At 48.0% G+C, this 57,077-nt stretch carries 59 protein-coding genes; 44 read left to right on the top strand and 15 right to left on the bottom strand.

Annotated elements, in window-relative coordinates; all coding sequences use genetic code 11:
* Window positions 1-139: 139 nt before the first annotated feature.
* The 14 genes from EDC63_RS11415 to gloA all read left to right on the top strand — a co-directional run bounded on the left by EDC63_RS11415 (window position 140) and on the right by gloA (window position 13,207).
* Entirely contained in the window at window positions 140-445 is a 306-nt protein-coding gene (locus EDC63_RS11415; RefSeq protein ID WP_124946181.1) for a hypothetical protein, read from the top strand.
* 18 nt (window positions 446-463) lie between these two features.
* Window positions 464-1,804 (top strand): tRNA (N6-isopentenyl adenosine(37)-C2)-methylthiotransferase MiaB, encoded by a 1,341-nt coding sequence (miaB, locus tag EDC63_RS11410; protein ID WP_124946180.1) that lies wholly within the window; start codon window positions 464-466, stop codon window positions 1,802-1,804.
* On the top strand, window positions 1,801-2,745 hold the full coding sequence (locus EDC63_RS11405) for a PhoH family protein (protein WP_124946179.1): 945 nt from the start codon (window positions 1,801-1,803) through the stop codon (window positions 2,743-2,745). The genes miaB and EDC63_RS11405 overlap by 4 nt, the downstream gene beginning before the upstream one ends.
* Window positions 2,708-3,196 carry an rRNA maturation RNase YbeY gene (gene ybeY, locus EDC63_RS11400; RefSeq protein WP_370685873.1) on the top strand — a complete coding sequence of 163 codons (489 nt, stop codon included), beginning with the start codon at window positions 2,708-2,710 and terminating at the stop codon, window positions 3,194-3,196. The genes EDC63_RS11405 and ybeY overlap by 38 nt, the downstream gene beginning before the upstream one ends.
* An 82-nt stretch (window positions 3,197-3,278) precedes the next feature.
* Window positions 3,279-4,115 carry an HlyC/CorC family transporter gene (locus tag EDC63_RS11395; protein ID WP_124946178.1) on the top strand — a complete coding sequence of 279 codons (837 nt, stop codon included), beginning with the start codon at window positions 3,279-3,281 and terminating at the stop codon, window positions 4,113-4,115.
* A gap of 2 nt (window positions 4,116-4,117) precedes the next feature.
* Complete coding sequence (gene lnt / locus EDC63_RS11390) at window positions 4,118-5,647, top strand: apolipoprotein N-acyltransferase (protein ID WP_370685872.1); 1,530 nt, start codon at window positions 4,118-4,120, stop codon at window positions 5,645-5,647.
* 18 nt (window positions 5,648-5,665) lie between these two features.
* Entirely contained in the window at window positions 5,666-5,944 is a 279-nt protein-coding gene (locus EDC63_RS11385; protein WP_223248258.1) for a GIY-YIG nuclease family protein, read from the top strand.
* Window positions 5,945-6,006: 62 nt separating this feature from the next.
* Window positions 6,007-6,804, top strand: a complete 798-nt coding sequence (locus tag EDC63_RS11380) for a hypothetical protein (protein ID WP_223248257.1) — start codon at window positions 6,007-6,009, stop codon at window positions 6,802-6,804.
* Between the two features lie 763 nt (window positions 6,805-7,567).
* Window positions 7,568-8,443 carry a glycine--tRNA ligase subunit alpha gene (glyQ, locus tag EDC63_RS11375; protein WP_124946176.1) on the top strand — a complete coding sequence of 292 codons (876 nt, stop codon included), beginning with the start codon at window positions 7,568-7,570 and terminating at the stop codon, window positions 8,441-8,443.
* A 6-nt stretch (window positions 8,444-8,449) separates the two neighbouring features.
* Window positions 8,450-10,543, top strand: coding sequence for a glycine--tRNA ligase subunit beta (gene glyS, locus EDC63_RS11370; RefSeq protein ID WP_189836504.1), 2,094 nt, complete (start codon window positions 8,450-8,452; stop codon window positions 10,541-10,543).
* 7 nt (window positions 10,544-10,550) lie between these two features.
* Window positions 10,551-11,099 carry a D-glycero-beta-D-manno-heptose 1,7-bisphosphate 7-phosphatase gene (gmhB, locus tag EDC63_RS11365; protein ID WP_124946174.1) on the top strand — a complete coding sequence of 183 codons (549 nt, stop codon included), beginning with the start codon at window positions 10,551-10,553 and terminating at the stop codon, window positions 11,097-11,099.
* Window positions 11,096-11,815 (top strand): lysophospholipid acyltransferase family protein, encoded by a 720-nt coding sequence (locus EDC63_RS11360; RefSeq protein ID WP_124946173.1) that lies wholly within the window; start codon window positions 11,096-11,098, stop codon window positions 11,813-11,815. Before gmhB ends, EDC63_RS11360 begins: the two co-directional genes overlap by 4 nt.
* Before the next feature lie 5 nt (window positions 11,816-11,820).
* Window positions 11,821-12,558, top strand: coding sequence for a M48 family metallopeptidase (locus EDC63_RS11355; protein WP_124946172.1), 738 nt, complete (start codon window positions 11,821-11,823; stop codon window positions 12,556-12,558).
* A gap of 262 nt (window positions 12,559-12,820) precedes the next feature.
* Window positions 12,821-13,207 carry a lactoylglutathione lyase gene (gene gloA, locus EDC63_RS11350; protein ID WP_124946171.1) on the top strand — a complete coding sequence of 129 codons (387 nt, stop codon included), beginning with the start codon at window positions 12,821-12,823 and terminating at the stop codon, window positions 13,205-13,207.
* Between the two features lie 69 nt (window positions 13,208-13,276).
* On the opposite strand, the gene EDC63_RS11345 is transcribed toward gloA, so the two are convergent.
* The 6 genes from EDC63_RS11345 to EDC63_RS11320 all read right to left on the bottom strand — a co-directional run bounded on the left by EDC63_RS11345 (window position 13,277) and on the right by EDC63_RS11320 (window position 22,280).
* Window positions 13,277-15,910, bottom strand: coding sequence for a sensor domain-containing phosphodiesterase (locus EDC63_RS11345; RefSeq protein WP_124946170.1), 2,634 nt, complete (start codon window positions 15,908-15,910; stop codon window positions 13,277-13,279).
* 51 nt (window positions 15,911-15,961) lie between these two features.
* Window positions 15,962-16,432 carry a YbjN domain-containing protein gene (locus tag EDC63_RS11340; RefSeq protein ID WP_124946169.1) on the bottom strand — a complete coding sequence of 157 codons (471 nt, stop codon included), beginning with the start codon at window positions 16,430-16,432 and terminating at the stop codon, window positions 15,962-15,964.
* A gap of 123 nt (window positions 16,433-16,555) precedes the next feature.
* A complete protein-coding gene (rsmA, locus tag EDC63_RS11335) occupies window positions 16,556-17,341 on the bottom strand; it encodes a 16S rRNA (adenine(1518)-N(6)/adenine(1519)-N(6))-dimethyltransferase RsmA (RefSeq protein WP_124946168.1) in 786 nt (261 codons plus the stop codon).
* A 16-nt stretch (window positions 17,342-17,357) separates the two neighbouring features.
* Complete coding sequence (gene pdxA, locus EDC63_RS11330; protein WP_124946167.1) at window positions 17,358-18,359, bottom strand: 4-hydroxythreonine-4-phosphate dehydrogenase PdxA; 1,002 nt, start codon at window positions 18,357-18,359, stop codon at window positions 17,358-17,360.
* A 145-nt stretch (window positions 18,360-18,504) separates the two neighbouring features.
* Window positions 18,505-19,800, bottom strand: coding sequence for a peptidylprolyl isomerase (locus EDC63_RS11325; RefSeq protein ID WP_399166687.1), 1,296 nt, complete (start codon window positions 19,798-19,800; stop codon window positions 18,505-18,507).
* 107 nt (window positions 19,801-19,907) lie between these two features.
* Window positions 19,908-22,280, bottom strand: coding sequence for an LPS-assembly protein LptD (locus EDC63_RS11320; protein WP_124946166.1), 2,373 nt, complete (start codon window positions 22,278-22,280; stop codon window positions 19,908-19,910).
* A 71-nt stretch (window positions 22,281-22,351) separates the two neighbouring features.
* Here EDC63_RS11320 and EDC63_RS11315 point away from each other — a divergent pair, with 71 nt between their 5' ends.
* From EDC63_RS11315 to EDC63_RS11280, 8 genes are read left to right on the top strand one after another with little or no spacing between them, the layout of a single operon-like run.
* Complete coding sequence (locus EDC63_RS11315) at window positions 22,352-23,347, top strand: aminoglycoside phosphotransferase family protein (RefSeq protein WP_370685871.1); 996 nt, start codon at window positions 22,352-22,354, stop codon at window positions 23,345-23,347.
* 31 nt (window positions 23,348-23,378) lie between these two features.
* Window positions 23,379-24,068 carry an N-acetylmuramate alpha-1-phosphate uridylyltransferase MurU gene (gene murU / locus EDC63_RS11310; protein WP_124946165.1) on the top strand — a complete coding sequence of 230 codons (690 nt, stop codon included), beginning with the start codon at window positions 23,379-23,381 and terminating at the stop codon, window positions 24,066-24,068.
* Window positions 24,058-24,504, top strand: a complete 447-nt coding sequence (locus tag EDC63_RS11305; protein WP_124946164.1) for a hypothetical protein — start codon at window positions 24,058-24,060, stop codon at window positions 24,502-24,504. The genes murU and EDC63_RS11305 overlap by 11 nt, the downstream gene beginning before the upstream one ends.
* Window positions 24,501-25,805, top strand: a complete 1,305-nt coding sequence (locus EDC63_RS11300) for an aminopeptidase P N-terminal domain-containing protein (protein WP_124946163.1) — start codon at window positions 24,501-24,503, stop codon at window positions 25,803-25,805. Before EDC63_RS11305 ends, EDC63_RS11300 begins: the two co-directional genes overlap by 4 nt.
* Window positions 25,798-26,961, top strand: coding sequence for an FAD-dependent monooxygenase (locus EDC63_RS11295; protein ID WP_124946162.1), 1,164 nt, complete (start codon window positions 25,798-25,800; stop codon window positions 26,959-26,961). Before EDC63_RS11300 ends, EDC63_RS11295 begins: the two co-directional genes overlap by 8 nt.
* Window positions 26,958-28,142 carry a UbiH/UbiF family hydroxylase gene (locus EDC63_RS11290; protein WP_223248256.1) on the top strand — a complete coding sequence of 395 codons (1,185 nt, stop codon included), beginning with the start codon at window positions 26,958-26,960 and terminating at the stop codon, window positions 28,140-28,142. The genes EDC63_RS11295 and EDC63_RS11290 overlap by 4 nt, the downstream gene beginning before the upstream one ends.
* Window positions 28,143-28,179: 37 nt before the next feature.
* The gene (locus tag EDC63_RS11285) at window positions 28,180-28,893 is read left to right on the top strand and encodes a DsbC family protein (protein ID WP_124946161.1); all 714 of its coding nucleotides are present in this window, start codon (window positions 28,180-28,182) and stop codon (window positions 28,891-28,893) included.
* A gap of 57 nt (window positions 28,894-28,950) precedes the next feature.
* Entirely contained in the window at window positions 28,951-29,556 is a 606-nt protein-coding gene (locus tag EDC63_RS11280; protein ID WP_124946160.1) for a class I SAM-dependent methyltransferase, read from the top strand.
* A gap of 314 nt (window positions 29,557-29,870) precedes the next feature.
* Here the strand turns inward: EDC63_RS11280 and EDC63_RS11275 are convergent, their stop codons facing one another.
* Entirely contained in the window at window positions 29,871-30,932 is a 1,062-nt protein-coding gene (locus EDC63_RS11275) for a GSU2403 family nucleotidyltransferase fold protein (protein ID WP_124946159.1), read from the bottom strand.
* A 305-nt stretch (window positions 30,933-31,237) separates the two neighbouring features.
* Window positions 31,238-32,026 (bottom strand): dienelactone hydrolase family protein, encoded by a 789-nt coding sequence (locus EDC63_RS11270; RefSeq protein ID WP_124946158.1) that lies wholly within the window; start codon window positions 32,024-32,026, stop codon window positions 31,238-31,240.
* Window positions 32,027-32,169: 143 nt separating this feature from the next.
* Here EDC63_RS11270 and EDC63_RS11265 point away from each other — a divergent pair, with 143 nt between their 5' ends.
* Window positions 32,170-32,934, top strand: a complete 765-nt coding sequence (locus tag EDC63_RS11265; protein ID WP_124946157.1) for an energy transducer TonB — start codon at window positions 32,170-32,172, stop codon at window positions 32,932-32,934.
* Here EDC63_RS11265 and mltA read toward each other — a convergent pair.
* The gene (mltA, locus tag EDC63_RS11260; RefSeq protein ID WP_124946156.1) at window positions 32,931-34,145 is read right to left on the bottom strand and encodes a murein transglycosylase A; all 1,215 of its coding nucleotides are present in this window, start codon (window positions 34,143-34,145) and stop codon (window positions 32,931-32,933) included. The two genes, EDC63_RS11265 and mltA, sit on opposite strands and share 4 nt — an antisense overlap.
* A 68-nt stretch (window positions 34,146-34,213) precedes the next feature.
* Between mltA and EDC63_RS11255 the strand changes: the two genes are divergently transcribed.
* On the top strand, window positions 34,214-34,462 hold the full coding sequence (locus tag EDC63_RS11255) for a hypothetical protein (RefSeq protein ID WP_124946155.1): 249 nt from the start codon (window positions 34,214-34,216) through the stop codon (window positions 34,460-34,462).
* An 11-nt stretch (window positions 34,463-34,473) separates the two neighbouring features.
* Here the strand turns inward: EDC63_RS11255 and EDC63_RS11250 are convergent, their stop codons facing one another.
* Together EDC63_RS11250 and apaG are read right to left on the bottom strand one after the other, a co-directional pair.
* Window positions 34,474-35,070 (bottom strand): class I SAM-dependent methyltransferase, encoded by a 597-nt coding sequence (locus EDC63_RS11250; protein ID WP_124946154.1) that lies wholly within the window; start codon window positions 35,068-35,070, stop codon window positions 34,474-34,476.
* A gap of 69 nt (window positions 35,071-35,139) precedes the next feature.
* On the bottom strand, window positions 35,140-35,523 hold the full coding sequence (apaG, locus tag EDC63_RS11245) for a Co2+/Mg2+ efflux protein ApaG (protein ID WP_124946153.1): 384 nt from the start codon (window positions 35,521-35,523) through the stop codon (window positions 35,140-35,142).
* A 183-nt stretch (window positions 35,524-35,706) separates the two neighbouring features.
* Here apaG and rpe point away from each other — a divergent pair, with 183 nt between their 5' ends.
* From rpe to EDC63_RS11185, 12 genes are all read left to right on the top strand, one after another.
* Window positions 35,707-36,390 carry a ribulose-phosphate 3-epimerase gene (gene rpe, locus EDC63_RS11240; RefSeq protein ID WP_124946152.1) on the top strand — a complete coding sequence of 228 codons (684 nt, stop codon included), beginning with the start codon at window positions 35,707-35,709 and terminating at the stop codon, window positions 36,388-36,390.
* A gap of 63 nt (window positions 36,391-36,453) precedes the next feature.
* On the top strand, window positions 36,454-37,140 hold the full coding sequence (locus tag EDC63_RS11235) for a phosphoglycolate phosphatase (RefSeq protein WP_124946151.1): 687 nt from the start codon (window positions 36,454-36,456) through the stop codon (window positions 37,138-37,140).
* A 148-nt stretch (window positions 37,141-37,288) separates the two neighbouring features.
* Window positions 37,289-38,767, top strand: coding sequence for an anthranilate synthase component I (gene trpE / locus EDC63_RS11230; RefSeq protein WP_124946150.1), 1,479 nt, complete (start codon window positions 37,289-37,291; stop codon window positions 38,765-38,767).
* Window positions 38,768-38,853: 86 nt separating this feature from the next.
* On the top strand, window positions 38,854-39,423 hold the full coding sequence (locus EDC63_RS11225) for an anthranilate synthase component II (RefSeq protein ID WP_124946149.1): 570 nt from the start codon (window positions 38,854-38,856) through the stop codon (window positions 39,421-39,423).
* Complete coding sequence (locus tag EDC63_RS11220) at window positions 39,420-39,818, top strand: endonuclease domain-containing protein (RefSeq protein ID WP_124946148.1); 399 nt, start codon at window positions 39,420-39,422, stop codon at window positions 39,816-39,818. The genes EDC63_RS11225 and EDC63_RS11220 overlap by 4 nt, the downstream gene beginning before the upstream one ends.
* Before the next feature lie 160 nt (window positions 39,819-39,978).
* Window positions 39,979-41,007 (top strand): anthranilate phosphoribosyltransferase, encoded by a 1,029-nt coding sequence (gene trpD / locus EDC63_RS11215; protein WP_124946147.1) that lies wholly within the window; start codon window positions 39,979-39,981, stop codon window positions 41,005-41,007.
* On the top strand, window positions 41,004-41,438 hold the full coding sequence (locus tag EDC63_RS11210) for a GxxExxY protein (protein ID WP_124946146.1): 435 nt from the start codon (window positions 41,004-41,006) through the stop codon (window positions 41,436-41,438). The genes trpD and EDC63_RS11210 overlap by 4 nt, the downstream gene beginning before the upstream one ends.
* 97 nt (window positions 41,439-41,535) lie before the next feature.
* Window positions 41,536-42,378, top strand: coding sequence for an indole-3-glycerol phosphate synthase TrpC (locus EDC63_RS11205; RefSeq protein WP_124946145.1), 843 nt, complete (start codon window positions 41,536-41,538; stop codon window positions 42,376-42,378).
* A 402-nt stretch (window positions 42,379-42,780) separates the two neighbouring features.
* Complete coding sequence (locus tag EDC63_RS11200; protein ID WP_165922985.1) at window positions 42,781-43,920, top strand: porin; 1,140 nt, start codon at window positions 42,781-42,783, stop codon at window positions 43,918-43,920.
* 114 nt (window positions 43,921-44,034) lie between these two features.
* Window positions 44,035-45,318 (top strand): (Fe-S)-binding protein, encoded by a 1,284-nt coding sequence (locus EDC63_RS11195; protein WP_124946143.1) that lies wholly within the window; start codon window positions 44,035-44,037, stop codon window positions 45,316-45,318.
* The gene (gene coq7 / locus EDC63_RS11190) at window positions 45,312-45,938 is read left to right on the top strand and encodes a 2-polyprenyl-3-methyl-6-methoxy-1,4-benzoquinone monooxygenase (RefSeq protein ID WP_124946142.1); all 627 of its coding nucleotides are present in this window, start codon (window positions 45,312-45,314) and stop codon (window positions 45,936-45,938) included. The genes EDC63_RS11195 and coq7 overlap by 7 nt, the downstream gene beginning before the upstream one ends.
* A gap of 42 nt (window positions 45,939-45,980) precedes the next feature.
* Complete coding sequence (locus tag EDC63_RS11185) at window positions 45,981-46,298, top strand: DUF2322 family protein (protein WP_124946141.1); 318 nt, start codon at window positions 45,981-45,983, stop codon at window positions 46,296-46,298.
* 79 nt (window positions 46,299-46,377) lie between these two features.
* Here the strand turns inward: EDC63_RS11185 and EDC63_RS11180 are convergent, their stop codons facing one another.
* Together EDC63_RS11180 and EDC63_RS11175 are read right to left on the bottom strand one after the other, a co-directional pair.
* The gene (locus EDC63_RS11180; RefSeq protein ID WP_124946140.1) at window positions 46,378-46,797 is read right to left on the bottom strand and encodes an OsmC family protein; all 420 of its coding nucleotides are present in this window, start codon (window positions 46,795-46,797) and stop codon (window positions 46,378-46,380) included.
* 62 nt (window positions 46,798-46,859) lie between these two features.
* Window positions 46,860-47,603: a YdcF family protein gene (locus tag EDC63_RS11175; protein WP_124946139.1), complete on the bottom strand. Its 744-nt coding sequence runs from the start codon at window positions 47,601-47,603 to the stop codon at window positions 46,860-46,862.
* Between the two features lie 386 nt (window positions 47,604-47,989).
* On the opposite strand from EDC63_RS11175, the gene rplM reads away from it, so the two are divergent.
* The 7 genes from rplM to EDC63_RS11140 all read left to right on the top strand — a co-directional run bounded on the left by rplM (window position 47,990) and on the right by EDC63_RS11140 (window position 52,756).
* Window positions 47,990-48,418, top strand: a complete 429-nt coding sequence (rplM, locus tag EDC63_RS11170; RefSeq protein WP_124946138.1) for a 50S ribosomal protein L13 — start codon at window positions 47,990-47,992, stop codon at window positions 48,416-48,418.
* A 9-nt stretch (window positions 48,419-48,427) separates the two neighbouring features.
* Window positions 48,428-48,820 (top strand): 30S ribosomal protein S9, encoded by a 393-nt coding sequence (gene rpsI, locus EDC63_RS11165; RefSeq protein ID WP_124946137.1) that lies wholly within the window; start codon window positions 48,428-48,430, stop codon window positions 48,818-48,820.
* 111 nt (window positions 48,821-48,931) lie between these two features.
* Window positions 48,932-49,960 (top strand): N-acetyl-gamma-glutamyl-phosphate reductase, encoded by a 1,029-nt coding sequence (gene argC, locus EDC63_RS11160; protein WP_124946136.1) that lies wholly within the window; start codon window positions 48,932-48,934, stop codon window positions 49,958-49,960.
* Between the two features lie 47 nt (window positions 49,961-50,007).
* Complete coding sequence (locus tag EDC63_RS11155) at window positions 50,008-50,706, top strand: DUF6776 family protein (protein ID WP_124946135.1); 699 nt, start codon at window positions 50,008-50,010, stop codon at window positions 50,704-50,706.
* Window positions 50,707-50,719: 13 nt separating this feature from the next.
* Window positions 50,720-51,130 carry a bactofilin family protein gene (locus EDC63_RS11150; protein WP_124946134.1) on the top strand — a complete coding sequence of 137 codons (411 nt, stop codon included), beginning with the start codon at window positions 50,720-50,722 and terminating at the stop codon, window positions 51,128-51,130.
* 54 nt (window positions 51,131-51,184) lie between these two features.
* Complete coding sequence (gene erpA / locus EDC63_RS11145) at window positions 51,185-51,535, top strand: iron-sulfur cluster insertion protein ErpA (protein ID WP_124946133.1); 351 nt, start codon at window positions 51,185-51,187, stop codon at window positions 51,533-51,535.
* Between the two features lie 63 nt (window positions 51,536-51,598).
* Window positions 51,599-52,756: a citrate synthase gene (locus EDC63_RS11140; protein WP_124946132.1), complete on the top strand. Its 1,158-nt coding sequence runs from the start codon at window positions 51,599-51,601 to the stop codon at window positions 52,754-52,756.
* An 89-nt stretch (window positions 52,757-52,845) separates the two neighbouring features.
* Here EDC63_RS11140 and EDC63_RS11135 read toward each other — a convergent pair whose 3' ends face one another.
* Window positions 52,846-53,946, bottom strand: a complete 1,101-nt coding sequence (locus EDC63_RS11135) for an anhydro-N-acetylmuramic acid kinase (RefSeq protein ID WP_370685875.1) — start codon at window positions 53,944-53,946, stop codon at window positions 52,846-52,848.
* Window positions 53,947-54,012: 66 nt separating this feature from the next.
* Window positions 54,013-55,332 carry an OapA family protein gene (locus tag EDC63_RS11130; RefSeq protein WP_124946130.1) on the bottom strand — a complete coding sequence of 440 codons (1,320 nt, stop codon included), beginning with the start codon at window positions 55,330-55,332 and terminating at the stop codon, window positions 54,013-54,015.
* A gap of 134 nt (window positions 55,333-55,466) precedes the next feature.
* Here EDC63_RS11130 and tyrS point away from each other — a divergent pair, with 134 nt between their 5' ends.
* The gene (gene tyrS / locus EDC63_RS11125) at window positions 55,467-56,666 is read left to right on the top strand and encodes a tyrosine--tRNA ligase (protein WP_124946129.1); all 1,200 of its coding nucleotides are present in this window, start codon (window positions 55,467-55,469) and stop codon (window positions 56,664-56,666) included.
* Window positions 56,667-57,077 lie beyond the last annotated feature (411 nt).

Below are 57,077 nucleotides of genomic sequence, written 5' to 3'. Positions count from 1 at the left end.
AGGATCAAAACGGGCTCGCAGTGATGTGGGCCCGTTTTGTTTTTTGCTTCATGAAGGTGAGCGGTGCATTTTATCAGTATTGCTACCTAGTGTTTTCATATCAATTGGTTGCGGCAATGCTCTGTGCTATGATGGCATTATGTTGAAATCTATTTTAATGCTCGTTTTGTTCAGTGTGGCTTTTGCACAAATGGCGGTTGCAGGCAGATTATTGCCGCAAGATGTCAAAACCGGCATGATTCGTGGGGTTGAGTATCCTCAGGTTAACGTGGATGGAACAGTTTATAAACTGTCTCCTGGTTCCCGTGTTTTTGACCAGAGCAATCGATCCATTCTTCCCGGTTCCATTCCTCAATCCGCCCGGATTTTTTATCAGTTAAATCCTCAGGGTGAACTTTCCAAGGTCTGGATCATGACGCCAGATGAAGAAGTGAGCTCGAAATAATCGATCTACCCAATTAGCGTGGTTAAAAAAGTATTTATCAAAACTTTCGGCTGTCAGATGAACGAGTACGACTCGGACAAGATGGCGGATGTGCTGCATGCTTGCGAAGGCATGGAGCGTACCGACGTGCAGGAAGAGGCAGATGTGCTGCTGCTGAATACCTGCTCGGTTCGGGAAAAAGCGCAGGAAAAAGTGTTTCACCAGTTGGGGCGATGGCGCGAGCTTAAAAAAGATAAGCCAGATCTGGTTATTGGCGTAGGCGGTTGTGTGGCTAGCCAGGAAGGGGCCGTTATTATCTCCAGAGCACCTTACGTGGATGTGGTCTTTGGCCCGCAAACTCTGCACCGTCTTCCGCAACTCATGGAGGCACGCCGAAATTCCGGTCGCTCGCAGGTAGATATTTCCTTCCCCGAAATAGAGAAATTTGATCATATTCCCCCCGCACGAGTAGAAGGTTCCACCGCGTTTGTGTCCATTATGGAAGGCTGCAGTAAATACTGCACGTTCTGTGTGGTGCCTTACACGCGGGGTGAAGAGGTTTCCCGGCCTTTTGATGATGTGCTGGCTGAAGTGGCGCAACTGGCCGAGCAAGGTGTCAAAGATGTTACATTGCTGGGGCAGAATGTAAATGCTTACCGTGGCGCGATGCATGATGGCGAAATCGCAGAATTTTCACTGTTGCTGGAATATGTGTCAGAAATTCCGGGTGTTGAACGCATTCGCTTTACCACCTCCCATCCCAAAGAGTTTAATCAGTCTTTGGTTGAAGTCTATGGCAAGCTGCCAAAACTGGTCAGCAATCTGCATCTGCCAGTTCAATGTGGCTCAGACAGAGTGCTGGCAGCCATGAAACGCGGCTACACCGTGCTCGAATTTAAATCCATTGTGCGGCGGTTGCGCCAGCTCAGGCCGGGCATGACCATCTCTTCCGATTTTATTGTGGGTTTCCCTGGTGAATCTGATGAAGATTTTGAAGGCACCATGAAGCTGGTGGAAGACGTGGGGTTTGATAACAGCTTCAGTTTTATATACAGTCCGCGTCCCGGCACGCCAGCGGCAGATTTTGCGGATGAAGTACCTCATGAAGTGAAACAGGCGCGTTTGAAGCGGTTGCAAACGCTGATCGCAGAGCAGACTCAGAATGTGAGCCTGGCGATGGTGGGTAGCGTTCAGCGGGTATTGGTAGAAGGCTTATCCAAGAAAGATGATCAAGAACTGACCGGCCGGACTGAAAATAACCGGGTGGTTAATTTTCCGGGTGATCCGCGCCTGATTGGCGGGTTTGCCGATGTCACCATTACTGGTTCGCTGCACTACACTTTGCGTGGTGAAGTGATTACAGCGCTATCTATATCATGAATATTTCATTTTCACCTGTTGATAATGCGCGTCTTGCCAATCTTTGCGGCGTGCTGGACGAAAATTTGCGACAAATCGAAACGGCTCTGGATATCTCGATCGCCCGTCGTGGTGAGAAGTTTACCTTGAAAGGGAAACACCAGCAGACTGAAATCGCGGCCAAACTATTGCAACGCTTTTATGATCTGGCAGAGAATGAATTGGCTATTGAAGATGTTCAACTGGGTTTGGTAGAGGCGGCCCTTAATCCCGAGGAATCCACCACTGGTGCTATGCCAGTGCTGATGACGCGGCGCACGGATTTACACGGCAGAACACCGCGTCAGACCCAGTATTTGCAGCAAATTCAGGGGCACGATATTACTTTTGGGATTGGGCCTGCCGGCACCGGTAAAACCTATCTGGCAGTGGCCAGCGCAGTGGATGCGCTGGAACGGGATTTGGTAAAACGTATTGTGCTGGTGCGCCCAGCAGTAGAAGCCGGTGAAAAGCTGGGATTTTTACCCGGTGATCTGAGCCAGAAAGTAGACCCTTACCTGCGACCACTCTATGATGCTTTATATGATCTGATGGGATTTGAAAAAGTAGGGAAGTTGTTTGAGCGTTCCGCCATCGAAATTGCACCGTTAGCTTATATGCGTGGCCGTACCTTGAATCACTCGTTTATTATTCTGGACGAAGCGCAAAATACCACCGCCGAGCAGATGAAAATGTTTCTGACGCGTATTGGTTTTGGTACAAAAGCCGTGGTGACGGGCGATGTAACACAAGTTGATCTGGCGCGCGGGCAGAAAAGCGGACTGGTGGATGCGCAGGAAGTACTTGAAAATGTCAGCGGTATCGCCTTTACTTACTTTAAATCTGAAGATGTGGTGCGTCACCCGCTGGTGCAGAAAATTGTGAATGCTTATGAGCGTCGGTCACAAGAAAACGCCAAATAAGCAACTGCATCTGTCCGTGCAATACGCAGTACAACCGGAAGATGCACCTAGCCGCCCACAGATCCGCAAATGGGTTAAGTCTGCATTAAAACGCGATGCAGACATGACAGTGCGGCTAGTGGATGAAGCAGAAGGGCGCGAACTGAACCGGGAATATCGGGGCAAGGATTATGCGACTAACGTGCTGACTTTTGTCTACGATGACCTGGATTTACCAGTTGAAATACCGCTTTCAGGCGATCTGGTGCTGTGCGCGCCGGTAGTGGCCCGAGAAGCAAGTGAACAAGGTATCAGCATAGAAGCTCACTATGCCCATTTGATTGTGCATGGCGTGTTGCATTTGCAAGGTTATGATCATGAAGATGAAGCCGAGGCCGAAGAGATGGAAGCCCTGGAGTCTGAAATTATCGTAAAATTGGGGTATGTTGACCCGTACGGATCAGAAAAGTGATCGGTAATGATTGCTGAGTGAGGCGCATCAGGCGTTATTACTCAGCAATCATTACCTATTACCAAAGAGTTGTTTGAAAACCATGGAAGAACCTGATAAACCGAGTTGGCTAGAGCGTTTAGGCGCATTGCTGATGCGTGAACCAGAAGATCGTGAACAGTTGGTCGAGTTGTTACATTCTGCTTATGAGCGGAATTTGCTGGATGCCGATGCACTCAGTATGATTGAAGGTGTGCTACAAGTTTCAGAAATGCAAGCGCGGGAAATCATGATTCCCCGTTCGCAAATGGATGTGATTGATATCAATGACCCGGTAGAGAAATTTATTCCATTCCTGGTTGAAAAAGCGCATTCCCGCTTCCCGGTGGTGGATGAAAACAAAGATGATGTGATTGGTATCCTGCTGGCAAAAGATATTCTGCGGTATTATGCAGGAGAAGAATTCAATGTGCGGGATATGCTGCGTCCGGCAGTATTTATTCCAGAATCAAAACGGCTGAATGTGCTGCTGAAAGAGTTTCGCAGTAATCGTAATCATATTGCTATCGTGGTAGATGAATATGGTGGTGTAGCGGGTCTGTTGACCATTGAAGATGTGCTGGAACAGATTGTTGGTGAGATCGAAGACGAGTACGATTTTGATGAAGCCGAAGATAATATTATTCTTGATCGCAGCGGCCGTTACCGTGTGAAGGCGCTGACTGAAATCATCGATTTTAACGAGTCCTTTGGCACATCGTTTAGTGATGAAGATTTTGATACCGTGGGTGGGCTGATTATTAATAAATTTGGCCGTTTGCCAAAACGGGGCGAAGAGGTTGTCATTGACAATCTCTCCTTTCAGGTATTGCGAGCAGATAGCCGCAGGCTGCATACACTGCTAGTTGAAAAAATAGCCAGCGTAATTCCCCAGGCTTAGCGTTGACCCCGCATCTCTATCTCTTGTCGAGAAAGCTGCCTTTTGCGCTTCTGCTGGGCGTGCTTGCCGTAGCTGGTTTTGCCCCTTTCTATCTTTTTCCCTTTCCTGTTTTGAGTCTGGCAGGATTGTTCTGGCTATGGAAGCATAGTCCGGGGCGTTTTGCTGCCGTACTGGTTGGTTTTGTATTCGGACTGGGGTTTTTTGGTGCAGGGGTGAGCTGGGTTTATGTCAGCCTGCACGATTACGGCGCCATGCCTGCCCCCCTTGCGGCTACCGCCACCTTTCTTTTTTGCCTGTTTCTGGCGTTGTTCCCTGCCGCAGTGGGTTTCTTGCAATACATGAGCCGGACCAAATGGATCATCAAAGCCACACTGTTGCTCCCGGCATTGTGGGTGGCGATGGAATGGGTACGCGGCTGGATATTTACTGGTTTCCCTTGGCTGGCCGTCGGTTATGCGCAGGCACCTTATAGTCCTCTTGCCGGTTTTGCCCCGGTGCTGGGCATCTATGGTGTCTCGCTATTAACCGCAGTGAGCGCTGGCTTATTATTGTGCGTTCTCACAGGTAAAACATCGGCAGGGCATCGCAGCAGGGCGCTTTGGGCAGTGTTGCTGCTCGCAATATGGGGGTCAGGATTTGCACTGAAGCAAGTTGCCTGGACCCAGCCGGAAGGTGAAGCGGTTAGCGTCAGTCTGCTTCAAGGCAATATCTCCCAGGATTTGAAGTGGCGCGAAGATCGTACAGTCAGCACATTAAACAGCTACCGAAATATGGTGCTCTCCAGTCACAGTCGCCTGATCATTTTACCGGAAACCGCACTACCCTTGTTTTACCACAACGTACCACGCAGCTATCTGGATGAACTGGCCGAGCATGCGAGAGCAAATAAAGGGGATCTGTTAATCGGATTGCCGGAATATGAAGGGGATAAGCGCGAGTCTTACTACAACAGTGTTTTAAGCTTTGGTAGCGCAGCAACCCAAACCTACCGCAAATTTCACCTGGTGCCTTTCGGTGAATATGTGCCGCTTAAATGGTTTTTTGGCTGGATTATTGAGAGCCTGCAGATTCCTCTGACGGATTTTTCACGGGGTGATAAATTCCAGAAACCGATGAATGTGGCCGGGCAACGTGTGGCTGTCAATGTCTGCTATGAGGATGTGTTTGGTGAAGAAATAATCCGCCAGCTTCCGGCCGCCACAATGTTGGTGAATGTCAGCAACGATGCCTGGTTTGGGGATTCTGTTGCGCCTCATCAACATTTGCAAATTTCCCAGATGCGCGCGCTGGAAACCGGGCGCTATATGTTGCGTGCTACCAATACCGGCGTCACGGCTATTGTGAATGAACGGGGCGTGGTAGAGCAGCGATTGCCGGAGTTTGTGGAGGGGATGCTGAATGGGCGTGTGCAGGGGTTTGTGGGTGAAACGCCGTATATTAAATGGGGTAACTGGGCTGTATTGTCGATGATGGCAGTCATGATTATGCTTGCCGTTAGCTTTGGCAGGCAGAAAAAAGTGTCGCAATCATAAACCCGGTTTGGGGCATGCGTGAGTAACTCGTCAATAATGAAAAGTGATTGGTTTTGTTACTTGGTGCAATGCGCTGATGATACGTTTTATACAGGGATTACTAATGATCTGGATAAGCGTATGGCGGCGCATAATAATGGGACGGCTTCTAAATATACACGTTGTCGTTTGCCTGTGCATTTGGTTTATTCTGAACCTCATTGTGATCGCAGTAGCGCAAGTAAACGAGAAGCACAAATCAAAAAATTACCTCGTGCTAAAAAGCTTGTATTGATTGAAACTGTAAACGGCATATAGAACAGTGATTTTTAATCGATGGCGAGGATGAATACGGTGAAATATATTAAAGGGAGCGCTGCATGAATAAAGGGCATTCGCTATTGAAAGCATTTGGCGCAATTAGCTTGCTATTGCTTTTGGTAGTGAGCGAGAGTGCAGACGCAGGATTATTCGGATTTGGCGGGGATAGCTGGAAAGAAGAAGTACTGTTGCATGATGGGCAAAAAATCATCGTGAAGCGGTCGCAAAGTTACGGCGGGCGGCATGAAATCGGACAACCTCCACCCATCAAGGAACACACTATTACCTTCACGCTGCCTGGTTCAAACAAAGCCATAACTTGGACCAGCGAGTATGGTGAAGATCTTGGTCGTACCAACTTTAACTTGCTCGCTGTGCATACGTTAAACGGCACTCCTTATATCGTCGCCGAACCAAACTTATCTTTGTCTTACAACAAATGGGGGCGCCCTAACCCGCCTTATGTATTCTTCAAATACGACGGCAAGGAATGGCATCGCATTCCATTAGAAGAATTTCCCTCCGAATTTAAAACCATTAATGTGGCTCTAACCCTCGGTGGGCGTGATGTGGAGGCAATGGTTAGTCTAGGCGTGGTGTCATCGGAGAATATCAAAGAGCGGAACAGTCACCTCACGCAACCCGAATATAAAACCATCATCCGAACGCCACTTGATGCTTGGAAGTCACGCCCACCGGGCAGCAATTCAGGGAGGATGGTTCGTACAGCAGATGGTTGGATGGGGATGGATTGGTTTGAAGATCAGCCCTCCCTCGAGGCTTGTTTAAAGCTCTGTGAACAGAAAAAAATTAGCTCGCAGAACTGTCCATGCAACTCACTTTTTAATGGGAAATAACCATTACTACGATTAATTCGTGTAAGTCGTGATGTAGAGTGCAATAAGCGAAGTGCATTGCACCGAATTTTGCGAGTCGGCATGCCGGGGTAGCCCGGCGGCTAGTCCCTTTTCTTGCTTCGCCAAGCAAAGTAACCAAAAGAAGGCGACGCCAACTGCGCCGTCCCTTCGGGATTCCTGAGCGTTACCGAATAAATCGGGCGGCAGCGCAAACTCGCACGATCCGCTGCGCGTCCACGTGCTCAGACATGCGCAGCCTTTATCCCGATTTTTCCGGTAACGCTCAGCGGCGCAGAAGGGGGTAAGTCAAAAAATCCACGCGCATAGCGCGTTCTGATGCTGGCTTTGCCAGCCTAAATGCCCTTTGTTGCATCGCTTCGGCTTGGGTTTTGAATCGGGGAAAAGGCAAGTATGTCTGAGCACGTTTACGTGCGAGTTTACGCGGCCGCCCGGTTCAAAAACTAAGTAGAGGGAACCCGCAGGGCGATGCAATAGGGTGCCTTTTTAGCTCCGGCATAACCTAAAGGTTAGCCTGCACTGAAATGGGGTAAGCAGGCATTTCGCCGATAGGCGAAAGCTCGCAAACTTCGTTTTCTTTGGTGCCTTTCTTTTGGGCAAACAAAAGAAAGATACTAGCCGTCGGGCTACCCCCGACCTCAGGTATTCAATATTGCGATTTTACCCTTTATCTGCTCCCGGACTTTCTTGGCTGGCTAAAAAGAAGTAGAATCAGGCCCTTTAGCTTGTTTATTCGGTCCTTCACATGTTGACCTTTCAAGAAATTATATTGACCCTGCAGAATTACTGGGCAAAACAGGGGTGTGTGCTGCTCCAGCCTTATGATATGGAAATGGGCGCAGGCACATTCCATACGGCCACTTTTTTGCGTTCGCTTGGCCCGGAGCCATGGAAAGCTGCTTACGTGCAGCCTTCACGTCGCCCAAAGGATGGTCGTTACGGTGAAAACCCTAATCGTTTGCAGCATTACTACCAGTTTCAGGTGGTACTGAAACCTTCCCCCGCGAACATTCAGGATTTGTATCTGGAATCCCTGCGTGCGCTTGGCGTCGATACCGGCGTGCACGATATCCGTTTTGTGGAAGATGACTGGGAATCGCCTTCTTTGGGTGCCTGGGGTTTGGGGTGGGAAGTCTGGCTGAATGGAATGGAGGTGACGCAATTCACTTATTTCCAGGAAGTCGGCGGCCTGAAATGCAAGCCGGTACTGGGTGAAATTACCTATGGTCTGGAGCGTTTGGCCATGTACCTGCAAGGCGTGGAAAATGTGTTCGACTTGACCTGGACGGAAGGGGTGACTTATGGCGATGTCTATCACCAGAACGAAGTGGAGCAATCCCGTTATAACTTCGAGCATAGCAATGTAAACTGGTTGTTTGATCAGTTCAATATGTTCGAATCCGAAGCCAAACGCCTGATGGAAGCAAATCTGCCATTGCCCGGATTCGAGATGGTGATGAAGTGTTCACATACTTTCAACCTGCTGGATGCCCGTGGTGCCATTTCCGTCACTGAACGCGCTGCCTACATCGGCCGGGTGCGCGTGCTGTCGAGAAAAGTGGCTCAGGCTTATTATGATTCTCGTGAAGCGCTTGGCTTCCCGATGTTAAACAAGAAGTAACGGATTATGTCAGACACTTTATTGATCGAACTCCTGACCGAAGAGCTGCCCCCTAAATCTTTGCAAAACCTGTCGCAGGTTTTTGCCCAGACGGTTTCAGAGGGATTGCGCGAAGAAGGTTTTTTGGCTCCGGACAGCGTTGTTACAGCTTATGCCACGCCCAGACGCCTTGCGGTTGCGGTGAGTAAAGTCGCAGGTAAAGCTCCGGATCAGGAAGTGGTTTTCAAAGGACCTTCGGTGAAAGCGGGTCTGGATGCAGAAGGCAATCCAACGCAGGCATTGATGGGCTTTGCGAAGAAGCAGGGTGTGGCGATTGATGCGCTGGAGCGGATTCAGGATGGCAAGAACGAAGCCTTTGCGTATCGGGGTATGGTGACTGGCAATCTGCTGGCTGCCAGTCTGGAAGGCAAGGTTCAGGCCGCGCTTAAAAAGTTACCCGTTGCCAAAATGATGCATTGGGGTGACAGTGATATTGAATTTGTGCGTCCTGTGCATGGCCTGATCATGCTGCATGGGAATGAAGTGGTGCCGGGTGATGTACTCGGGCTGAAAAGCGGCAGGCTTACCCGAGGCCATCGCTTTTTAGGTGAAGGCGAAATCACCCTGCAAAATGCCGCTGAATATGAATCCACACTGGCTACTCGCGGCAAGGTGATCGCCGATTTTGAACAGCGCAAGGCGCTGATTCGTGAAAAGTTGCAGGCGCAGGCGGGTGAAGGTCATGTGGTATGGGACGAAGCGCTGCTGAATGAAGTCACCGCGCTGGTTGAATTCCCTGTGGTGTATGCCGGTGAATTCAGTCAGGATTTCCTGAGCGTGCCACAAGAGTGCCTGATTATTTCCATGAAGCAGCATCAGAAATACTTTCCGCTGGTGGATGCCAAAGGTACGTTGTTACCGCGCTTTCTGGTGGTGAGTAATCTTGAAACGCCCGATCCGCAACATATCATTCATGGGAATGAGCGCGTACTGCGCGCACGCCTCTCCGATGCCAAGTTTTTCTACGATCAGGACCGTAAAATCCGTCTTGAAGACCGTGTGCCAAAATTGGAAAATGTGGTGTACCACAACAAGCTGGGTAGCCAGTTAGACCGTGTGCATCGTCTGCGAAAACTGGCAGGGGAAATTGCCCGTAAACTGGGGGCGCAAGCTGAACACGCAGAGCGCGCAGCTTATTTGTGCAAAGGTGATTTGCTGGCTGATATGGTGGGTGAGTTTCCCGAACTGCAAGGCCTGATGGGGCAATATTACGCGCGCAATGATGGCGAGCCGGAAGTGGTGGCGCAAAGTATTGAAGCCCATTACCACCCGCGTTTTGCCGGAGACTCTCTACCTCAGGAAAATATTGGTGCTTGTGTCGCGCTGGCGGATAAGCTGGATACGCTGGTGGGAATTTACGGTGTCGGCCTGATCCCTACGGGTGATAAAGATCCCTTCGGCTTGCGCCGCCACGCGTTAGGCGTGTTGCGCATACTGGCAGAAATGGCATTGCCGCTGGATCTGCTGGACCTGTTGCAATTGGCTAAATCACAATTTGCCGGTGAAGTGCTGGCTGACAGTGTCGCGACGGATGTGCATGGCTTTATGCTGGAGCGTTTGAAGCATTATCTGCGCGAATTGGCGAAGAACGATGCACAATCTGAAGAAGCATTCACTGTTGACGAGATTGAGTCCGTGGTGAGCCAGCGCCCAACCCGAATCGACTTGATTATGCCACGGTTGAAAGCGGTGCAGGCTTTCCGCAAATTGCCGGAATCGGAATCCTTGGCTGCTGCAAACAAGCGCATACAGAATATCTTGAAAAAGACAGAAGTGCCAAGTGGCGAAGTAGATATTGCTCTGCTCCAGGAATCAGCCGAAAGAGCCCTGTTCGAAGCAGTAAACCGCGTAAAACCGGCTGTGAGTTCTTGCATGCAAAATCGGGACTATACGGATGCCTTGAGTGTGCTTGCCGGCGTGCGGTCTGAAGTAGATACCTTCTTCAATGAAGTCATGGTGATGGCGGATGAACCTTTGATTCGCAACAACCGTCTAACGTTGTTGAACGAACTGGGTACCCTTATGAATCAGGTAGCGGATATTTCAAAACTGGCAGGATAAAACGCACATGCCCACGAAATTAGTCATTCTGGATCGCGACGGCGTGATCAATTACGACAGCGATCATTTCATCAAAACCCCTGATGAATGGAAGCCTATTCCTGGAAGTCTGGAAGCGATTGCACGTCTGAATCAGGCAGGATATCGCGTGGTATTGGCCACAAACCAGTCGGGCGTAGGGCGTGGTTTGTTTGATATGGCAATGCTGAATGCCATTCATGACAAAATGCACAAGCTGCTGGGCCAGCATGGCGGCAGGATTGATGCGCTGTTTTATTGCCCTCATGCGGCAGATTCCAAATGTGCCTGTCGCAAGCCCAGTCCCGGTATGTTTGAGGAAATCGCCAAGCGCTTCAATATGGGGCTGGAAGGTGTGCCTGCTATAGGGGACTCTTTGCGTGATTTGCAGGCGGCAGCTGCCATGGGTGCGCAACCGATTTTGGTGAAAACCGGAAAAGGCGAAAAAACCCTTGCTGCAGGTGGTTTGCCAGAAAATACACCCGTTTTTGATGATTTAGCTGCAGCGGTAAAACACCTGCTCTCTCAAGCATCATGATCTGGTTACGTTCATTGATTTATGCCTTGTGCGTGTTTGTTATCACGCCGGTTTATTCGATTATTTCCATTCTGACTTTTCCGTTTCATCCCATTACCCGCTACCGGATTATTTCCTATTGGGCGCGTTTAAATCTGTTTCTGGTTCGTGTCATTTGTGGCCTTAAATACAAGATAATTGGTGCGGAAAATATACCCGATACCCCCACGATAGTTCTGTCTAAACATCAATCTGCCTGGGAAACCATGGCATTTCAGCTTATTTTTCCGCCGCTGGTATGGGTGCTGAAGCGGGAGCTGTTGCGCATTCCTTTCTTTGGCTGGGGGCTTGCCATGACCAGCCCCATTGCTATTGATCGCGCTGCTGGCAAAGAAGCGCTCAAGCAAATTGTCGACCAGGGAAAACAGCGGTTGGCATTAGGATTCTGGGTAGTCGTGTTTCCCGAAGGAACCCGCGTAAAACCAGGTGAAAAAGGAAAGTACGGGATTGGCGGAGCATGGCTGGCAACACATACTGGCGCACCTGTATTGCCTGTGGCGCACAATGCCGGAGAGTACTGGGGTAAAAATGCTTTCTTGCGTTATCCCGGTACGATTACCGTGAGCATCGGCAAGGTGATCGATACAACCAGGATTAAAACATCCGAGCTGAACCAGCAGGTTGAAGAATGGATTGAATCAGAGATGGTTCGTATCGGGAGCCGGACAGAGGAATAACTGCCATGGGTTGGTTTTCCAGAAAAAACGCAATAGAAGCCTGCTGCATCCACTTACAGGGTCAGGCAGTACCTTATACCCTGAAACGCAGTGCCAAGAGAAAAACCGTGGGCTTGCGCATTGATGATAAAGGGCTGACAGTGAACATGCCATGGCGTGTTTCAGAGCAATGGCTGAATACCTATTTAATGCAAAAATCCAGCTGGGTGATACAAAAGCTGGAAGAGTTTCAGTCCAGACGCCCACCGGCAATGCAATGGTGCCATGGCGTCACCATTCCCTATTTAGGCAGCGAATTGTATTTGTGTTTGCAAAATGGCGTACGACGGAGCAAGGTGGCTCTGGATGGCGATAATTTATCGTTATGGCTGACAAATGAGCACGATACCAGCCAGATAGAAACCGAAGTGTTGAAGTGGTATCGTCGGCAGGCTCTGGCATGCTTGAATGAACGGGTAGCCGAGTATGCGCTGCGTCTTGCCGTGCCAATGCCTAAGATGCGGTTATCCAATGCTAAAACCCGCTGGGGGAGCTGCAATGCACGAGGCGAAATCCGGTTGAACTGGCGTCTGATTAAAGCCCCCCTGGAACAGATTGATTATGTTGTGGCCCATGAGCTGGCGCATCTTTTTGAAATGAACCATTCGCCCGCATTCTGGCAAACGGTTGCGCGTGTTTTTCCCGAATATGAGCGGGTAAGGCAGGCGTTGAGAGCGCAAAGTGCTTTGTATGGATTGTTTTAATCTGAATATTGGCGATTGAACGGTGTTTCTGGTTTACATTGTTAGCCTGATATAAACTGTTTTTTCACCGCAGAGGCGCGGAGGCGCAGAGAAATGCAGGGCTTTTGGTATTTGCACACAGCGCTGCCAGAGGTAACTCCAATCAATAAAGCAATACCGCATCGCACAACGAAGTTTTTCCTCTGCGCCTCCGCGCCTCTGCGGTAAATATTTTTCTGGCGTCGTTATGTGCTATTTATTCGAAGTTTAAAAGGAAAATCCCATGAGAATGTTACATACGATGTTACGGGTAGTCGATCTGGACAAAAGCATAGCCTTTTATACAAACGTGCTGGGTATGAAAGAATTGCGGCGCAAAGACTATCCTGACGGAAAGTTCACCCTGGCTTTTGTGGGATATGGGGATGAATCAGACCATACAGTGCTTGAGCTGACGCATAATTGGGATACTCATACGTATGATCTGGGAAATGCTTTTGGCCATATTGCGATAGAAGTGGCGGATGCTTATAAAGCCTGCGAAGAGGTCAAGAAGCTGGGGGGTAAGGTTTCTCGGGAAGCTGGCCCGATGAAGCATGGCACAACCGTGATTGCATTTGTTGAAGACCCCGATGGCTACAAAATAGAGTTTATCCAGAAGAAGCAATAGCGTGGACTGAACTGCCCAGTTATTTAATTACTGGGCATGAGCAGCTATCACTGTGAATTGATCGAGTGACTAAAATAAACTGGGACTGGCTTCCAGTACCATCTGGCACAGACCCGCTGGCAACGCTTCGCTGAAATAGTTGCCCTGCATATGCGTTACCCCTAGAGTTTGCAGGTAATGCGCGGTTTCAGCGTTTTCCACCCCTTCTACAATCATTTTCAGACTGAGTGCATCCGCCATTTGCACAATGGCCTGGACAATACGCCGACCATCTTCTGTATCGAGCCGCGATGTAAAGGAAGTGTCTATTTTGAGGATGTCTACCGGCATCGAATGTAACTGGGACAAGGCAGAATAGCCGGTTCCAAAATCATCAATGGCAATAGTAAATCCAGCGTCATGCAGTTCGTTCAGGCGCCTGGATTCGTAAGAAAGATCAAGCAATGCCACGCTTTCAGTAATTTCAAGCACGAGATCCTGCGGGGTTAAACCATATTGGGCAACTTTTTGCTTCAGTTTTTCTACAAACGCGGGTGCAAATAATTGCGCGCGCGAAATGTTGACAGAGGCCTGTACCGGCAGATTGGATTCGCGCCACCCTTTAAGCCGCTCTAATGTATGGTCGAAAATTTGCTCGCCCAGTTCATGAATGATGCCCAGGTGCTCTGCCATTGGAATGAAGATATCCGGACCGATCCAGCCATTTTGTTCGTCATGCCACCGGGCCAATGCTTCCAGAGAGACGACTTGTCCCGTACCGGCATCGAATATCGGCTGATAGAAAACCTGAAGTGTTTTTTCGTGAATTGCGCGGCTGAGGCGGGTCTGCAATAACACATTTTCTTTATCCAGTGACTTGTTATGGATATCCTGAAAAAATTGCACATTATTTCGTCCCACGCTTTTTGCGTGGAACATAGTGTGGTCCGCCACGCTCATAAGCGTTTCAGCGCTATTGGCATCATCCGGATAAACGGCAAACCCGATACTGATTGTGAGCTTTGTTTCTACGCCATCCAGATCAATACTTTCCCGTGCTGCTTCACGCAAGCGCTCCGCAATTCTCCGAATATCACCTTCGTTGTTGGCATCTGGCAGCAACACAACAAATTCGTCTCCTCCCCAGCGAGAAAGCGTGTCTATACCACGTAATACGGCTTGTAAGCGCTTACTTAATGTAACCAGTACTGTGTCGCCTGCTTTGTGCCCCAGCGTGTCATTGATGTGCTTGAAATGATCCAGATCTATAAACCCCATGGCCACTTTGGAATTGCTGCGCTGAGCCCGCGCAATGGCCTGATGCAGATGGTCTTCCAGCAAGATTCGGTTGGGGAGTTGGGTAAGCGCATCGTGCAGCGCCAGTTGCGTGATACGTTTTTCCTGTAAATAACTGGTGGTGATGTCCCGCAGTACACCGCGCAGTGCAGTAATTATTCCCTGAGGGGAGCGGTGGGCTAGCAAGTTTGCTTCGATCCATACTGGCTCATCTTTATTGTGAATCAGACGGAAACGGACAATATTGGCGTGTTTTTTTCCTGAAACCAGTTCCTGAATGACTGATTGCAGCGTTGGGCGATCATCTTCAATCACATAGTCGAGTAAAAGCTTACCTATGTATTGCCCTGTTTCGTCTGCTGGCGTGTCGAGTAACTTGCTCCATGCAGCACTGAAGTTGAGCAGTTTTCCCTCCAGTGATAAATCCAGAATGGCTTCTTCCAGCAGATTGAGTGTTTCCAGCATGGACAAACGCTGGGCCTCTTCCTGCATCAGTTCGGTAATGTCCCGAATCAACGCCACAATGTTGCGGGATTGCCCTGATTCGGAAGGCAGCATTTGCAAGCGCCCCAAGAAAAAACGGTCTTCGTCATTAATCCTGAGTGTGAATTCAAATGTCTCACGCTGGCTACTGGAAAGGACTCTGGGTGTGGCGCGCTGGATTGCTTTTGCCATTTCGGGGGGGAGTGCTTGACTCAATGTTTTCCCGGCCAGGTCGGCATCCAGTGCCAGTGAGAAAGTACGGCTGTCAATCCAGGTGTTGAGAATATGATTTTTATGATCGAATTCAATCACCATGTCTTCAGTGGCGCCAACCAATGCTTTAAGACGGCCGGTTGTTACTTCCAGGTTGATTTCGGCACGTTTGCGAGCCAAGGCCAGGGCAAGGCTGTTGGCAACAGCGCAGAGTACGTTGATTTCTACTGGTTGCCAGCTGCGCGTTTTATGGCAGAATAATCCGATAAAACCTTCCGTTTCACCTTGTACCAGGAGTGGAATGCACAGAACTGTGTGGATTTGGTGCCGTGCAAAAAGCGCTGCCTCTTCCTGAGGGAGTTCAGAAAGGTTTTTTGAAAATACCATGCCAACGTGCAAGGTGTCGGAAAGAAGCGGATAGTCGATATATTGGATTTCTCGAAATTCGCTGAACTCTGCCAGGCTGCTGACGGCTTCCGCTGATGACCAGGTACAGTGGAGTTTTGCGCTGACTGCGATACCTTCATCATGTTTGTTCAGGAAAAGTGCGCTACGATTGACACAAGTTGTTTCGGTGAGCAGACGCAGTACTTCAGTCAGATTCTGCTCGCTGGTTTCTTCCAGCAATAGGCCGGCGACGATACCCAATGCCTTAAGGTACCGTTTATGTAACTCCAGTTCATCTGCTTCAGAAACCGGGGTTGCCCCTGTGAGGGTGCAGACCTCATTCATTTTGTCTTTTCTCCCCCTTGGCGGGATTATTATCGTTAAATTTGTTTAGGGTTATACAATACGAATCTTGCTTGGGCCGTCTATTGCCTCAATGGCTTGTTTAGATGGCTGCCCTTCAAGCACGGCTTTTAAGCCGGGCAGGTAATGGTTTACACACTCAATTGAGAATTTTACCAAAGTTTCCACCATTTGATTGGTTAAAACGCCACCTGCAACATCAATGCTGTTTTTGAAGTTAATTTCACCATCGTTCATGTCCAGTTCAAAATTACCCAAGGGCAGACCATAATTCGCCCTGTTGATAAAATCGGCAATGTTGGGGATGTCGGGATGGCGAATCACAAGGCCTTGAGGACGCGCGTAAGTCAATAGTCGCTGGGTGTCTTCATGGGCATGAATAAACATATCCAGTTTGCCATTGGGGATTTTTACAGTAAGGTTCAGTACCGGAAAACCTTCTACTTTGGTGGCTTCCAGTTCGAGAGCCTGGAGGCTGGAGGCGGCGGTTTCAATCAAGGACATTGTTACGGATTCCGTTGTTTTATTTTGTTAATCGTCTATTCTTCTATGAAACAGACATTGTTACAAGCCTGGTCTGTCTGCTATATCAAGAAAGTCTGGCAAGTGCTGTCAACTGGTTCTTTATTATTTTTCTTGCTGTCTGTTTGAACAATAATTGGCGATACGCGCGAAGGCTTCTACAGATAAGTTTTCTGCGCGTAGCTGGGGGTCGAGTGCGAGTTGTGTAAAGTCGTCTGGTGACAGGAATTCATGCAGGGTGTTGCGCAGCGTTTTTCTTCGCTGTCCAAAGCCGGCAGCGACTATTTTGGCAAACAGGGATTTGTCTTGCACCGGATGTTCTGGAGCAGGAAAAGGAATTAAACGGACGATTGCCGATTCAACTTTTGGCGCTGGCCGGAAAGCATCCGGAGGGACGGTAAACAGGTATTCCATTGCAAAGCAATATTGCAGCATGACAGAGAGTCTGCCGTAGTCTTTGCTGCCAGGTACCGCCACCATACGTTCAACCACTTCTTTCTGGAGCATGAAGTGCAAGTCGATCAAGTTCGCGTTGAATTGGCTGAGATGGAACAATAAGGGTGTGGATATGTTGTAGGGCAGATTGCCAACAACCCGAAAGCGTTCGCCAATGCTGGAGAAATCGAAGCGTAATGCATCCATTTCATGAATAGTCAGGCGGTCCGGTGTAAACTCGTCATGCAGACGTTTCACAATGTCACGGTCAATTTCCACCACATGCAGATGTTGAAGTTTTTCCAGCAACGGGCGGGTCAATGCGCCCAGGCCGGGGCCGATTTCAACCATCACATCATTTTCTTTCGGCCCGATGGCAAAAATAATGTCCCGTATGACTCGTGAGTCAACCAGGAAGTTTTGTCCGAAACGTTTGCGAGGAATGTGGGAAGACATAGTGAAGATACTGCTGTTAATCAGGAGTGCAGTTTATCATTGTTATGGCCATTTGAATTGCTGCCAGCAAACTGCCGCTTTCAATCTGGCCAGTACCTGCCTTATCCAGCGCGGTGCCGTGGTCTACCGAAGTGCGGATGATGGGTAATCCAAGCGTGACATTCACCCCTTCCCCAAAACTGGCATATTTTAAAACCGGTAACCCTTGGTCGTGGTACATGGCAAAGACGCAATCGGCATCTTTCAAATACGTTGGCGTAAACAAGGTGTCTGCGGGATAGGGGCCGCGAACATCGATTCCCTCTTCGCGCAACTGGTTCAGGGCAGGAATGATGATGTCGATTTCTTCATGTCCCAGATGGCCCGATTCCCCTGCATGGGGATTCAATCCTGCCACCAGTATGCGTGGGTGAGGCAGCCCAAAGCGGTTTTGCAGATCATGGTGCAGGATGCGCAGGGTATCCAGAAGACTGTCATGGGTGATAGCGGCTGCCACTTCATTCAGAGCCAGATGAGTGGTAGCCAGGGCGACTCGCAGTCCGCCTCCCACCAGCATCATGACTACTTGAGGGGTGTTGGTGTGCTCTGCCAGATATTCGGTATGGCCAGTAAAAGGGAAACCCGCATCGTTGATGACCCCTTTGTGGACTGGCGCGGTCACCATGGCATCAAATGTGCCGGTCAGGCAACCAGAGATCGCGCTGCGCAGAGTTTCCAGTACATAGTTGCTATTGACCGGCTGTAAAATGCCAGGTGCTGCTGGTACGGTCAAGGTATGGTCGAGTACATACAGTGTACCGGCTTGGGCAGGGGTAACAGGGGTGGTTTGGTCAAAATCAATTAGATTGATCTGTAAATTCAGCTGGGCGGCCCGTGTTTTAAGTAAGTCTTTATCTGCGATAACAACAATGCGGGCCGGTATGGTATGTTGTGCCAGCATGACGCATAAATCCGGTCCAATACCTGCGGGTTCGCCTGCAGTGAGCGCTATCGTTGGAATGGCAGTGGGCTTAGACATGAACTATGAACCTTGAAGTTGTTGTCTGGGAATGATCAGCATGGGAGCAGTTGTTATCATCATTCTGGAACTTGATCTGCATGCATGGCACACGGTCACTTTACACCGTAAATAGCAAAAGGCTATTTACGGAATGATAAATTTATTATTTTTCTTCCAGACGGTTTTCAACGTAGGCCTGATCTCTCATCTGGCGAACAAAATCCTGGTAGGCCTCGTCTGATTTTCGAGCGCGTATTGCCTGGCGAGCCATGAGTTTCTGGCTTTCTTCCGACACGTCTTTATTTCGGCGCTCCAGCACTTTGATCAGGTGCCAGCCAAACTGTGATTGTATCGGTTTGCTTACTTGCCCTGGCTTAAGCGCATCCATGGCGCGTTCAAACTCAGGGACAGTATCTCCCGGAGATAGCCAGCCCAAATCTCCACCTTTTGAGGCACTGCCATCATCTGAATGTTGTTTTGCCAGTTCGGCAAAATTTGCACCGTTATCAATGCGCTCCTTAAGCTGATTGAGTCGATTTTTGGCATCTGTTTCGGAAACCAGTTCATTGGTTTTAATCAAAATATGTTGTGCGTGGGTCTGGCTGATCACCATCGGCGTATCTTTGCCGCGTTTATCCAGGACCTTCAGAATATGGAAACCATTAGGGCTGTGCAAAACAGATGTGGTTTCGCCGGGTTGCAGCGATTTGATTGCATCGACAAATAAACCGGGTAACTGACCGGAATTACGCCAGCCTAACATGCCCCCTTCCATGGCATTGGCGGCATCGGAATAACTGGCTGAAACCTGGCGGAAGTCTGCGCCGCTCTTTAGCTCTTTTAATGCCTGTTCTGCGCGTGCACGCTTGGCATTGATTTGTTCCGGGCTAGCCTGTTCCGGCACGCGGATTTGAATGTAACCCAGGTTGTATTCTTCATTCTTATCTGCTGTGCTTTGTGTACTCAGAAAGTTTGCAACCTCGCCATCGGTAACGTTGATCCGGTTGTCTACATCACGCTCCCGCAGTCTAGAAAGAATGATCTCGTTGCGGATATCTTCACGGAATTTGCTGAATTTCAATCCATCTTTTTCCAGCGCGGCACGAAATTGTGAAGGGTTTAATTTGTTTTCTTCAGCAATGCGCTGTAATGCCTTGTCCAATTGCGCATCGTCTACGCGAATGCCAGTCTGTTTGGCGAATTGAAGCTGCACGCGGTCATTGATCATGCGTTCCAGTAATTGTTTTTCCAGTATTTGCTGGGGAGGCAAGGGAGTGCCTTTCTGCTTTAGTTGCAGCATTACCTTGTTTAAACGGTCATCCAGTTCAAATTGTGTAATCACTTCATCGTTGACGACTGCAACGATGTGGTCAATAGGCTCAATTTTCTGAGGTGAAAGTGTGGTGGCCGGGGTCAGGGTGCTTGTTGCTGCCTGAGCCAAATCAGTAGTGCAGGCCATGGAAGCCAGCACAATACCTAATGCTGTGATGAGCTTGGTGGACGTGTGTTTTGTAACTGAATTCATGATTTAGTCTTTAATGAAAATAGTGAGGATGACATACTGGTTTATTCATTTGTTTTGGTATAACCAGATATGTTTTGCTTTAGTGTATCCAGCGGATTGGACCCTAAACGGCTTACGCCGTTCAATTCCAGTTGCAGGAAAATCGAGTTGGAAGACTGGGCCGTGGCTGTTGCTATGCGGTGTGCCACGACTCTGAACGCCCAGCAACCTGCACTATATTCAATGCCGGCAAGCCCTTCCACAATGGTACTGTCAAGCAGGGAGTAATTCAAACGCGCCAATCCGGAAATATTTCCGCTCAACGGCCATTGCGTAGAAAGATCTATTTGTTTCAGGCTGTCACGCGTAAATCGATAAGACATGTTGATAACCTTGCCAGGCTCCGGCCGGTAGCGTGTGCTGAAACTGGATTTCTGAGTCAGGTGCTGATTGGGGTTGTATTGCCAGCCGGCATCCAAAGACCAAGCAGATGAAATCTGAGCGCTCAGCGCGGCCAGAAAATCCGATGTTTTGGTGTTACGTGCGGGTGCATTTAGCGTAACTTGTTGCTCGTTAAAGTAAAAGCGCTGACCAATCGCAGCCCTTACGCGTTCAAATCCGGTTTCAGGTTCTATTAAACGTGTGGTAAGTGCCGTGGTCAGCTGATTGGCATCGCTGATGCGGTCGCCACCGGTAAACTGATTTTCGGAGAAAATCTGGGCAAAGTTAAAGTCGGCAATCCCTGAATCAAAATTGGGAATCTGGCTCTGGTCGCGATAAGGAACACGCAGATAATAAAGTCGCGGTTCCAGCGTTTGCAGATATGCTTTATCCAAAAAGTTGGCGTCGCGCTCAAACACCATGCCGCTGTCTACGCTGATAATAGGTACTGTACGTGTCGAGTCCGGGAAAGATGTCTGGTTTTTGTCCAGGGTGTAATGAGTGTAATGCACCCCTATCTTGGGTGTAATGTAAGCAAAGCTGTTGTTTAAAGGCAAGCTGATGCTCGGATAAATGGTAAAGCGCTTTCCGTCTGGCTGTAGAGCCGTCGGCGCAGGATTGTTGAAATTGACAAACTCGCTGGTCAGCCCGATGTCGGTGCCATAGATATCCTGTTTCAATGCTGTCAGCGTCAATTGCGGAGTGCGATGATACGGCTGGACGATTGGAGCAAGCGGATCTTGTAATGTCTGGAAACGTTGTACGCGTGCAGAAAAGCCCCACCAACCGCCACCGTTGTAACTTAATACCCCTTCTCTTGGCAAGTTGGTTTGCGTGGTATTCGTCAGCCGGGTACTTAAGTCACGGAAGTAGTTGTCGTCTGACACTTTTTGTATATTGAGGCTGCCTGACCAGTTGTAATCAAATCTTTGAGCGTGCTGCAGGTTAAGCGCATAACGATTGATATTTGCAACGCGGTCATTGGGTAGATATTCAAACTGTGCCGAACCGGCGTAAGTGGGTTGCAGATAACGAAAATCAGACCCAATCTGTAAGCCACGCTTGGATAAGAGGCGAGGACTTAATGTTAAATCGTAATTAGGCGCTATATTCCAGTAATAAGGTGTCGTGATTTCCAGCCCGCTATTGCCGCTGCTACCAAAACTAGGGGTAAGCAAGCCGGATTTCCGCTGATTATTTAGCGGAAACTCCAGCCAGGGGGTATACAAAATGGGGACGCCTTTAAATTCTATGTAAGCATGATGCGCAGTGCCGATTTGCGAAGTGCGATCAAGATCAAGGTTGCCGGCATGGATAAACCAGTCATCCTGCCCCACAGGGCAAGTGGTGTAAGACGCATCTTTTATCTGGAATTTATCTTCTCCCTGAAATTCCAGTCTTTCCCCGGTTCCCCTTGCATGGGTACCGGCCAGTTCATAAGCTGGTTTTTCCATGTAACCCACATTGGTGTCCAACTTCAGTTTCAGCTCTGGCCCGGTGATAATGTTGCCTTTTTGCTCAATCCGCACATTTTTTTCGGCAAACAGTTCATCAGTTGGCTGAGAGTAAGTAAGGTGTTCAGCGAACAGTGTCTTATCATATTTTTGCATTTCAACTTTGCCAAACGCTTCTACTTCCTGATCCTGGTGACCTTTAATTTGGTCTGCAGAGAGAATAATAGGGGCGTTTGCCGGGTCAAGGGTCGGCGACGTAGTTTTGGGTGGTTGGCCAACACCAGAGTCCGTTTGTACAGACTTTGCGGGTGGAACTGTTGCTGCTGTGCCTGAATTCTCTGTATTTATGGGTTTTGCTGAAACTGGCTGCTTGGGGGGGCTACTGGGGTCGGGTGTTTTTTTTGTTTGCACAGTCGGCTCTGCCGCCTGCAACAATGCAGGGTCAACTTTGAGTAGTGGCAAATTGGTTGCAGACAGGGCGCTTGTCGGATACAGATATAGCAGAGCCAGTGCAATGGGTGATAAACGGATAGTTTGCATTATTGTTAGTTAAGCAAGGATAAATGATAAAATCGCATAATTCTAACATTTAAGCAATGCAGGTACTTCTTTTGATACGTACAAAAATGCGCCAGGAATGGTTGCAAAAACAATTTCCCAGCGCTACAGCAAGGCTGGAAGTGGCTTCAGCCGATGCCAGCTTTCGACATTATTTTCGTGCTACGGTAGCAGAAAAAACCTACATTTTGATGGATGCGCCCCCTTCGCACGAGGATTGCAAGCCATTTATAGCTGTATCCAAACTTTTTGGCGAGACAGGTGTACATGTGCCGGAAGTGTTGGCACAGGATTTAGAGCAAGGTTTTTTGTTGCTGACGGATTTGGGGAATGCGACTTATCTTTCGGTCCTGAATGATGAAAATGCGGATGATTTGTACGGAGATGCCATTGATGCGCTGATTCAGATTCAAAAGGGCAGTCGCCCCAACGTGCTGCCCGAATATGATGCGACATTGTTAACCCGTGAAATGAACTTGTTGCCGGAATGGTATATCAGCAAGCATTTGCAGCATGTTCTCAGTGATGAAGAAAATGCCGTGCTAAACACTGTTTTTGAAAGTGTGCTGAGTAATAATCTGGTGCAGGGGAAAGTGTTTGTGCATCGGGATTACCACTCGCGTAATTTGATGGTGAGCAAACCCAATCCCGGCATACTGGATTTTCAGGATGCGGTCTATGGCCCCATTACTTACGATCTGGTGTCTTTGTTTAAAGATGCTTATATTCAGTGGGAAGAAGCACAGGTCCTGGATTGGGTGATCCGCTATTGGGAAAAAGCCAGAAAAGCGGGCTTGCCTGTGCAGCAAGATTTTGCAGAGTTTTATCGCGACTTTGAGTGGATGGGAGTGCAGCGCCATATCAAAGTATTAGGCATTTTTGCACGGCTTTTCCACCGCGATGGCAAAGATGGCTATATCAAGGATATGCCGCTGGTGGCCGACTATTTACGCAAGGCATGTACGCGTTATCGTGAGCTGGTACCACTCATCAGGTTGCTGGATAAACTGGAAGGCGCGTCTGAAACCAGTGTAGGGTATAGTTTCTGATGGGTTGTTCTTCATTATACGGTGCCTTCAATTGAAGGCCATGATACTGGCAGCCGGGCGGGGCGAACGTATGCGTCCTTTGACCGACACCACTCCCAAGCCATTGCTGCAAGTGGGCGGCAAACCGCTCATCGTGTGGCATATTGAAAGGCTGGCTAAGGCCGGATTCAGGGAGCTGGTGATCAATCATGCTCATCTTGGCGGGCAAATTGAAGCCAGTCTGGAAGAGGGCAGTCGTTTTGGGGTGAGCATTCGCTATTCTTCAGAAGTGGAGGCACTGGAAACCGCTGGTGGCATTGCCAATGCTTTACCTTTGTTGGGTGATGCGCCTTTTCTGGTGGTGAACGGGGATATTTTCTGCGACTATGATTTTTCAAATGTAGCAGCAAAGTACGACGAGCAAGTGTCGCTTAATAGTCACCAGTTGGCGCATTTGGTATTGGTAGCTAACCCGGAACACAATGGAGCAGGCGATTTTGGATTGCAGAATGGCAAGGTTGTGGAATCAAGTGAATCCATGCTGACGTTTAGCGGCATAGGCGTGTATTCGCCTGAGTTGTTCGATGGGATAGTGCGCGGCAGCAAGGCTAAACTGGCGCCATTATTGCGCGCGGCCATGGCATCTGGCAAAGTCACTGGTGAATATTATGCGGGGCGCTGGGTTGATGTAGGGACGCCTGAACGGCTGAAACAACTGGATGAGTCGCTGCATGGACGCTGAAGCAGTCAGAAAATCCGTTACACTGGACCCTCAATGGGCCAATGAACTGAAGCAAGCCTGGCTTGCATTGATGGAATTAACTGTGTGGGGGGATGTCAAATCTACACGGCTGGGCGCAATGGGAAAATTGCGCAAAAAAACACTGGATTTAGGTGAAAAACTGAAATCTCTTGCCGCTGACCGGGAATGGATACCCCATCCACGTGAGCGGGTAAAGAATGCATTAGGCTCATCCTTTAATCTGCGAGACAGCTTGTTGCAATTGGAGCGTGCGGCCAAAGATGTGGATGGCGGAAGTGAATTGGCGAGTTTTAGCCAATTGATGATCAGGCTGCATACGTTGATCGTTCCGCCCCTAGAGATACTGGAAAATCAGTGGGCAACACTGCTGGACTCTCAATATCAGGATGAAGATCAAGAGGAAGATCAGGAATGACCGACATAAAACGTTATCAAGAACGGCGCCACCATTTGAGCGATCTGATGGGGCAGGGTATCGCTATCATTCCTACAGCGCCTGAGCGCTTGCGTAATCGGGATAGCCACTACCCCTACCGCTTTGATAGCTATTTTTATTACCTGACAGGATTTGCCGAGCCTGAGTCAGTGCTGGTCCTGGTGGCAGGTGATATTCCCAAAAGTATCCTGTTTTGTCGTGATAAAGACATGGAACGTGAAATTTGGGATGGCTTTCGCTATGGCCCAGAAGCAGCGCGCGAAGCGTTTGGATTTGATGAAACTTATTCCATTTCCAAACTGGATGAACTCGTGCCCAAACTGCTGGCTGATCAACCGACGATGTTTTATGGTATCGGTGTAGACAGTCACTGGGACGAACGCATGGTAGCGTGGTTGAATCGTGTGCGGGAACAATCGCGCTCCGGCGTCGTCGCGCCATCGGAAATTCGCGATATACGGGTTCCTCTGGACGAAATGCGCTTGATCAAACGGCCGGAAGAAATTCATCTTATGCGTCGTGCTGCAGAAATTTCCACGGGCGCTCATAGTCGCGCCATGCTAGCAACTCGTCCCGGACGAAACGAATACGAAATAGAAGCCGAACTGATGCACGAATTTCGTCGTCATGGTGCTGAGTCCCCCGCTTATACTTCCATCGTCGCTGGGGGAGCCAACGCCTGCGTGCTGCACTATATAGCTAATAATGCACCCTTAAATAGTGGTGATTTGCTGTTGATTGATGCAGGTTGTGAAATGGGTGGCTATGCTGCCGATATCACCCGTACGTTCCCAGTGAGCGGTAAATTCAGTCCAGCCCAGAAAGACCTTTACGAAATGGTGCTGGCCTCTCAGGCAGCAGCGATTGCTGTCTCTGTCTCCGGACACACCTGGGATGAGCCCCATCAGGCAGCCGTTAAAGTATTAGCACAAGGGATGATCGATTTCGGGCTATGCAAGGGTACTGTAGATGCCGTGATCGAATCAGGTGATTACAAGCGGTTTTACATGCACCGTACAGGTCACTGGCTGGGACTGGATGTGCATGATGCCGGCGAATACAAACATGAAGGCAAGTGGCGTGAACTGCAACCCGGCATGGCCTTGACGGTAGAGCCGGGCTGTTACGTGCGGCCGGGTGATGATGTGCCGGAAGCCTTCTGGAATATCGGAATTCGTATCGAAGACGATATATTAGTAACGGTAGAGGGTAACGAAGTGCTTACCGCTGCTGCGCCAAAAACGGTTAGCGAAATTGAATCGCTGATGCGACATGATTGACCATGTAGATGTGCTTATCGTAGGTGGTGGACCGGTTGGCGCCACCTTGGCACTTGCGCTCAAAGCCAGTGGGTTGCAGGTGATGGTGCTCGAAGCGCGTCATGATTTCAGCCGCAAACCCGACCCGCGTACCCTCGCGCTTTCTTACGGCAGCAAATTGATCTTAGAACGCATGGGTATCTGGTCTGCATTGCCCCAGCCAACGTCTATTGAAACGATTCATATTTCCCATGAAGGCGGGCTTGGGCGTTCAGTCTTGAGTGCCGAACAAGAAGGGATTCCTGCGCTGGGTTACGTAGTGAACTATGCTGCGCTGGATCAGGCGTTACATGAAGCCTTGCTGCAAAGCAATGTGCATTATCTGACAGGGGCGCAGGTTACCCAAACCCGTGCTACACAAAGTTATGCCGTAGCTGATTTTGATTTTCAGGGCGCATCACATCAAGTGACAGCGCGGCTACTGGCGCTTGCCGATGGCGGGCGCAACCAGAGCGGAGTTTCCGGGGCAGAGCGCCATGTTAGGGACTACCGGCAAACTGCAGTCGTGGCCCAGGTAAAAACAGAGTTGCCACATAAACAAGTCGCCTACGAGCGCTTTACGCCAGATGGGCCGGTGGCATTGTTGCCTTCTGGAGATGGTTTTGCGTTGGTATGGACTGCTACGCCAGAAGCGGCAGAGGCCATACTTCAGCTGGACGACACAGCGTTTATGCACAGGTTGCACGCCCATTTTGGTGACCGGTTAGGCGGTTTTGTTCAGGCAGGTCACCGCGCCAGTTTCCCGCTTTCTCTCAGCTATACAAAACCGGTAACAGGCCCGCGCAAAGTGGCGCTCGGCAATGCTGCGCAAATGTTACATCCAGTTGCAGGGCAGGGGTTCAATCTGGGCTTGCGTGATGCATGGGAGTTGGCAACTGAAATCTTGCATGTATCGCCGTCAAATATTGGTAGTGCTGAAATGCTGGCGCATTACAGTAGCAAACGGCGAATGGATACAGCAGGCGGTATTTTATTTACCGATGCGCTGGTGCGGGTGTTTTCAAATGACAATCCATTGTTACACCATAGCAGGGGAGCCGCATTAATCGGATTGGATTTATTGCCCCCGCTGAAAAGTCTGGTCGCAAGAAAAATGATCTTCGGGGCACGGGGATGAATGTGGACGGGGAGATGGAATTCGACATCATCATAGTGGGCGCTGGGTTAGTAGGGGCAGCTTTTGCCCGTTCTTTAAAAGGCAGCGGCCTCAAGCTGGCCTTGATTGAAAATCAGGTTTCTCAACAGCCACCCAAAGAAGGAAGCTGGGACAGCCGGATTTATGCCATCAGCCCGGGTAACGTAAAGTTTTTGTCCCGGTTGGCTATCTGGCAAACACTGGATGCTAATCGCGTAGCACCTGTTTACGACATGCATATTCGCGGCGATGCGGCCTCAGCACAATTAGATTTCAGCGCTTACGAAGCAGGTATGCCGGAACTGGCATTCATACTGGAAAGCCGTTTGCTGCAGCATGCACTATGGCAAGCACTGGCAGAGCAGGAAAACCTCCGTATTTTTTGCCCGGCAAACTGCGAATCACTTGAGATCAATGAGGATTTTGCAACCCTCCAGTTGCAGGATGGAACCAGTCTGAAAGCCAATTTGATCGTGGCGGCAGACGGAGCTAACTCCTGGGTGCGCAGTCAAGCGGGCATTGAGGCTAATCCCAAGCCTTATCAACAGATGGGCGTAGTGGCCAACTTTGCTACAGAAAAACACCATGGAAATATCGCCCGGCAATGGTTTCGTCACGACGGTGTGTTAGCATGGTTGCCGCTGCCAGAGAACCAAATCTCCATTGTCTGGTCTACTTGGGATGAATCCGCACAAGCATTGATGGCATTGCCTGAAGGTGAGTTCTGCAATGCCGTGCGTGAGGCGGGTAATAGCGCCTTGGGGAACATGCAACTGGTGACCCCCCCCGCTGCGTTTCCATTGCGGCTGTTAAGATTGGACTCTTTAGTCAAACCACGTATTGCACTGATTGGTGACGCTGCCCATAATGTGCATCCACTGGCCGGACAAGGGGTCAATCTGGGTTTTCATGACGCGCAGAAACTGGCAGAAGTGCTGATTGATCGTGGTCCGCAACACGATTGCGGAAATTATCAGTTGCTGAGGCGTTACGATCGCGCCCGTAAAGAAGATATTTTAGCGATGCAATTGGTCACAGATGGGCTGCAAAAACTGTTTAATAATGAAAGTGACTTGCTGCGGCAAGTGCGGAATGTTGGATTGAAACTGACGAACAAACAAGGATGGATTAAAAATCAGCTCATGCGGCATGCCCTGAGTTAACTTCATTTACATGCATCATTAATCTTTAGGAAATTTTATGCTTAAAAAAATATTTGCCATTGCTCTGCCAGTCTTTTTGCTGGCTTGTTCAGCGCAAGCTGATGAAGCGGCTATCAAGAAGACAATGCAAGAACGTTACGGTGTCGAAGTGCAGAGTATTACTAAAATACCTATTAAGGGTATGTATGAAATTGTAGTTGATGGGCAGATTTTATACGCGGATGAAAAAGCGAATTATTTCATTGCGGGTGCATTAGTAGAAACTAAGAGCAAGGCTAATCTAACTGAAGCCCGTATGCAGGATTTGCTTAAAGTTGATTTTAATACGCTGCCATTGGATTTGGCTATCAAAATTGTTAAAGGAAATGGCAAACGCAAGTTGGTTGTATTCTCTGATCCTGATTGTCCATTTTGCAGAAAACTTGAGAAAGAGATGGAAGGTTTGAACAATGTCACTATTTACACATTTCTTTTTCCAATCGCCTCGTTACACCCTAATGCTGGTGAAAGAGCCAAGGCGGTTTGGTGTTCCCCTGATCGAGCTAAAGCGTGGACTGATCTGATGTTAAATGGGATTGAACCTAAAAATGTAGCTACATGCAATACCCCGTTGGATAAAATAGCTGAATTGGGTGGAAAACTGAAGGTGAATGGTACGCCAGCCCTGATTTTTGCGAATGGTCGTAGGGTGCCAGGTGCGTTACCTGCAAGCCAGATTGAGAAGTATTTAAATGAGGCTTCAGCAAAATAGTTTAGGTCCAATTTAATTACATTCATCAATTGTTTCTTATATTTTTCAAGGATAATAATGCGCGAAGTTTGGGACTCACACTACGATAGTGAATCTTACATTTTCGGCACTGAGCCCAATGTTTTCCTGGCTGCGCAAAAGCCACTGTTAAAAGCGTGCCAGCACGTGCTGGCCGTAGCCGATGGTGAGGGAAGAAATGGCGTATGGTTGGCCCAGCAAGGTCTGGACGTGCTTTCAGTGGATATCTCACCTATCGGGCAAGCTAAAGCCAAGAAATTGGCAGCTGAGAAGGCTGTGGATATCCAGTTTGAAGAAGCAAACTTGCTCAGCTGGGATTGGGGAAAAGCCCGATTTGATGTAATTGTGGCCATCTTCATCCAGTTTGTTTCCCAGGAAGATCGCACCAAAATGTTCCAGCATATCAAGCAAGCACTCAAGCCGGGTGGTTTGCTGATATTGCAAGGCTACACCCCGAAACAGCTGGAATATAAAACCGGTGGCCCCGGGCAGGTAGAAAATCTGTATACGCCAAAAATGTTGCAGGATTATTTTGCCGATATGGAAATCCTGCATTTGCAGGAGCATGAAGAGTTTATAGCAGAAGGCACCAAGCATCACGGCATGTCTGCATTGGTGGATATGGTTGCGCGCAAACTTGCTTAGTGTGTTTTTTTTGCTTGGTAAGAGAAAATTCAAATTTTTGCTTCACCGCAGAGGCGCTGAGACGCAGAGGAAAAGCAAAATTTGTTGTAGTGTGCAATAAGCGAAGCGCGCAAGGCGTTTTGTAGGGTGTCAATAAGCGAAGCGCATTGCACCGGATGTTTTATTCGTCGCTTTATCGATCACTCTACGCGAGTTGATGCACCTCGAAACAGCATTTTCCTTTGCGCCTCCGCGTCTCTGCGGTGAACTATTTTGTGTGAATACTCGTATATTTCTTTTATACGCATTTCTGAACTGGTATCAAATCTAAACGTTTACTTGGTCGAAGCATCCGGGAATTTTAACAAATCATGCAAACAAAGCGATGGGAACTCTTTGTCCAACACCTTAATTCCTCTGTGCGCTCGTGTTGTCCATCCCTTGCCTCGTGTAATCAGGTCATTCCAAATCTCTTCGATTTCCCACGCTCTATGTTCCTTGAAATAAGAAAGCAGGGATGCCGCTTGCCGCAAATCCTTTCCTGCTTTTACGGCAAATGTACCTTCGCGTTCTCCAAATATCAGCACCTTGTCCAAGGTATAGCGAAGGGGGTGCGGTATATTGACTACCACCGCGCCTTCGTTGCAGAACAATACGGTTTGTTGTACTTGTTCAAGTGAGAACTCCATGAACTTTAGCGGTTGCAGGGTTACGTGCAATTGTTTATGTTCGTAAGGTTTTTCGCCGCCTCGATGAAGCGTCGTCAGAAAATCCAGCCTGAATCCGGGCTCTTGCGGAATGAGGTAAGTGCCACCAGCCTTGGAGGATAGCCCGGAAATAGGCAGGAAGCCCATTCGAAGCGATTGGATGGCATCATGCGTTTGCACCTCGATGTTAGAAGGTAAGGCGAGGGACAAGCTCTTGCCTGCATGGGCGAAGTCAATGTCTTGTGTGCGAGAAGCATCACCCCACTTCACCCCCAGCATGTTGCCGTATGCCAGAAAGGCGTGCGTGCCAATCAGCACCCCTCCGGCTTGGAAAAACCCGTACTCCGCCAGACGGCGTACTACCCTGAAATGGCGCGGTAGCACGGGGGCGCAACCAAGGGCTTCAGCCGAACGCGCAAGTGGTTCAAGCGCTTTAGTGGAAGCGGGTTGTATTTTTCGCTCGATCAGTGCTCTAACCCCGTCATTGTCCGGTCCTACGAAAACTTGTCGCAACTTCCCTGACGGCTCGGTGTACTGATAGTACCAATATTTGTGTCCCTTGACCGTCTTTGCCGCAAAGGAGCCAGAAAGATCTGCAACCGAGCGTAAATGCGCTGCAGATAATGCCGCATCAACAAGTTGCGCATAGGCGGTTTGTGCCGTATTGGTTAATTCCGTGTAATGGTTCATGGTGGTTATACTAACTACAAGACAATTTTAGTATAACTGATTATGTTGGTTATACTAGTAAATGCTGTAAATTAGTATAACCAACAATTGAGATGATTGAACTTAAATTCTGGATAGCTGCTGCGTCGCCAAGAGTCTTGCTGGCTGGCAACGCATGTAAGGCGTGATGTAGGGTGTCAATAAGTAAAGCGAATTGCACCGGATGTTGTATCAGCGCATTAACGGCCTCACCCGACGCGAGCTAATGCACCTCGAAACCGCTTTCCCTCAGCGCCTCCGCGCCTCTGCGGTTAAGCGGAAAAACCTCAGCTACATTTCCCGTTCTTATCCACTTTCATATATTTCAGAAGCCACGCTTTAACCCGCTCCCGCGCATGCTTGGTCGCAATTTTTTCTTCCGGACTTTGATCGTTACGGAAATCAAAAGCGCGACGTGCTAAAGGGTAATATTGCATTTCTACAGGCACCCCACGTTCGTATAGTGCATAAAAAGCACGCCCGCCATTCATGCGGCGCAATTCATAATCCTGTTCACCGATTAAAAACAGCATGGGGGTGGTGATCTGTGCAATCTCCGGCGCTACACTAAAAAGTTGTTCCGGTTCTGGCGCGTTGGGGTTTTGCATATGGCCAGCGTAGTTGGCGATTGCAGCGATATCTTTGCCGCGTTTTGCTGCAAGCCGTATAGAATAATAGCCGCCACGGGAGTAGCCAACATAGCCCACAGGAATTTTGCAGGCATCCGGCAATTTTTGGAGGGTGTTTAGTGCAGCTTCCACATCGTCTTCTGTTGCAGGGTTGTGGGCAGAAGGCCAGCGCTCGATAAATCGGCCGCTCTGCCAATCGGGAGCCAAGACCAGAAATCCCTGCTCTGCCAGTGTAGTGATGTGCCGCTGATCGACTTCGTCATACCCTCGCTTGGCATGGATGTATAATACCGGCGGAAAGGGGCCGTTACCTTTTGGCGTAGCAATCTCGGCAGGCACTTCGATATCGCCGGACTGGATGGAAATTTTTTTGAGTGTAACCGTGTCGCCTGCCAATACGTTTTGGCAGACGAACGCAAAAAATAAAGCAAATAGGCTGGTTTTCATTTCTGTTTTTCCGTGTCAATGTGAGAAGGTTTTTATTATTTTTGTAAATCATAACACTGAATTTGATGCGATTATATGTTGGATGAACAGGCGTACTTGCCGATGACTGGCTGGCTGACAATATTGCGTGATCAATCATTCTGATGAGTGCTTTTGCTTTCAACAAAATCAGTCGGGAAACTATCCAGCGAATTGCGCTGGCATTAGTGCTTTCTCTTGTTGTTCATCTGGGTATTATTTATGGCATAAAGGTCAAACCAGGCGGTGCAAATATGCCCAGACAAGTAGTGATTGAAGCGCGTCTGGAAGGGGTAAAACCTCATGCTAAGCCCGCCCCTGTGCTGTTAAAAGAAGTAGTGGAAATAAAAAAAGAAGCGGTTGTCAAAGAAAAACCAATGCCAACTGTAGAGCCGCTCAAACAGGCTAAAACCGAGCCAGAGCCGCAACCTGCCATTGCACCACCCCAAAAACTGTCTTCGGATGCGTCAGAGCAAAAACAAAGCGACAGTATGCTGAGTGAGCAAAAGTCTGGTCTGCCTGCGCTGGATATTCCTTTAATGGAAGACCCTACTTTCTATCCTGCAAAACAGCTGGATGAACAACCCAAGCCTTTGCAGTCGATCAGCCCTGAATATCCTGAAGATGCCAGCGCTGCCAATATTGAAGGTGAAGTCACATTGCTTATTTTGATTGATGAGCGGGGTGTGGTGAAAGATGTTTCCGTGGTGGATGCTATTCCGGAAGGTTATTTTGAAGAGTCTGCGATAGCCGCTTTCCGCAATGCGCGCTTTGCCCCTGCCAAACGGGAAGGCAGGGAGGTGAAAAGCCGTTTTATGGTGCGAGTGCGGTACGAAGCGCCAATTCCAGACAGAAAAATTCTTCGTATCCCATCGAAACCTGTAAATTAATTAGCGCTAATCGGGTACCCCTTGGGCAATAATACCCATAATTGTCCCTGCTGCTTCATGCGGCCCGCAAGTGCTCCCGCCTCATTACCAAAACCCCAGAAGAAATCAGCGCGGACACCACCTTTGATCGCGCCACCAGTATCTTGTGCCATCACTAAACGGCTAAGGGGCTTAGTACTGTTAGGCCAGGTGGTGGAAAGGAAAACCGGTGCACCCAAGGGAATGGAGCGGGGGTCAACGGCGATGCTGCGACCGGCTGTGAGGGGGACGCCAAGGGATCCAGTTGGGCCATTTTGATGATTCGGCATCTCCCGGAAAAACACATAACTGGCATTGTTGTTTAATAACTCGGACATTTTCCCCGGATTTTTCATCGTCCAGTCTTTAATACCTTGTGCAGATGCTTTTTCAAGGGGCAGCTCGCCACGTTCAACCAGCACTTTGCCTATGGATTTATAGGGGAAGCCATTTTGGTTGGCATATCCAATTCGCACAGATTCGCCATTATCAAGTTTCACGCGGCCGGAACCCTGAATTTGTAAAAAGAACAGGTCGATAGGATCATCAACCCATAAAAATTCTGTTCCTTTCAGCGGTGATTGTGCGCTCTCAATTTCAGCACGGTTGTAATAAGGCACAACTTTATTGCCTTGAATGCGGCCTCGTAACCGCAAGCCCTTCAGTTCCGGATAAACATCAGCCAGTTCGATGTTGAGTAAATCGTCCGGCGGTCCATATAGCGGAAAGCGGTATTTTGCAGTGCGAGTGCGGCTGCCCCTTAATAAAGGCTCGTAATAGCCTGTGATCATGCCTTGAGATGTGCCATCTGGGTTAGTTGCCAGATAAGGGGTGAAATTCTGTTCAAAAAAACGTCTCAGGGATTGGTTGTCCGGGTGTTGAATTTGCTGCCCTGATTTACAGACTTGCTGCCATGCGGCCTGATTTTTCAGGCCGTTACAACTTTGCAAAAAGGCCTCCCAGGCGGTAGCCGGGTTATCATCCTGCCAGCCAGGCAAAGCTTTCCAGTCGCTTATTTGCAGTGTTGGTGCAGCTGGTTCAGGTTTGATTGAAATCGGCGGAGTTACGACTGGGGGAATGGTGATAGTCGGAGGGGCAACCATCGGTTTGGAAACTGTCGTACAGGCACTGATGCCAAATAACAGGATCAGGATGGCAAATAAGGGTGAAGCGGTTTTGATTTGGCTTTCCATGAAATTTTGGATAGAGTAATGAGTGAAAAGTTTACAAAGCATTATCTTGGGATTATATCAGAACAGCTATGGCACAACCTTACATCCCCGTACCCCACTTTATTCATGAGCGCTTCACGATTGCGATCATGTGCAATGAGTCCATGAATTTGCATTGGCAGGATGAGCAGTCAGGTATGTCTTATATGGGTAATGTTTTTCCGCAGGACTTATTGGAAGAAAAGGGTGCGGATTATGTGCTGGTCAAAAATCAGGATGGAAAAATGGTGAAAATCCGCCTTGATTTGATCCGTAATATGCCTACCCCGGTTAAATAATGCAATTTAACCTAGGTTTTAATCAGGTGAATGGCTCTAAACCATCCCCCTGCAAGCACGGGTTCATCTGAAATAACTTTAAGTTGTGGCACTTTAGCCAGCACATCTTCAAATACCACATCCATGCGCGTAGCGATCTGTGCAGATAAAGGGGTAAGTGCGCGTCGAAACCAGGCTTTTTGATTGGGCTTCAGAAACTTATCCAGCAGCAGCACGCTGCCTCCGGGCTTGAGTACCCGGGCGGTTTCGCTCAGGCATGCCAGCGGGTCAGGTACCACCGCCAAAATCAAATGGAGTACTGCATGGTCAAAGCTTTCATTTGAAAAGGGTAGGGTCAAACTGTTCCCTTGCACTAAATCAATGCGCAATTCTCCAGTTCTGGCGCTCGCCCGCTTCAGCATGGCGGCAGTCAAATCCAGCCCGGTGTAGTGGTGCGCATGAGGCAAATAGGGAATATCCAGTCCCGTGCCAATGCCATTGATCAAGATGGACAAGTTGCCATTCTGAGGCAGGTTTAGCAGGTTTTTTTTACGGATGTTCGCTGATGCGCCGGCAATGGCGGCATCATAAAATGGGGCAATGAGAGAATAGCTGAATTTCAGTGACATGAAATCTGGAAATCAAGGTTTGCGCTGATTGAAAAAAAGGCTGCCCGACCGCAGCGCAAAAGGTGCTGGTTAGTGCAGTACTCGCGGCATACTCAGGGTAAATTCAGGCACGGTTGCATCAAATTTAATACCGTCTTCAGCGACCATCTGATAACTTCCGCGCATGGTGCCAACAGGGGTGGCAATGGCCGTGCCACTGGAATATTCAAAACTCTCGCCCGGTTTGAGTAACGGTTGCTCTCCAATCACACCCAGTCCGCGCACTTCCTGAACCTGATTTTCGGCATCTGTAATTAACCAGTGTCGGCTGATCAGTTGCGCAGCCATGTTACCTGTATTGGTAATGGTCATGGTATAGGCGAACACATAACGGTCGTTATCTTCATCCGATTGCTCGGGAATGAAAACGGTTTTGGGTGTCACGGTAATTTCGTATTTTTTGCTATCAGCCATAACGCTATTGCACACGAAAATCGGTTAACTCGCAAGTGATTTGCATAAATTGATGGATTCTGGAATCGCGCCCTATGTCCAGCGCAACTATTTGAAGGTAGAATAAAGGTTTTTGCGTTTAGAAAAACATAATGCAACTTGAAGTTATGTTTGATCAAACTTTCAATCTTTATAGGGGATGTCATGTCCAAGTTTAAAATTGCGCCAAGCATATTATCTGCAAACTTCGCCAAACTGGGCCAGGAAATTACTGATGTACTCGCCTCAGGTGCAGACATCATCCATTTTGATGTGATGGACAACCATTACGTCCCTAATTTGACTATTGGTCCACTGGTATGCGAAGCAATTCGCCCACTGACCGATGCCATGATCGATGTGCATTTAATGGTCAAGCCGGTAGATCGTATCATCCCGGATTTTGCCAAGGCTGGCGCCAACATGATCACTTTCCACCCTGAAGCTTCCGAACATATTGATCGCACCATTGGTTTGATCAAAGAATGTGGTTGCAAGGCCGGCATGGTATTTAATCCAGGCACGCCACTGAACTATCTGGACCACGTTCTGGAAAAACTGGACATGGTACTGATCATGTCAGTGAACCCAGGGTTTGGTGGTCAGTCATTCATCCCTGAAGCGCTGAACAAATTGCGTACAGTCCGGAAAATGATCGATGCAACCGGCAAAGATATCTGGCTGGAAGTGGACGGTGGCGTAAAGGTTAACAACATTGCCGAAATCGCCCGTGCAGGTGCTGATACCTTTGTTGCCGGTTCAGCTGTTTACGGCGCAGGGAAAGACAGTGACCCGCATCGTTACGAAACAGTCATTGCTGCTATGCGCGCTGAACTGGCAAAAGCCTAATTTATCAAATTAAACTGACTGGAAATGTACAAGCGTTTTCAGTAGTGAGAAAGGTTAAACTCAATGCAAGACAAGTTTCCCATTGCAGTAAAAGCAGTTGTCATTGATCTGGATGGTACCCTGCTGCACACGGCTCCCGATCTGGCCGAAGCAGCCACCCGCATGGCCAGTGAACTGGCATTGCCGCCAATTGATCTGGACACGGTTAAAAGCTATATTGGAAATGGCGTATCACGACTGGTAAAAAGAGTGTTGGTGCGTGATATGACAGCCGAACCGGATGCTGAACTATTCAGCCGCGCGCTGCCAATTTATGAGAAACACTACATGGATGTGGTCAGTGCCCAGAGTAGGCCTTACCCCGGTGTGGTGGAAGGGTTGCAAGCGCTGAAGCAGGCGGGCTATCGTATGGCATGTATTACCAACAAAGCAGAAAAATTCACGGTGCCGTTATTGAAAGCTACGGGGTTGTTCGATTATTTCGAGATGATACTTTCTGGTGACTCGTTGCCCAAGAAAAAACCGGATCCAATGCCGCTGTTACATGCCTGCGAACATTTCGGTATTACGCCGCAGGAGTTGCTTCTGATCGGTGATTCGCTCAATGATACTCAGGCTGCACGCGCCGCGAAGTGCCATGTGTTCTGCGTTCCTTACGGTTATAACCGTGGCCGTAGTGTGGATGAATTGGACCTGGATGCAGTTGTGCCAACGCTGCTGGATGCAGTCAAGCTCATTAAAAAGGCTTAATGGCATGAACCACAAAGGCACAGAGGCACAAATCAGTACAAAAGCGGCATCGTGGCGATGCTGTCTTTTTGTGCTTGCGTTTGGCGCAAGCCGGATGGTTTGTATTTAACGTTTTCTCTGTGTCTAATTGTCTCTGTGGTGAAAAATCATGACTGAACAAAAATTTATCGAACTGGCTCGTCAGGGCTACAACCGGATTCCGCTGGTAAAAGAAATGTTGTCCGATCTGGACACGCCTTTATCGGTTTATCTTAAACTGGCGAATCAGCCTTTCTCCTACCTGCTGGAATCAGTGCAGGGTGGCGAACGTTTTGGCCGCTACTCGTTTATTGGACTGCCTGCTAAAACCCGTATCAGAGTCCATGGCCATCTGGTCACCGTAGAAAATAACGAAGGCATACTGGAACAGCAGGATGTTTCTGATCCGCTGGCCTTCATCAGCGACTACATGCAGCGCTTCAAAGTCTCACCCCGTCCCGGGTTGCCGCGGTTCGGGGGTGGGCTGGTAGGCTATTTTGGTTACGATACCGTGCGCTACATCGAGCCCAAACTATCCAAATCCAGCAAGCCCGATACGCTTCACATGCCGGATATCCTGCTGCTGCTGTCAGAAGAACTGGCAGTAGTGGATAATCTGTCCGGCAAGCTCTACCTGATCGTTTATGCAGACCCGTTTGTTCCTGATGCCTATTTGCTGGCTCAGCAACGCTTGCATGAATTAGGCAGAAGTCTGAATCAGCCGGTAGATGCCCCATTGCAAAGACCGGTTGCGCCAGCACAAGCGCTGTCCGAATTTGGTGAAGACGCTTTCAAGGCTGCTGTCGAACGTGCCAAACAATACATTTTTGACGGTGACATCATGCAGGTTGTGCTGTCGCAACGTATGAGCCAGCCATTTAATGCTTCACCCCTTTCCCTGTATCGCGCATTACGCAGTCTGAATCCTTCCCCTTATATGTTCTATTACGATATGGGTGGATTTCATGTGGTCGGCGCCTCACCGGAAATTCTGGTGCGCCAGGAAGGCGATGAAGTCACTGTTCGCCCCATTGCGGGTACCCGCCCTCGTGGTATTACCCGTGAAGAAGACGAAGCATTAGCCAAAGACCTGTTGTCTGATCCCAAAGAGCTGGCAGAACACCTTATGTTAATGGATCTGGGGCGTAACGACATTGGCCGCGTCGCGCAGACTGGCAGCGTCAAAGTCACGGAAAACATGAACATCGAGCACTATTCCCATGTAATGCACATTGTTTCCAACGTAGAGGCAAAACTGAAAGCAGGTCTCAATAATATGGACGTGCTGCGTGCCACATTCCCTGCCGGAACGGTATCCGGTGCAGCCAAAGTGCGCGCTATGGAAATCATTGACGAACTGGAACCCAGCAAACGGGGGGTTTACGCAGGTGCAGTAGGTTACCTGGGTTTTAACGGTGATATGGACTTAGCGATAGCTATTCGAACCGCCGTTATTCAGGATGATACTTTGTATGTGCAGGCCGGTGCCGGTATCGTGGCGGACTCTGTGCCGCAAAGTGAATGGACAGAAACCCAGAATAAAGCCCGCGCCGTGCTACGTGCCGCAGAACTGGTACTTGCCGGATTGGGAGAAACAGCACATGACTAACGTTTATAAAAAGCAAACTGAAAAAATTAAAACCATGATGGCGAGTTTGCTGTGCTTCATATATCTAACAGCGGTGGTGAAATAATATGCTGTTAATGATCGACAATTATGACTCCTTCACCTATAACCTTGTCCAGTATTTTGGAGAGTTAAATCAGGAAGTGGTGGTTTATCGTAATGATGAAATAGACCTGGATCAGGTGGCAGCGCTCAATCCTACCCATATCGTGATTTCCCCCGGGCCCTGCACCCCTAACGAAGCCGGTATATCCGTCCCGTTAATAAAGCAGTTTGCAGGTAAAACACCCATTTTAGGTGTTTGTTTAGGGCATCAGAGTATCGGTCAGGCTTTCGGCGGCAAGATCGTTCACGCCAAACAGCTCATGCATGGCAAAACTTCACAGGTTTACCATAAAGATAGAGGTGTTTTTAAAGGCCTGGCAAATCCGTTCAATGCCACACGCTATCACTCATTGGTCATTGAGCGTGAAAGTTTGCCGGATTGTCTGGAAATCACTGCCTGGACAGAAGATCAGGAAATTATGGGCGTGCGCCATAAAACCCTTGCAGTAGAAGGTGTGCAGTTTCACCCGGAATCCATACTCACGGAATATGGACACGAAATGCTGGCCAATTTTCTACGCGCGAGCACGTGAACTCACTCTCCCTTGATGGAAGGGAGCAGGGGAGAGGGTACGTAAGTGCCAAACTATTTAACCGGCATAGCCAAACAGCTAAGAAAAACACCACCGAAGCTGAAAAGAAACTATGGCAGCACCTACGGGCAAAACAGTTGTATGGATACAAGTTCAAGCGGCAGCAGCCCATAGGTGATTTTGTAGTAGATTTTGTCTGCTTCGAGAAAAAGCTGGTGGCAGAACTGGATGGCGGCCAACATGCCGATGAAGTGCATGTAATAAAAGATGCAGCAAGGACAGATTGGCTTCAATCGCAAGGATTTGTAGTGTTAAGATTCTGGAACCATGATGTGTTGCAAAATATGGATGGTGTTTGGGATGTCATTACCCAGCATTTAATGCCCGAAAGTTAATAGCTCGGACGCTTGCACGACACAGCTATGTAAATTAGCAGGTCCCTTCTCCCCTCGTTGGAGAAGGTCAGGAAGAGGGGGGCGAACCTAATTATTCCCCACCCTCTCCCCAGCCCTCTCCCATCAAGGGAGAGGGAGTAAAATAACAGGTGCAATATAAATGGACGCTAAAGCCGCAATTACAGCCTTAATAGAAAAACGCGATCTCACTCGTGAAGAAATGCTCGCAGTCATGCAGCAAATCATGGGGGGCGAAATGACCCCGGTACAAATTGCCGGCATACTGATCGGCTTGCGCTGCAAAGGCGAAACTATCACCGAGCTTGCCGCCGCCGCCCATGTCATGCGCGAGCTGGCCACCAAAGTACCCTTGCAAGATCTGGAGCATGTCGTTGACACCTGCGGTACCGGTGGCGATGGGGCTCATACCTTTAATATCTCCACAGCCAGCGCATTGGTGGCTGCCGCAGCGGGTGCCAAAGTCGCCAAGCATGGTGGTCGCTCCGTATCCAGTACCTGCGGCAGTGCCGATGTGCTGGAAGTGTTGGGCGTCAATGTAAACGTCACGCCGGATCAGGTAGCGCTATCAGTAAAAGAAATCGGTGTTGGTTTCATGTTTGCCCCCAACCACCACAGCGCTATGAAACATGCCGCCCCTGTTCGTCGGGAACTAGGTGTGCGTACCCTCTTTAATTTGCTGGGCCCAATGACCAACCCCGCCGGTGCAAAAAATCAGGTGATGGGCGTATTCAGTAAAGACCTGGTCGGAAAACTGGCTCATGTGTTGAAAGAGTTGGGCAGCCGACACGTTATGGTAGTCCACGCCGCTGATGGCCTCGATGAAATTTCCCTTGCGGGTGATACTTACGTAGCAGAACTAAAAGATGGCAACGTAAATGAATATGTTTTGAATCCCTCCCAATTTGGCTTGGCAGCCAGCAGCTCTGATTCGCTGGTAGTACATAATCTGGAAGAAGCCCAAGCCATGTTAATGACGGTACTGGAAAATCACCCCGGCCCAGCGCGGGATATCGTTGCCCTCAATGCGGGTGCAGCGATATACACATCCGGTTTGGCTGAAACGTTGGTTGAAGGCATTGAAAAAGCAAAAACAGTATTGGAAAGTGGCGCGGCCAAAGCGAAGCTGCAACAACTGATAGCATTTTCAAATCAGTTTAAAGTGCAATGAACCGCGGAGGCGCAGAGGCGCAGAGTGAAAACCAAATTATCGAGGCGATCATTGGTTGCGCAATTGAAGTGCACCGCACGTTAGGCCCCGGACTGTTGGAATCTGCCTATGAAGAATGCTTGTGCTATGAACTGTCATCTCAGGGACTCTATTTTCGCAGGCAAGTAGCGTTGCCAGTCAGCTACAAGAATATAAAATTGGATTGTGGTTATATGCTGGACTTGGTTGTTAATGAAAGAATAATCATTGAACTTAAAACAGTCGAAAAATTAGCCCCGATTCACGAAGCGCAACTGCTAACCTATCTCAAACTGTACCCTTGCACCGTAGGGCTGTTAATTAATTTCAACGTACCCATACTTAAATTAGGCATCAAGCGATTGGTTAATCAGTTTCAAGAAACCTCTGCGCCTCCGCGCCTCTGCGGTTAAAATAGCCATGCTCGAAATCATAAGCAATACTATTCAGAATTCTTGTGCACTTGAACTTAATTTAAATAACTCTGCGCCTCTGCGGTGAATAAAAACTATGTCCGATATCCTAAATAAAATCCTCTCCGTCAAAGCACAGGAAGTAGCCTCCGCACAAGCTGCCAAACCCTTACACGCAATCAAAGCTGAAGCTCAGGCACAAACTGCCCCAAGAGATTTTGTAGCCGCAATCCGCAACAAAATTCAGGCCGGCAAGTCAGCCGTTATCACCGAAATCAAAAAAGCCAGCCCCAGTAAAGGCTTGCTACGCGAAAATTTCAATCCCGCAGAAATAGCGCAAAGTTACGCCGAGCACGGTGCAGCTTGCCTGTCCGTCTTAACAGACGAACAATTTTTTCAGGGGAATACGGAATATCTCAAACAAGCACGCGCAGCCTGTAACCTGCCGGTATTACGCAAAGATTTTATGATAGACCCCTATCAAGTCTACGAAGCCCGCGCCATGGGAGCCGATGCCATATTGATCATAGTCTCCGCCTTTCAAACCCCCTCTCCCTTGATGGGAGAGGGCAGGGGAGAGGGGGCAGCAACCTTCAATCTCACCGCTATGCAAGAACTGGAGCAACTAGCTCACAAACTCAGCATGGCCGTGCTGGTAGAAGTGCATGATGGGCTTGAACTGGATGCCGCGCTGAAACTCACTACCCCACTTATCGGCATCAACAACCGCAATCTGCGCACGTTTGAAACCCACCTCGAAACGACTATCGAATTATTGTCCAGAATCCCTTCTGACCGCATTGTTGTCACCGAAAGCGGCATTCATAAACCAGAAGACGTCGCGCTCATGCGCAATCATAACGTCCATTCCTTCCTCGTCGGTGAAGTATTCATGCGCGCCGCTGATCCAGGTCAGGAGCTAGCGAGGTTGTTTGGCTAAGGCAGGTTGCCTGCTTCCAATAAAATCCGTTTAACCCCAGAGGCGCGGAGGCGCTGAGAAAGCAAAGGCCATTCCAAATTGCTTGATTCGTAAATATCCAGCCAGGCAAATCCCTAACGGTACTATTAACAACTTTCACAAGCCCCGTTTTCCTCTGCGCCTCTGCGCCTCCGCAGTAAAAAACTGCCCTGTGCTATTCTCTCAAGACCGCAAATCAATGTTGCAAAAAAACAACATAAATAATTGCTAATGTTACCTATTGATCATTAAAAGCTTGTCATGACTTTTCACTATTTGGCACAATGGGTTCAACTTCTCAGTTTTAGAGAGGTAAATTTTGCGACGACAGTATTAAAGTTGCAAACGCAAAATGTAAACTCAAACCAATTTACGGAGAAACACATGAACAAGAAACTAATCGCATTGGCAATTGCAAGTGCTTTAGCAGCACCTGTTGCCATGGCTGATGGTGGTAACGTTAAAATTTCTGGTCAAATGAATTTTTCATATGACTTAATCAAGGGCAATGCTGGTGGTACAGCAAACCAGACCATGAGCAACGTTTCCAGCAATGCTTCCAACATCATTTTCAGCGGTGACGAAGATCTGGGCAATGGCCTGAAAGCTGTATGGCAAGTTCAAACCTACTTCACCGGTGGTGGAACAGGTAATACCGATTCTACTTGTTCTGACAGTAGTGTTGGTTGTGGTAACACCTTCGCAGGTCTGACTGGTGGTTTCGGTGGTGTTTATCTGGGTAAAAATGATACCCCATTCAAGACCATCGGCCGTAAGGTTGATCTGTTTGGTAACACCTTGGGCGACTCACGTAACCTGATTTCTTCAGCTACACTAGTTAATGCAGCAGGTACTACTGTAGCTAAGAATGATAGCTGGGATCTGCGTCCATCCAGCATGGTATGGTATGCATCCCCATCTATGAGTGGCTTCCAGGTTATCGCTGGTTACGTTACCAACGCTAACAATCTTACCGCTGGTAATGCAAATCAAATTGGTGCTACCAGTGCTACTTCTGTAGCTGCTATCTACGCAAATGGTCCAGTATTTGCTGGTTTGGCTTGGGAAAAGCATCAAGTTGGCGGTACCAACGATGCGCCTAAAGCTTGGCGTCTGACTGGTGGATATGATTTCGGCGTAGCTAAAGTTGTTGCTTTGTATGAAGATACCAAGAATACAACTGCTGCTGCCAATACCGATGATGACCGTAAGGTTTGGGGTCTGGGCGCTGCGTTCAAATTGGATGGAGCTAACACCCTTAAGGCGCAATACTACAAAGCCAAAGATATTGGCAACGTAAGCAACACCGGTGCTAATATGTGGGCTTTGGGTGCAGACCACGCTATGTCCAAGCGTACAACCGCTTATGTTGCATATGCTAGAACCAACAACAAAAACGGTGATACAACTGCTAACGTGTTCCCAGCATACAGCGTTTCAGGTGGTGGTCACGGTGATAACGCAGGATCTGTTGGTACACAAGCTACCAGCGGTGTTAGCGTAGGTATGATTCACAACTTCTAATTTGGCTGATTTAAGCTAGATTATTGGTAGTGTCTTAAAACGGGCGTCTTCGGACGCCCGTTTTTTATTTCAGATTGTGATCGTATTGGTGCTTTGCTACGTATAATGGCAAGCATGTCGACAGTTTTACCATTAATAACCCACTTCGCTGGTTTGGATGAAACCAATCAGGCTGCCAACCACTGCGTTGCCTGCGGACTATGTCTTTCCCATTGCCCTACCTACCGTAAAACAAAATCTGAAGCAGATTCTCCGCGTGGTCGTATCGCCTTGATGAAAGGGGTGCTGGAAAACCGATTATCCCTCAGTGAGCGCTTTATTCAGCATATTGATTTGTGTATGACTTGCCGTGCCTGTGAAAATGCCTGCCCCTCAAAAGTGGAATATGGCCGTGCGGTGGATGGTGTTCGCCAGTTAATTAAACAAAAAAGACCAAACCCCTCAGGGGCTAAACGTTATCGAGCATTAAGTAGCGTTGTAAATAACCCCTTTAAACTACGATCTTTTGGGCGAGCAATTCGTCTGTATCAGCAATCTGGTTTGCAATATTTGCTTCGAAAATCCAGCCTATTGCAGCGTTTTGGTTTGGCAGGGTTGGAAGCTGAGTTGCCTGAATTGCCTGAAATTCACAATTGGAAAGAAATTTACCCAGCCCTGGGTTCGATGAGAGCAGAAGTAGGGCTGTTTCTGGGCTGTGTGGCACGTTTGACCGATGTCGAAGTGCTGAATGCATCAGTATTTGTATTGAATCGCTTGGGATATACGGTGCATGTCCCTAAGCAGCAGGGGTGTTGTGGAGCAATGCACCAGCATGCGGGTTTTTCGGATGAATCAACCAAGTCAGCAAAGCAGAACAGTAAGGCATTTGAAGGGTTAAAACTCAGTGCTGTTATTTCAGTCGCATCCGGTTGCGGAGCCATGTTAAGTGAGTACAATCACCTAATCAGTGTGGAGGGAGCGGATATCGCGACCAAGGTCATGGATGTCAGCGCGTTCTTATCTCAGGCAGAAGGGTGGGAGGGTATTACTTTAGACTCACTTGATACCAAGATTAGGGTGCAAGACCCCTGTACATTACGCAATGTGCTTCATGCTGAAAAGTCAGTGTATACCCTGCTGGGTCGTATTCCTCTGGCTGAAATCGAGCCTTTGGAGGGCAATGACCAATGTTGTGGTGCGGCTGGACTGTATCATTTACAGCAACCAGAGATGGCAGGTTTACTTCGGGATGATAAACTGAACGCATTGCGTCAGTGCGATACAACTTATCTAGCAACTTCCAATGTGGGTTGCGCCTTGTGGTTGGCGCAAGGGTTGCGAAGTCAAGGTATGCAGATTGAAGTAATACATCCCGTCACTTTATTGGCCAGGCAAATGGGGTTCACCGGAAAATGTTGAATATAGATCACGTCATTATTAATTTTGATAAAGGGTTGCGTACGCTGTTTACGAAAGCGCAAACAGCAAGACCCCTGCCTGGAGCAGATTTGCCAGAGCCTGACTTAACCAGCACAGAAAAACGCTTGGCAGGCGCCCTGATGCGCATCAATCATAGTGGCGAAATCTGTGCCCAAGCGTTATATCAGGGGCAGGCTCTGACCGCGCGTGACCCTCAAACCCAAAAAGCACTGAAGCAGGCAGCAGCAGAAGAAACAGAGCATTTGGCCTGGTGCGAAAGCCGGATCCAGGCATTGGGTACCCACAAAAGCTTTCTTAATCCTTTGTGGTACACCGGATCATTAGCCATTGGCGCATTGGCAGGCGCCATTGGGGATAAATGGAGTTTGGGTTTTTTGGCGGAAACGGAACACCAAGTGGGTGCGCATCTGGAAGGGCATTTGCAGCGTTTGCCTGCGCATGATGAAAAAAGTCACGCTGTGCTGGTGCAAATGAGAGAAGATGAAGCAAAACATGCAACCACCGCCCTGCAGCATGGCGGTGTGGAGCTGCCAGTTCCAGTTAAGCAAGCAATGAAACTCAATTCAAAGGTCATGACAACCGTAGCATATTGGGTGTGATGCCTTTAACGGTAATAACAAACTTTAGGAGTAATGGTATCAATGCAGAATTTTCAAGATAATCTGGCAACGCTGGAAAATACAGATAGTTTTGGCAATATGAAATTGTTTGGAGAAAGCGGTGAGGTAGAAGCAGGCATAGAAAACAAACCGGGCGCCCAGGGCTCCTTCCGGGTTTACTACCATGTGTCCAAAAAATGGGGTGGAATCGGCCCTAAGGCAGCACAGGAAGCGCTGGATTTGTTTGCAGAGCACACTGAAGATGCGCGTCAGAATCCCGGTAAACATCCCAATATCGATCGCCTGTTTGAAGTGATCGACAAAGATATTTACTACGCTGTACGCTGCTACCCAGTCTAAACAGTGAATATCCCCAGGGTTTTCTCAGCGCCTCCGCGCCTCTGCGGTGAGTGCTCTGTATGTAAAAGTTGTAACTAGATTATTGGATTTCAATAATCTTAAAATCATGGGTAATTTCAGCCGTTTTACCTATCATGATAGAGGCTGAGCAGTATTTTTCTGCAGACAGCTTGATAGCCCGCTCAACTTGCTCTGGCTTTAAATTTTTCCCGGTGACAATAAAGTGCAGGTGGATGCGGGTAAATACTTTTGGGTCGCTATCTGCTCTGTCGGCACTGATTTCCGCAACGCAATCGGTAATGTCTTGCCTCTGTTTTTTGAGAATGAGGACGACATCAAAGGAAGAGCATCCTCCTAAGCCTAGCAGTATGAGTTCCATTGGGCGCGCACCCAAATTACGTCCGCCAGCTTCAGGCGAACCATCCATCAATACGGCATGATTGCTTTCCGTTTCACCTAAAAAACTGACCCCTTCAACCCATTTAATACGTGCCTTCATACGAATTTTCCTTCTCTTGGATTATTTTGCGCATCATCTTAACAGATCAGGTAAATGGTCTGTTAATTCTTGAATTGATACCACACTAACCCGATCATCTCATGAATTGCGTAGTAACTTTTGAGGAATGCCACAGCGTTCGGCATAAAATCCATTATCGAGACGTGCTTATCAGAACTAAAAACAGTGGGTGCGGGAATAACATGAAAACCGGCTTTTTCAAAAGAGGCTACCGCTCGAGGCATATGCCATGCTTGGGATACCAGATAAATAGTATCAATCCCGGACTGGTGCAAGATTTTAAAGCTGTAAATGGCATTTTCGTAAGTGTTACTGGATTGATCTTCAACCCAGCGAACCGGCACATGAAAATCTCTCTCTAATGCATCCTTCATAAGAATGCCCACGGGAGTATCCCCTGTGGGGTTTCCGCCACTGACCAATATCGGTAATCCGCTACGCCGCTGTAAAGTCGCTCCGTAACGCACCCGTTGTAAACTCAAGGCATCAACTGTATCGCCGCCATATTCTGGTGCGCTGGAATTAGCCCCCGCGCCTAATATAACGATCGCGCCAGCATTGGGATTGAGTGAAGTGACAGCCGGGAAAGTTTCAAGGCTGCCAAGTAATGTGCTTGCAACAAATGGGGTTGATAGAATAAAAAGAAATAAAAATGAACTAACGATAAGGCTTTTCCCTAATCGTGGATGTTTTTTCACGGTGGCCAATCCTGCTATTCCCAATACGAGTAAATTAATCGGTGGAAGAAGAAAAGCGCTAACAAAATTGACAATAATCCAATTCATGGGTGATTCCACTTGAAATAAAAAGAGAAAATGTGATTAATAAAGAATTCGGGGTGATAAGAAAAAATAGTTGCGCAAAATATTATTATATTAGATAATGCTAACACATCAGGACGCTTCCCCATCTTAATAAGCGTCTTGATGGTGTCTCCTCCATCCCCCTTCTTTGGTGGATTTTAGCGCAACCTAAATAGGTTGCGCTTTTTTTTCTAAAATAGGTGGTGGAGCTAAACATGGTAGAATGGGTAAAAGCCAATCTGGTTAACGCTAACAGAAAGCTAAAGTATGTCGGAAAGAGAAATAATCCAATTATGGTTTGACAACATGATGGCTTTTGACATAAAATTTGCGACTTTCTCAAATTAATAAGTGACTGAGGTTTCTGAATGAAAACCTTCTCTGCTAAATCGCATGAGGTAACACACGACTGGTTTGTGGTTGATGCCACAGATAAAGTTCTAGGCCGTCTCGCTAGCGAGATTGCACACCGTTTGCGCGGTAAACATAAAGCAATCTATACACCTCACGTAGACACCGGTGATTACATCGTTGTGACTAATGTGGAAAAATTGCGTGTTACTGGCAATAAAGAACAAGATAAAATTTACTACCGTCATACCGGTTATCCGGGCGGTATTTATGAAACAAACTTTGCAAAAATGCAGGCTCGTTTTCCAGGTCGTGCACTTGAAAAAGCAGTTAAAGGCATGTTGCCCAAAGGTCCTTTGGGTTATGCCATGCTGAAAAAACTCAAGTGCTACGCTGGTGCGGAGCATCCACATATTGCTCAGCAACCTGTAGCATTGGACATTTAAGGATAAACCATGGTCGGAAACTATCATTACGGTACTGGTCGTCGTAAAAACGCTGTTGCCAGAGTATTTATTAAGCCAGGCAAGGGCGATATCACGGTAAATGAAAAGCCAGTAGATATTTATTTTTCTCGCGAAACTGGCCGTATGGTCGTGCGTCAGCCTTTGGTCTTGACCAATCATGAAGGCACCTTTGATATCATGGTAAACGTGATTGGCGGTGGTGAATCAGGTCAGGCTGGTGCGGTTCGTCATGGCATTACTCGCGCGCTGATTGAGTATGATGCAAACCTGAAGCCTCAATTGAGAGCCGCTGGTTTGGTCACGCGTGATGCACGTGAAGTTGAGCGTAAGAAAGTAGGTCTGCGTAAAGCACGTCGCGCAAAGCAATTCTCCAAGCGTTAATTTTAATTACCGTTTGTTTAAAAAGCCGCCTTCGGGCGGCTTTTTTATTGCCTAATGGGTATTCCATGGTTATTATAAAAAGTTCTCGAATTGAATTGATGGGGGAAGATAGTGATTAAAGTAGGTATTGTCGGTGGCACTGGCTACACTGGTGTAGAGCTGCTTCGTCTTTTGGCGCAGCACCCGAAAGTAGAACTGAAGGCAATCACTTCACGTAAGGAAGCGGGAATGCCAGTAAGCGAGATGTTTCCCAACTTGCGTGGCCGAGTAAATTTAAAGTTTGCTGACCCTAGCGAAGCTCCCTTGAAGCATTGTGATGTGGTGTTCTTTGCAACGCCCAATGGCATTGCTATGCAGCAAACGCGAGAGTTGCTTGATTCGGGTGTGCGAGTTATTGATCTTGCAGCGGATTTTCGCATCAAAGATGTAGGTGTATGGGAGAAATGGTATGGAATGGAGCACGCTTGCCCTGATTTAATCGAAGAGGCGGTATATGGACTGCCTGAAATGAACAGGGAAAAAGTCAAAACAGCCCGTTTGGTTGCAAACCCCGGCTGTTACCCGACTGCAGCACAACTGGGATTTTTGCCGTTGATAGAAGCAGGTGTTGTGGATGTTGAGCATCTGATTGCTGATTGCAAGTCCGGTGTCAGTGGTGCAGGGCGTAAGGCGGAAGTACACGCCCTTTTTGCAGAAGCATCTGATAATTTTAAAGCATATGGGGTGGCTGGGCACCGGCACTTGCCTGAAATTAAGCAAGGTCTCTCTCTGATGGCGGGTAAACAGGCTGGTTTAACATTTGTGCCTCATCTGACACCATTAATAAGAGGGATTCATGCCACGTTGTATGCGCGTCTTACTAAAGACGTGGATTTGCAGGCGCTGTTTGAAAAGCGCTATGAAAGCGAACATTTTGTTGATGTCATGCCAGCGGGCTCGCATCCTGAAACACGCTCAGTCAGGAGCGCGAATTTTTGCAGAATCGCCGTACATCGTCAGCAGGAAGGCGATATGGTGGTTGTATTGTCAGTAATTGATAACCTGGTGAAAGGCGCTTCTGGTCAGGCAGTGCAAAATATGAACATCATGTTCCGACTGGATGAGGCTATGGGCCTGGAGCAAATACCTCTGCTGCCATGAAGTTAGTTCGAGCGGTTAGGCGCAAGTTTGGAATTGCCGTGCCACGCATGTCAATTCGTAAACATGTGGTCTGGTACTGGCGCTGGTTGTTTATGGTCTCAGCTTTTGCAGTGGGGTTGGCACTGGCTTGGTGGATGTATGACATAGGAAGCGCGCTAACAGGTTTGGATCATAGAGAAACGCGCCAGGAATTGACGGACTTGAGAGAACGTTTGTCTAAATTGCAGCGCGAAACCGGTAAATTTGAAGCAGAAGCTGTTGTGGCCAGACGACAGGTTGAAGTTGAAATAGCAACGCAACGGGAATTGGCAAAGTCCGCCAAGGCGCTTCAGGACGAGAATGCACGTCTTAAAGAGGACATTACTTTTTTTCGTAATTTGATGTCTACTGATAGTAAAGCTGGATCAGCAGTCCGTTTGTACCGCTTTAAGGTGGAACATAGTGGTTTCCCCAACGAATATCATTACCAGTCGTTATTTTTGCAATCAGGGAAAAGAGGACAGGACTTTCAGGGGCGGGTAAGGTTTTTGGCGAATACTTTGCAGAAAGGAAAAAAGATTGTTATTCCAATTGCGAGCGCTGGATCAAATAATGTTTTAGATGTCGCGCTGGATTTTAAATATTATCAGCGAGTTGAAGGTATTTTTCAGGTTGCACCTGGCACGGAAGTGAAAAGCGTAGAGGTGCGTGTTTTTGAGAAGGGTGCTTTGCAGCCCCTGTTTACACAGACCGTGAACATATCTTAGAAAAGGATCAACTATGTTTTTCAAAAATAAGCGAAGCAAACCTCAAAGTAAGATCGGTAGTTTGATTGGTGCTGGTACAACGCTTGAAGGGAATGTGAAGTTTTCAGGTGGGTTACACGTTGATGGCTGCATAAAAGGAAGTGTCAGTTCAGAAGGTGATAAGCCTTGTACACTGGTTCTGAGTGAGCAGGCGGTGATTGAAGGGGCGATTAATGTATCTCATGTCGTAATTAATGGTACAGTGATCGGCCCAGTTAATGCCTCTGAATATGTGGAACTTCAATCAAAATCCAGGGTCACAGGTGATGTGTGCTATAAAACGCTGGAAATGCACCTTGGGGCAGTTGTTGAAGGGAAACTTATACATCCCCATGGGAATGAGCCAGCTCCGATAGTTGAATTGAAAACTGCGACTAATAATTGACCTGTCAGCAATAGTTGATAGATAATAGTAACTTAATATGTGCAAGGAGTTATCATGAATGCAGTAACCGAAATGGAAAGCCCTTTGAATTTTACCGATAGCGCAGCTAGCAAGGTAAAAGAGCTGATCGAAGAAGAAGGAAATGCGGAACTGAAATTACGCGTGTTTGTTAGCGGTGGCGGATGCTCAGGTTTTCAGTATGGCTTCACTTTTGATGAAGTGGTTAATGAAGATGATACGGCTTTGCAGAAGAATGGCGTTACACTGCTGATCGATCCAATGAGCTTTCAATATCTGGCAGGTGCAGAAATTGACTATCAGGAAGGTCTGGAAGGCGCGCAGTTTGTCATTAAGAATCCAAATGCCACTTCTACTTGTGGGTGTGGCTCTTCTTTCTCAGCTTAAATAAAATTTTGCTGATTCATTGGGAGGCGAATTTCGCCTCCTTTTTGTTTTTTGGGAGCCGTAATGAACGAATACGTACCAGGCCTTGAGGGTGTACCAGCCACAAAATCAAACATATCCTTCATCGATGGTGAAAAAGGTCTGCTGGCCTATCGTGGCTATCCGATTGAGGTGCTAACCAAACAAAGTACTTTCGAAGAAACTGCGCTGTTGCTGTTGGATGGCGAATTGCCCAATGCTCATGATCTGGAAGAATTTGATCGGCAGATGCGCAAAAATCGTCGGGTGAAATTCCGTATACGTGAATTAATGCGGCAATTGCCTCCAACCGGTCATCCGATGGATATGTTGCAATCCATGGTTGCCTGTCTGGGTATGTTTTATCCAGGCAGCGACTGTTTAACGGGCGACGCTTGTGAAGACCTGAATTATGTTCATAACATGTCGGTGAAAATTGTGGCACGTATGCCAACAATGATTGCCATGTGGGAACATATTCATAATGGCTACGACCCGATAGAGCCCCGTACAGATCTGACACATGCCGAAAATTTCTTGTGGATGTTAACGGGTACTGACCCAGATCCGGAAATGGCGCGTATTCTCGATGTGTGTTTAATTCTACACGCTGAGCATACGATTAATGCCTCAACTTTTGCCGTGTTGGTAGCTGGGTCAACGTTGGCTAGTCCTTATGCCGTTATTACATCGGGTATTGCTGCACTGTCAGGCCCGTTGCATGGTGGAGCAAACCAGCAGGTTATCAAAATGCTGGAAGAAATTGGCAGTCCTGAAAAAGCAGGTGCTTACATTGAAAAACAACTGTCTGCAAAAAAGAAAATCTGGGGCTTTGGTCATCGAGAATACTCAGTTAAAGATCCTCGAGCAGTTATTCTTGAAGGATTGATGCATAATCTGGTGGAAACAAGATCTGGAGAAGTGGGGCCGTTGTTTGAGATCGCCTTGGCTGTGGAAAAGGCGGCGACTGAACGGTTAGCAGGGAAAGGTATTTACCCGAACGTAGATTTCTATTCAGGTGTGTTGTACAGGGAAATGGGTATAGAGCCTGACCAGTTTACTTCTATATTTGCCATGGCACGTTGCGCAGGTTGGCTGGCACATTGGAAAGAACAACTGGGCCAGAACCGCATTTTCCGTCCTACCCAAGTATATACCGGTGAGCGGGATAAAGCTTATATCTCAATAGATAAGCGCGGTTAATATAACAAGTAGCCTTGAAAGTAAAATGGCCGGTCAGATTTCTGACCGGCCATTTTTAAATGTAATATTCTCAAACAGGCTTTATCGGATTAAACTGGATAAATTGCGCCTAAAATACAAGGGTGTTTTGCACCTGTCACAGCCGGCAAGTTGCCTGCAAGTCCAAGTGATGTTTGTCTCGCTAACCACGCGAATGCAAAAGCCTCCAGCCAATCTGCATCTACACCTAGTTCGTCAGTTGGAGCGACATGTTGGATGCTAAGGGTTTTCTGCATTGAAGAAAGTAATGTGCCATTTCTCGCGCCACCACCACACAGATAGATTTCCTCTGCTCCACTGCAGTGCTTCGAAATGGCTTCAGCGATACTTTTGACCGTCAGTTCCAGTAAGGTTGCCTGTACATCCTCAGGCCTTTCGTTACCTGACAGGAACTGCATCAGCCAAGGAAGGTTGAAGTTTTCGCGCCCTGCACTTTTTGGGGGTAGTTGTTGGAAAAAAGAATGGCTAAGTAACTTCTGTAAAAGTTCGGAAATCACCACGCCACTTTTTGCCCAATCGCCATTTTTGTCATAGGGGTGGCCTGCGTGTTTTAAACACCAGGCATCCATAAGCAAGTTGCCGGGGCCGCAATCAAATCCAATTGTGTTGCCGCTCAAAGGAAGATTTGTCAGGTTGCTGATACCACCAATGTTAACAATGACGCGGTGTCGTTCCGGATGCTGGAACATGGCGGCATGAAAGGCAGGTACTAAAGGAGCGCCTTGTCCGCCAGCTGCGATATCTCGACTGCGAAAATCCGCAATGGAAGTAATGCCTGTTAATTCAGTCAGCAGTGATGGGTTGTTCAGTTGTATCGTGTAGCCGGCGTCAGGTTGGTGGCGTATGGTTTGTCCATGTACACCAATTGCGGTAACAGCTTTTGCCGAGATCGAGCATTTAAAAAGCAATTCGTTAACAGCGCTCGCGTAACGACGTGCTAAATCGCTAGAAACAACAGCGCATGTGTGCAGTTCATTGTCAGAGGGGGTGTGCAAAGCAAGAAGTTGTTGCCGCAGCTCTTCGGGGTAAGGGTGGTATACGCTCTGAATCAAGTGTGAGGCTGTGTCAGAAAAGGCGACTAATACTGCGTCAATGCCGTCCAGGCTGGTGCCAGACATAAGGCCAACAAAGTATGTTTGAGATTCCAATATTTTGGAGGATGGGGTCACACAATCATGAGAATGTTAGCGTAACCCCACGTTCCTTATTGTTGTGAATTAATCAAGACTAGCCAGATTGGTGCCGCGAAGCAAACTCAAGCGAGTCATCAATGGGGCGACAGCATTGTCGAAATCATGTTTGTATGCAGCAGCAATAGGGAATGCAACCGGCATGTCAACAGACAGCGGATTGTGTTGAACGCCAGCAATGCGGAACTCGTAGTGCAAGTGAGGGCCAGTCGCCAGTCCCGTCATGCCAACAAAGCCTATTACATCGCCTTGATTCACTTTGGAACCGCGATGCAATCCTTTCGCAAAGGCTGATAGATGGCCATAAGCAGTGCTGAACTTTCCTTGATGCTGCAATAAAATGAAGTTGCCGTAACCTCTTTCCGTACCGATAAAGGCAACTGTAGCATCGGCAACAGCTTTGATCCGGGTGCCAGTAGGAGCAGCGTAATCAACGCCTTTATGTGCACGCCATTTTTGAAGGATGGGGTGGTAGCGGGCAGTCGTAAAGCCAGAGCTGATTCGAGAAAACTCTAATGGAGAGCGCAAAAACGCTTTACGTAAATTCTTTCCCTCGGGTGTGTAATAACCGCCATGGCCCTGTTTGTCTTGAAAATAAACAGCGCGATAGGTTTTTCCCTGGTTTGTAAACTCAGCAGCAAGTATTCTGCCGGTCTTAACAGGCTCACCATTATTATAAAAAGATTCGTAAACGACGGTGAAGCGATCGCCTTTACGTAAATCCTGATGGAAGTCCACATCCGTTGAAAACATATCAGCCATCTGAACGGCAATGGAGTCAGGCAGATTAATAGCGTCGGTCGCTGCGAACAGAGAGCTTTTAATTTCCCCTGACTTCATGGAAACACGATTCTCGAGCTGAACGGGCTCTTCTTTTGCTTTAAAGCTGTCACCATCTTTCTCAACTTGCAGCATGGTGCCATCGGAATGGATGTAACGTAAGGTCAGTAGTTCACCATCGTTATTGGTTTGTGCGCTAATAATTTTACCTGGGCGTAACTGATATAGCGTTGATGCATCCTTACTGCTATTCAGGAAACTAAGTGCATCAGGGTCGTTAATTTTAAGGCGGGACAATAACCCAGCAACGGTATCACCGCGCTGAATTCTTTCGGCACGCCAATATTCTGAATTACTTTCTTCGGCAATCTTGGCAGTAGGTAAGGGAAGCTGCTCAATAATGGTTTGCACGGAAACTTTACCGGTATCGGTTTGTGGTGCAATACCAAAAGCAGCGACAATTCCGAAAAGCGGTATGCTGGAAAGCCCCACCAGCCAACGTAAACCAAATTTTCGTTCTTGTTCGTTTTGCTTTTGCGTTAAAATCGCATCTTCAATATTATTCATTTTGTCTCATCGGTATTTTATAGCTAGACGACAGGATACCAAAAAATAGCTGGGCGGCCAAATTATGATTTGTTCATTTTCCCCTGAGCAATCTGAAACTTAAATATAAACGAAGAGAATTAATAGAGGAAAGTATGACGAATATCGAAGAAGCCCTTCATCTCATCAAGCGTGGCAGTGAAGATTTGCTGGTTGAGCAAGAGCTGAAAGATAAACTGGCATCGGGTAAGCGGCTGCGGATCAAAGCGGGCTTTGACCCCACTGCCCCGGATCTGCATTTGGGTCATACGGTATTGTTAAACAAGTTAAGGCAATTCCAGGAACTGGGGCACGAAGCCATGTTTCTGATTGGCGACTTTACTGGCATGATTGGCGATCCAACTGGTAAAAATGTAACGCGAAAGCCGCTGACACGCGATGAAGTCATAGAAAATGCGCGCTCTTACGAGCAGCAGATTTTCAAAATTCTCGATCCTGAAAAAACCCTGGTTATGTTTAATTCGAGCTGGATGAATGCCATGAGTTCAGCCGATTTAATCAGTCTTGCTGCCAAACATACCGTCGCTCGAATGCTTGAAAGAGATGACTTTCATAAACGGTACAACAGCGGACAACCAATTGCCATACACGAATTTCTCTATCCATTAATACAAGGCTACGACTCAGTGGCAATGAAGTCGGATGTAGAATTGGGTGGCACTGATCAAAAATTCAATCTTCTAGTGGGGCGTGAACTGCAAAAGCACTTTGGACAGTCACCACAAGTGGTGCTCACGATGCCAATACTGGAAGGTTTGGATGGTGTTCAGAAAATGTCCAAATCATTAGGGAACTATATTGGTATCAGCGACGTTCCTGATGAAATGTTTGGCAAGATCATGTCAGTCTCCGATGATCTAATGTGGCGGTATCTTGAGTTGTTGAGCTTCAGGCCAATATCTGAAATTGAAAAATGGAAGCAAGAAGTCGCGCAAGGAGCAAACCCTCGCGACGTAAAAATCCGCCTTGCAGAGGAAATGATCGAACGCTTTCATAGTCGTGCTGATGCAACCCGCGCTCACGAAAATTTTATTGCCCGATTTCAAAAGGGCGCAACACCCGATGAAATGCCCGAGGTTGAATTAAAAGCAGATGCAGATGCCTTATCTTTAATGCAGGTGATCAAACAAGCCGGCCTTACAGCAAGTACGTCGGAAGCTATGAGAATGGTAGACCAGGGAGGCGTCAAGATTAATGGCGAAAAAGTGACCGATAAAACCATGTCAATTCCTAAAGGTGAAACATTGGTCTTGCAAGTAGGTAAGCGTAAATTTGCAAGGGTAACCATATCCTGAGCATATTAGTATGGAAGTATATTTAACGCTAAACGTGTGTGAAATAGAATTAGTAACGGTAAATGCAGGCAAAGAGAAAACTTAGTTATTTGTAATTGCTTGATACGAATGACTATATAAAATATATGTAAAGTAAATGTAATAAAGTCTTGACCGTAGTTAATGTGGCTGTATAATTCGGCTTCTTCCTGAGGCCTGTATGGCAAAGGGGAACAGCGGTGTGAAGGGGGGTGTAAATACTTCTTGACAATGCGGCTGAGGTCGGTAGAATACGCACCTCTCGTTAAGCACGAGAAGGCAGCAAAAAAGCAGTAACCGTTCTTTAAAAATATACAGTCGATAAGTGTGGGCGCAAGTCTTTGGGCACATCGAACCTGAGCAATTGGGTGCTGATGAAACTAAAAGAGTAAA

It is taken from the genome of Sulfurirhabdus autotrophica (assembly GCF_004346685.1).
Lineage (GTDB): Bacteria > Pseudomonadota > Gammaproteobacteria > Burkholderiales > SMCO01 > Sulfurirhabdus > Sulfurirhabdus autotrophica.
This window is presented reverse-complemented; position numbering and strand designations above follow the sequence as displayed.

Coding starts and splice junctions, on each gene's coding strand:
- EDC63_RS11250 (WP_124946154.1), bottom strand. CDS start 35,070: ATGTCACTGAAATTCAGCTATTCTCTCATTGCCCCATTTTATGATGCC.
- EDC63_RS11155 (WP_124946135.1), top strand. CDS start 50,008: ATGTCAATTCGTAAACATGTGGTCTGGTACTGGCGCTGGTTGTTTATG.
- EDC63_RS11225 (WP_124946149.1), top strand. CDS start 38,854: ATGCTGTTAATGATCGACAATTATGACTCCTTCACCTATAACCTTGTC.
- coq7 (WP_124946142.1), top strand. CDS start 45,312: ATGTTGAATATAGATCACGTCATTATTAATTTTGATAAAGGGTTGCGT.
- EDC63_RS11295 (WP_124946162.1), top strand. CDS start 25,798: ATGATTGACCATGTAGATGTGCTTATCGTAGGTGGTGGACCGGTTGGC.
- EDC63_RS11140 (WP_124946132.1), top strand. CDS start 51,599: ATGAACGAATACGTACCAGGCCTTGAGGGTGTACCAGCCACAAAATCA.
- EDC63_RS11255 (WP_124946155.1), top strand. CDS start 34,214: ATGGCACAACCTTACATCCCCGTACCCCACTTTATTCATGAGCGCTTC.
- EDC63_RS11205 (WP_124946145.1), top strand. CDS start 41,536: ATGTCCGATATCCTAAATAAAATCCTCTCCGTCAAAGCACAGGAAGTA.
- EDC63_RS11360 (WP_124946173.1), top strand. CDS start 11,096: ATGATCTGGTTACGTTCATTGATTTATGCCTTGTGCGTGTTTGTTATC.
- EDC63_RS11265 (WP_124946157.1), top strand. CDS start 32,170: ATGAGTGCTTTTGCTTTCAACAAAATCAGTCGGGAAACTATCCAGCGA.
- EDC63_RS11395 (WP_124946178.1), top strand. CDS start 3,279: ATGGAAGAACCTGATAAACCGAGTTGGCTAGAGCGTTTAGGCGCATTG.
- gmhB (WP_124946174.1), top strand. CDS start 10,551: ATGCCCACGAAATTAGTCATTCTGGATCGCGACGGCGTGATCAATTAC.
- trpE (WP_124946150.1), top strand. CDS start 37,289: ATGACTGAACAAAAATTTATCGAACTGGCTCGTCAGGGCTACAACCGG.
- EDC63_RS11210 (WP_124946146.1), top strand. CDS start 41,004: ATGAACCGCGGAGGCGCAGAGGCGCAGAGTGAAAACCAAATTATCGAG.
- EDC63_RS11355 (WP_124946172.1), top strand. CDS start 11,821: ATGGGTTGGTTTTCCAGAAAAAACGCAATAGAAGCCTGCTGCATCCAC.
- EDC63_RS11285 (WP_124946161.1), top strand. CDS start 28,180: ATGCTTAAAAAAATATTTGCCATTGCTCTGCCAGTCTTTTTGCTGGCT.
- rsmA (WP_124946168.1), bottom strand. CDS start 17,341: ATGTCTTCCCACATTCCTCGCAAACGTTTCGGACAAAACTTCCTGGTT.
- mltA (WP_124946156.1), bottom strand. CDS start 34,145: ATGGAAAGCCAAATCAAAACCGCTTCACCCTTATTTGCCATCCTGATC.
- EDC63_RS11345 (WP_124946170.1), bottom strand. CDS start 15,910: ATGAATGAGGTCTGCACCCTCACAGGGGCAACCCCGGTTTCTGAAGCA.
- EDC63_RS11320 (WP_124946166.1), bottom strand. CDS start 22,280: ATGCAAACTATCCGTTTATCACCCATTGCACTGGCTCTGCTATATCTG.
- gloA (WP_124946171.1), top strand. CDS start 12,821: ATGAGAATGTTACATACGATGTTACGGGTAGTCGATCTGGACAAAAGC.
- EDC63_RS11130 (WP_124946130.1), bottom strand. CDS start 55,332: ATGAATAATATTGAAGATGCGATTTTAACGCAAAAGCAAAACGAACAA.
- EDC63_RS11270 (WP_124946158.1), bottom strand. CDS start 32,026: ATGAAAACCAGCCTATTTGCTTTATTTTTTGCGTTCGTCTGCCAAAAC.
- glyQ (WP_124946176.1), top strand. CDS start 7,568: ATGTTGACCTTTCAAGAAATTATATTGACCCTGCAGAATTACTGGGCA.
- glyS (WP_189836504.1), top strand. CDS start 8,450: ATGTCAGACACTTTATTGATCGAACTCCTGACCGAAGAGCTGCCCCCT.
- pdxA (WP_124946167.1), bottom strand. CDS start 18,359: ATGTCTAAGCCCACTGCCATTCCAACGATAGCGCTCACTGCAGGCGAA.
- rpsI (WP_124946137.1), top strand. CDS start 48,428: ATGGTCGGAAACTATCATTACGGTACTGGTCGTCGTAAAAACGCTGTT.
- EDC63_RS11405 (WP_124946179.1), top strand. CDS start 1,801: ATGAATATTTCATTTTCACCTGTTGATAATGCGCGTCTTGCCAATCTT.
- ybeY (WP_370685873.1), top strand. CDS start 2,708: ATGCTTATGAGCGTCGGTCACAAGAAAACGCCAAATAAGCAACTGCAT.
- EDC63_RS11275 (WP_124946159.1), bottom strand. CDS start 30,932: ATGAACCATTACACGGAATTAACCAATACGGCACAAACCGCCTATGCG.
- EDC63_RS11175 (WP_124946139.1), bottom strand. CDS start 47,603: ATGAATTGGATTATTGTCAATTTTGTTAGCGCTTTTCTTCTTCCACCG.
- EDC63_RS11185 (WP_124946141.1), top strand. CDS start 45,981: ATGCAGAATTTTCAAGATAATCTGGCAACGCTGGAAAATACAGATAGT.
- EDC63_RS11280 (WP_124946160.1), top strand. CDS start 28,951: ATGCGCGAAGTTTGGGACTCACACTACGATAGTGAATCTTACATTTTC.
- EDC63_RS11150 (WP_124946134.1), top strand. CDS start 50,720: ATGTTTTTCAAAAATAAGCGAAGCAAACCTCAAAGTAAGATCGGTAGT.
- tyrS (WP_124946129.1), top strand. CDS start 55,467: ATGACGAATATCGAAGAAGCCCTTCATCTCATCAAGCGTGGCAGTGAA.
- EDC63_RS11200 (WP_165922985.1), top strand. CDS start 42,781: ATGAACAAGAAACTAATCGCATTGGCAATTGCAAGTGCTTTAGCAGCA.
- EDC63_RS11235 (WP_124946151.1), top strand. CDS start 36,454: ATGCAAGACAAGTTTCCCATTGCAGTAAAAGCAGTTGTCATTGATCTG.
- rpe (WP_124946152.1), top strand. CDS start 35,707: ATGTCCAAGTTTAAAATTGCGCCAAGCATATTATCTGCAAACTTCGCC.
- EDC63_RS11305 (WP_124946164.1), top strand. CDS start 24,058: ATGGACGCTGAAGCAGTCAGAAAATCCGTTACACTGGACCCTCAATGG.
- trpD (WP_124946147.1), top strand. CDS start 39,979: ATGGACGCTAAAGCCGCAATTACAGCCTTAATAGAAAAACGCGATCTC.
- EDC63_RS11180 (WP_124946140.1), bottom strand. CDS start 46,797: ATGAAGGCACGTATTAAATGGGTTGAAGGGGTCAGTTTTTTAGGTGAA.
- rplM (WP_124946138.1), top strand. CDS start 47,990: ATGAAAACCTTCTCTGCTAAATCGCATGAGGTAACACACGACTGGTTT.
- EDC63_RS11340 (WP_124946169.1), bottom strand. CDS start 16,432: ATGTCCTTGATTGAAACCGCCGCCTCCAGCCTCCAGGCTCTCGAACTG.
- apaG (WP_124946153.1), bottom strand. CDS start 35,523: ATGGCTGATAGCAAAAAATACGAAATTACCGTGACACCCAAAACCGTT.
- EDC63_RS11325 (WP_399166687.1), bottom strand. CDS start 19,800: ATGGCCTGCACTACTGATTTGGCTCAGGCAGCAACAAGCACCCTGACC.
- EDC63_RS11290 (WP_223248256.1), top strand. CDS start 26,958: ATGAATGTGGACGGGGAGATGGAATTCGACATCATCATAGTGGGCGCT.
- erpA (WP_124946133.1), top strand. CDS start 51,185: ATGAATGCAGTAACCGAAATGGAAAGCCCTTTGAATTTTACCGATAGC.
- EDC63_RS11415 (WP_124946181.1), top strand. CDS start 140: ATGTTGAAATCTATTTTAATGCTCGTTTTGTTCAGTGTGGCTTTTGCA.
- EDC63_RS11380 (WP_223248257.1), top strand. CDS start 6,007: ATGAATAAAGGGCATTCGCTATTGAAAGCATTTGGCGCAATTAGCTTG.
- EDC63_RS11195 (WP_124946143.1), top strand. CDS start 44,035: ATGTCGACAGTTTTACCATTAATAACCCACTTCGCTGGTTTGGATGAA.
- EDC63_RS11300 (WP_124946163.1), top strand. CDS start 24,501: ATGACCGACATAAAACGTTATCAAGAACGGCGCCACCATTTGAGCGAT.